This window comes from Flavobacterium sp., from assembly GCF_044360715.1.
GTDB lineage: Bacteria > Bacteroidota > Bacteroidia > Flavobacteriales > Flavobacteriaceae > Flavobacterium.
Map to the genome: position 1 here is coordinate 1 of NZ_JBIKJY010000020.1, position 42,166 is coordinate 42,166.

General features: G+C 32.0%; 37 protein-coding genes and 1 tRNA gene. 8 read left to right on the plus strand and 30 right to left on the minus strand.

Annotated features, from left to right (window positions below):
- From ACIQ16_RS07595 to ACIQ16_RS07620, 6 genes are all read right to left on the minus strand, one after another.
- A partial coding sequence (locus tag ACIQ16_RS07595; protein WP_396150213.1) for a beta strand repeat-containing protein occupies positions 1-2,615 on the minus strand: 2,615 nt, incomplete at its 3' end.
- Positions 2,616-2,670: 55 nt separating this feature from the next.
- The gene (locus ACIQ16_RS07600; protein WP_396150215.1) at positions 2,671-3,078 is read right to left on the minus strand and encodes a T9SS type A sorting domain-containing protein; all 408 of its coding nucleotides are present in this window, start codon (positions 3,076-3,078) and stop codon (positions 2,671-2,673) included.
- 251 nt (positions 3,079-3,329) lie between these two features.
- Positions 3,330-3,869: a hypothetical protein gene (locus ACIQ16_RS07605; protein WP_396150217.1), complete on the minus strand. Its 540-nt coding sequence runs from the start codon at positions 3,867-3,869 to the stop codon at positions 3,330-3,332.
- Between the two features lie 14 nt (positions 3,870-3,883).
- Complete coding sequence (locus ACIQ16_RS07610) at positions 3,884-5,596, minus strand: Omp28-related outer membrane protein (RefSeq protein ID WP_396150219.1); 1,713 nt, start codon at positions 5,594-5,596, stop codon at positions 3,884-3,886.
- Positions 5,597-5,680: 84 nt separating this feature from the next.
- Positions 5,681-6,349, minus strand: coding sequence for a PH domain-containing protein (locus tag ACIQ16_RS07615; RefSeq protein WP_396150221.1), 669 nt, complete (start codon positions 6,347-6,349; stop codon positions 5,681-5,683).
- A 48-nt stretch (positions 6,350-6,397) separates the two neighbouring features.
- A complete protein-coding gene (locus ACIQ16_RS07620) occupies positions 6,398-6,769 on the minus strand; it encodes an MmcQ/YjbR family DNA-binding protein (RefSeq protein WP_396150223.1) in 372 nt (123 codons plus the stop codon).
- 95 nt (positions 6,770-6,864) lie between these two features.
- Here ACIQ16_RS07620 and ACIQ16_RS07625 point away from each other — a divergent pair, with 95 nt between their 5' ends.
- Entirely contained in the window at positions 6,865-8,487 is a 1,623-nt protein-coding gene (locus tag ACIQ16_RS07625; protein ID WP_396150225.1) for an NADP-dependent glyceraldehyde-3-phosphate dehydrogenase, read from the plus strand.
- A gap of 31 nt (positions 8,488-8,518) precedes the next feature.
- Here the strand turns inward: ACIQ16_RS07625 and ACIQ16_RS07630 are convergent, their stop codons facing one another.
- The 4 genes from ACIQ16_RS07630 to ruvC all read right to left on the minus strand — a co-directional run bounded on the left by ACIQ16_RS07630 (position 8,519) and on the right by ruvC (position 11,531).
- A complete protein-coding gene (locus ACIQ16_RS07630; protein ID WP_396150228.1) occupies positions 8,519-9,271 on the minus strand; it encodes a cyclase family protein in 753 nt (250 codons plus the stop codon).
- A 50-nt stretch (positions 9,272-9,321) separates the two neighbouring features.
- Entirely contained in the window at positions 9,322-9,699 is a 378-nt protein-coding gene (locus ACIQ16_RS07635; RefSeq protein WP_396150231.1) for a GxxExxY protein, read from the minus strand.
- A gap of 65 nt (positions 9,700-9,764) precedes the next feature.
- Entirely contained in the window at positions 9,765-10,898 is a 1,134-nt protein-coding gene (gene hemW / locus ACIQ16_RS07640) for a radical SAM family heme chaperone HemW (protein ID WP_396150233.1), read from the minus strand.
- A gap of 78 nt (positions 10,899-10,976) precedes the next feature.
- Positions 10,977-11,531, minus strand: a complete 555-nt coding sequence (ruvC, locus tag ACIQ16_RS07645; protein ID WP_396150235.1) for a crossover junction endodeoxyribonuclease RuvC — start codon at positions 11,529-11,531, stop codon at positions 10,977-10,979.
- Positions 11,532-11,584: 53 nt separating this feature from the next.
- On the opposite strand from ruvC, the gene ACIQ16_RS07650 reads away from it, so the two are divergent.
- Positions 11,585-12,514, plus strand: a complete 930-nt coding sequence (locus ACIQ16_RS07650) for a hypothetical protein (RefSeq protein WP_396150237.1) — start codon at positions 11,585-11,587, stop codon at positions 12,512-12,514.
- On the opposite strand, the gene ACIQ16_RS07655 is transcribed toward ACIQ16_RS07650, so the two are convergent.
- The 13 genes from ACIQ16_RS07655 to mvaD all read right to left on the minus strand — a co-directional run bounded on the left by ACIQ16_RS07655 (position 12,511) and on the right by mvaD (position 27,859).
- Positions 12,511-12,987: a hypothetical protein gene (locus ACIQ16_RS07655; RefSeq protein ID WP_353077421.1), complete on the minus strand. Its 477-nt coding sequence runs from the start codon at positions 12,985-12,987 to the stop codon at positions 12,511-12,513. The genes ACIQ16_RS07650 and ACIQ16_RS07655 overlap by 4 nt on opposite strands.
- Positions 12,988-13,140: 153 nt before the next feature.
- Positions 13,141-15,861, minus strand: coding sequence for a T9SS type A sorting domain-containing protein (locus tag ACIQ16_RS07660; protein ID WP_396150239.1), 2,721 nt, complete (start codon positions 15,859-15,861; stop codon positions 13,141-13,143).
- A gap of 315 nt (positions 15,862-16,176) precedes the next feature.
- Positions 16,177-16,250: transfer RNA gene (locus ACIQ16_RS07665), tRNA-Asp, on the minus strand.
- 86 nt (positions 16,251-16,336) lie between these two features.
- Entirely contained in the window at positions 16,337-17,263 is a 927-nt protein-coding gene (locus tag ACIQ16_RS07670) for a DUF58 domain-containing protein (RefSeq protein WP_396150241.1), read from the minus strand.
- Positions 17,264-17,365: 102 nt separating this feature from the next.
- Entirely contained in the window at positions 17,366-17,683 is a 318-nt protein-coding gene (gene trxA / locus ACIQ16_RS07675; RefSeq protein WP_166125498.1) for a thioredoxin, read from the minus strand.
- Positions 17,684-17,827: 144 nt separating this feature from the next.
- Positions 17,828-22,354, minus strand: a complete 4,527-nt coding sequence (gene dnaE, locus ACIQ16_RS07680; RefSeq protein ID WP_396150243.1) for a DNA polymerase III subunit alpha — start codon at positions 22,352-22,354, stop codon at positions 17,828-17,830.
- 173 nt (positions 22,355-22,527) lie between these two features.
- Positions 22,528-23,220: a DUF6252 family protein gene (locus ACIQ16_RS07685; protein ID WP_396150245.1), complete on the minus strand. Its 693-nt coding sequence runs from the start codon at positions 23,218-23,220 to the stop codon at positions 22,528-22,530.
- Between the two features lie 99 nt (positions 23,221-23,319).
- Positions 23,320-24,195, minus strand: a complete 876-nt coding sequence (locus tag ACIQ16_RS07690; protein WP_353168320.1) for a pseudouridine synthase — start codon at positions 24,193-24,195, stop codon at positions 23,320-23,322.
- Positions 24,196-24,265: 70 nt separating this feature from the next.
- Positions 24,266-25,186, minus strand: a complete 921-nt coding sequence (locus ACIQ16_RS07695) for a geranylgeranylglycerol-phosphate geranylgeranyltransferase (RefSeq protein WP_396150247.1) — start codon at positions 25,184-25,186, stop codon at positions 24,266-24,268.
- 76 nt (positions 25,187-25,262) lie between these two features.
- Positions 25,263-26,201 (minus strand): mevalonate kinase, encoded by a 939-nt coding sequence (locus ACIQ16_RS07700; protein ID WP_396150249.1) that lies wholly within the window; start codon positions 26,199-26,201, stop codon positions 25,263-25,265.
- A gap of 5 nt (positions 26,202-26,206) precedes the next feature.
- Positions 26,207-26,497, minus strand: a complete 291-nt coding sequence (locus tag ACIQ16_RS07705; RefSeq protein ID WP_396150251.1) for a type II toxin-antitoxin system RelE/ParE family toxin — start codon at positions 26,495-26,497, stop codon at positions 26,207-26,209.
- Complete coding sequence (locus tag ACIQ16_RS07710; protein WP_291241446.1) at positions 26,494-26,718, minus strand: hypothetical protein; 225 nt, start codon at positions 26,716-26,718, stop codon at positions 26,494-26,496. The genes ACIQ16_RS07705 and ACIQ16_RS07710 overlap by 4 nt, the downstream gene beginning before the upstream one ends.
- Before the next feature lie 31 nt (positions 26,719-26,749).
- The gene (gene mvaD / locus ACIQ16_RS07715; protein ID WP_396150253.1) at positions 26,750-27,859 is read right to left on the minus strand and encodes a diphosphomevalonate decarboxylase; all 1,110 of its coding nucleotides are present in this window, start codon (positions 27,857-27,859) and stop codon (positions 26,750-26,752) included.
- A gap of 90 nt (positions 27,860-27,949) precedes the next feature.
- Here mvaD and ACIQ16_RS07720 point away from each other — a divergent pair, with 90 nt between their 5' ends.
- Entirely contained in the window at positions 27,950-28,423 is a 474-nt protein-coding gene (locus ACIQ16_RS07720) for a TspO/MBR family protein (RefSeq protein WP_396150255.1), read from the plus strand.
- Here ACIQ16_RS07720 and ACIQ16_RS07725 read toward each other — a convergent pair.
- From ACIQ16_RS07725 to ACIQ16_RS07735, 3 genes are all read right to left on the minus strand, one after another.
- Positions 28,420-29,628 (minus strand): NAD(P)/FAD-dependent oxidoreductase, encoded by a 1,209-nt coding sequence (locus tag ACIQ16_RS07725; protein WP_396150257.1) that lies wholly within the window; start codon positions 29,626-29,628, stop codon positions 28,420-28,422. The two genes, ACIQ16_RS07720 and ACIQ16_RS07725, sit on opposite strands and share 4 nt — an antisense overlap.
- A gap of 107 nt (positions 29,629-29,735) precedes the next feature.
- Positions 29,736-30,191, minus strand: coding sequence for a hypothetical protein (locus ACIQ16_RS07730; RefSeq protein WP_396150259.1), 456 nt, complete (start codon positions 30,189-30,191; stop codon positions 29,736-29,738).
- A 142-nt stretch (positions 30,192-30,333) separates the two neighbouring features.
- Positions 30,334-32,247, minus strand: coding sequence for an alpha/beta fold hydrolase (locus tag ACIQ16_RS07735; protein WP_396150261.1), 1,914 nt, complete (start codon positions 32,245-32,247; stop codon positions 30,334-30,336).
- Positions 32,248-32,331: 84 nt separating this feature from the next.
- Between ACIQ16_RS07735 and ACIQ16_RS07740 the strand changes: the two genes are divergently transcribed.
- The 5 genes from ACIQ16_RS07740 to ACIQ16_RS07760 are packed head-to-tail and all read left to right on the plus strand — an operon-like array spanning position 32,332 to position 37,083.
- Positions 32,332-33,582 (plus strand): dicarboxylate/amino acid:cation symporter, encoded by a 1,251-nt coding sequence (locus tag ACIQ16_RS07740; RefSeq protein ID WP_396150263.1) that lies wholly within the window; start codon positions 32,332-32,334, stop codon positions 33,580-33,582.
- 35 nt (positions 33,583-33,617) lie between these two features.
- The gene (locus tag ACIQ16_RS07745; RefSeq protein WP_396150265.1) at positions 33,618-34,385 is read left to right on the plus strand and encodes a DedA family protein; all 768 of its coding nucleotides are present in this window, start codon (positions 33,618-33,620) and stop codon (positions 34,383-34,385) included.
- A gap of 27 nt (positions 34,386-34,412) precedes the next feature.
- A complete protein-coding gene (locus ACIQ16_RS07750) occupies positions 34,413-35,525 on the plus strand; it encodes an NAD(P)/FAD-dependent oxidoreductase (RefSeq protein ID WP_396150267.1) in 1,113 nt (370 codons plus the stop codon).
- Between the two features lies 1 nt (position 35,526).
- Positions 35,527-36,252 carry a monofunctional biosynthetic peptidoglycan transglycosylase gene (gene mtgA, locus ACIQ16_RS07755; protein ID WP_396150269.1) on the plus strand — a complete coding sequence of 242 codons (726 nt, stop codon included), beginning with the start codon at positions 35,527-35,529 and terminating at the stop codon, positions 36,250-36,252.
- 12 nt (positions 36,253-36,264) lie between these two features.
- Positions 36,265-37,083: an SDR family NAD(P)-dependent oxidoreductase gene (locus ACIQ16_RS07760; RefSeq protein ID WP_396150271.1), complete on the plus strand. Its 819-nt coding sequence runs from the start codon at positions 36,265-36,267 to the stop codon at positions 37,081-37,083.
- A gap of 149 nt (positions 37,084-37,232) precedes the next feature.
- Here ACIQ16_RS07760 and ACIQ16_RS07765 read toward each other — a convergent pair whose 3' ends face one another.
- The 4 genes from ACIQ16_RS07765 to ACIQ16_RS07780 form a co-directional block, all read right to left on the minus strand.
- The gene (locus ACIQ16_RS07765; RefSeq protein WP_396150273.1) at positions 37,233-39,443 is read right to left on the minus strand and encodes a TonB-dependent receptor domain-containing protein; all 2,211 of its coding nucleotides are present in this window, start codon (positions 39,441-39,443) and stop codon (positions 37,233-37,235) included.
- A gap of 124 nt (positions 39,444-39,567) precedes the next feature.
- Entirely contained in the window at positions 39,568-39,900 is a 333-nt protein-coding gene (locus ACIQ16_RS07770) for a hypothetical protein (protein ID WP_396150275.1), read from the minus strand.
- Positions 39,900-40,889 (minus strand): aspartate-semialdehyde dehydrogenase, encoded by a 990-nt coding sequence (locus ACIQ16_RS07775; protein WP_396150277.1) that lies wholly within the window; start codon positions 40,887-40,889, stop codon positions 39,900-39,902. The genes ACIQ16_RS07770 and ACIQ16_RS07775 overlap by 1 nt, the downstream gene beginning before the upstream one ends.
- 115 nt (positions 40,890-41,004) lie before the next feature.
- On the minus strand, positions 41,005-42,000 hold the full coding sequence (locus ACIQ16_RS07780; RefSeq protein ID WP_396150279.1) for a TlpA family protein disulfide reductase: 996 nt from the start codon (positions 41,998-42,000) through the stop codon (positions 41,005-41,007).
- Between the last annotated feature and the right edge of the window lie 166 nt (positions 42,001-42,166).

Consider the following 42,166-nt stretch of genomic DNA (forward strand, 5'->3'; position numbering starts at 1 on the left):
GTTTTAACTGCATTTTGTGTAGGAAACAAAACATCACTTGTTCCTAAAGTAGTAACATCTGATTTATTTGCTGAATTTTCTTTAGTATTTAATGCTGCTTGAACTGCAGTTGAAATAGGTTTGTCTGTATCTGCCGTGTTATCCACATTACCTAGACCTACAGCCGATTTATCTAACGTTTGCCAAGTTTTATCGCCTCTCCAATATTGTGAAGTAGTTCCTGGAACTATCGTATTTTCTTTATTTGCCAATCCAGGAACTGTTGGGGCATCCGCCGTTCCGCCTAAATCTCCCGCTAATTGAACTTTACCTTTAACTGTAGTTGTTGCGTCAACTATAGTTACATTTGAATTTGAAACTGCTGAACTTATTTCCGAAGTTACAAAAGCAGTAGTTGCTATTTGTGTACTGCTATCTCCTGAAGTAGGAGTTGGTGCAGTTGGTGTTCCTGTTAACGCAGGAGAAGCCAATGGTGCTTTTAATGCCAATCCAGGAACAGTTGGGGCATCTGCCGTTCCGCCTAAATCTCCCGCTAATTGAACTTTACCTTTAACTGTAGTTGTTGCGTCAACTATAGTTACATTTGAAACTGCTGCACTTATTTCCGAACTTACAAAAGCGGTAGTTGCTATTTGTGTACTGCTATCTCCTGTAGTAGGAGTTGGTGCAGTTGGTGTTCCTGTTAACGCAGGAGAAGCCAATGGTGCTTTTAAAGCCAAACCAGGAACTGTTGGTAAATCTGCAGTACCGCTTAAATCTCCTGTTAATTTTATTTTACCTTTTACGGAAGTTGTCGCATCTGGTGTAGCACTATTAGCAACAAAAGTTTCAACTGCAGAAACACTTGGATACAAAGTAGTTGAACCTGAATTTGAAGCTATATTTGTAGTTAAATTCGCTATTGTTTGCGCACCTGATACATCTGCAACAGGAATTGAAGTGACTGCTGTCATCGGATTAACACCGTTGCCTACAACATATCCTGTCAAAGTTGCTGCTCCTGTTCCTCCGTTTGGCACAGAAATTACTTCACCTATTTTAGCGTTTGTAACGGCGCCATTTTCTAATTTTTGAGTTGTAACTGCAGCATCTGCAAGTTTAGCCGTAACAATTCCTAAGTCTTTTACTTTAAAAGGATCAGTTGATGTTCCTGCACCTTCAATGGTAGTCATGTCTGCAATAGCTCCAAATGATGCTCTATCTACCCACGCGACATTTCCAGTGGCGTCGGTAACTAAAACCGTATTATTTGAACCTGATGCTATTTTTGTTGGTGTAACTGCTGCATCTGCAAGTTTTGTTGTAGTAACGTTTAGATTTTTAATATCCGCTGTTTGAACTTCGCCATCTAAAATTTTATCGGTAGTTACTGCATTAGGAGCTAATTTAGCATTGGTAACCGCTAAATCTGCAATTTTATTAGTTACTATTCCTAAGTCTTTTACTTTAAAAGGGTCAGTTGATGTTCCCGCGCCTTCAATAGTAGTCATATCTGCTACTGCACCAAAAGATGCTCTATCAATCCAAGCTACATTTCCAGTGGCATCGGTAACTAAAACCGTATTATTTGCTCCTGATGCTATTTTTATTGTGGTTACTGCAGCGTCGGCTAGTTTTGGTGTGGTTACTGCTCCGTTTGCTAGTTTAGCCGTAATAATTCCTAAGTCTTTAACTTTAAATGGATTGGCTGTTGTTCCTGCGCCTTCAATGGTAGTCATGTCTGCTACCGCACCAAAAGATGCTCTATCAATCCAAGCTACATTTCCAGTGGCATCGGTAACTAAAACTGTATTGTTTGCTCCTGATGCAATTTTTGTTGTGGTAACTGCAGCATCGGCTAGTTTTGGTGTGGTTACTGCTCCGTTTGCTAGTTTAGCCGTAATAATTCCTAAGTCTTTAACTTTAAATGGATTGGCTGTTGTTCCTGCGCCTTCGATAGAAGTCATGTCGGCAACCGCACCTAAAGAGGCACTGTTTATCCAAGCTACATTTCCAGTGGCATCGGTTATTAAAACGCTATTATTTGTGCCAGGAGCTATTTTAATTGGTGTTACTGCGCCATTTAAAATTTTAGCAGAAGTAATGGCGTTATTAGAAATAATTGGGGTTGTTGCCGTTGTGCCAATACCACCCAGATCTCCAGATAGCTGAATAACTCCTGTACTTATTGTGGTGGCTTCCTTAACATTAGCATTTGCGGCATAAAAAGCAAATGGTACATAAGTAAATGGTTGATTGCTAATTTCATTATAATAAGTACAATTTGCATTAACATCTAAATCAACTTTTAAATTTTTGGTTGTATTGTTCCAAAGTATGTTTGAAAAAGAAGAAGCATATCCACCAATTTGATTACCTGTTCCGATAATTAAATTTACGATACCATAAGCATCAGTAGTTATTTTATGTGTTTCAATATATTCTAAATTAGAATTTGAATCTATAATAGAAAATTTCAAACAGATTAGTTTATTTGATAAAGGTACATTGTTATTGTTTACCCCCGGTAATTGTTCTCCAGAAGGATTAATTATTAATGCTTGATACGAAATTCCATTTTGTGAAAATGCTAGTATCGATATAAAAAACGTAATAATTAAGTATACTTTTTTCATAATAAAAAGTGTTTAATTAATGTATTATTTGGTAGATTTTGGGAAATTTTACAAATTATTTTTTTATGATTTTTGCTGAATGAACAAATTTTTCAGATGTTAGTTTTACTAAATACTCAGCTGTAGAAAGCTGCACTAAATTTAATTTAATTGAATTATTTTCATTTTTAATATCTTCAGAATAAACCAAACGACCTAACACATCAAAAACATAAGCTGAAATTTTTTCTCCTGGAGAAGTTGAAAATGAAAAATTTACTTCATTTACAAATGGATTTGGATAAACGGTTGTGATAATAGATATGGTATTCTGTTCCAAAATTTTACCCCAATTACTTTGTTGAAAACCTTGTTGTACTACGTAGCCGTTAGAAGAAGTACCTGTAACAGATTGTTGACCAACAGTATATCTTACAAATTGCCCATTAGTTGTTGTAACAGAACCTCCTTGTGCGCTGATCATTTCGTGATGAAGCTGTTGAGCAACAACAACTTTACTTATAAAAAATAAAAATATAATAAAGAAAATTCGCATTGTTTTACAGTTTAAATTAACTGCAAATATAAAAAGTATTCTTTAATAAATTAACAAATAAAAGTTGTTTTTAATGTAGAATTTGTTCTACAGGGATGTTTAATGATTTGAAATACAATATATTAAAAAAAAAGTGAGCCCAATGGACTCACTTGTAATAAACAAATATGTTATCTGTTTTATTGCTGATATCTGTAAGTAAATCGTACTTTATTTCCAACAGGAGTTCCGTTAGCATCGTACTGATATGCTTCAAAAACATAATCAATTTTAGCAGCTGGTGAAACAGGAGTTGTAGTGTTAAAAATTTTATAGCCCTCAACATCTCCTACAATTCCATTAGCAGGAATAGTTATTATTGGCTCCGAACTTAGTGGATAGGAATAACCTGTAATAATTGAAGACAAACATTGCGCGCCAATACAAATACTTAAATAACTAGTATCAGGAACTCCATCAAAAGAAATAAACTTAACTTTAGTATTTATAGGGGCTGCAGAAGTATTTTTAAAATAAAATTTTAACTCGTTAGCACCGCCTTGTGATGAAATAGAAGTAAAAGTTAAAACATCTCCATCTTTAATTTCAGTTCCAGTAGTTTTATTAAAAACTTTAAGTGCCGTATTTGCAACTGGTTCTGGAGTTGGTGTTTGCTCATCGTCTTTACTACAGCTAATAGCCGAAATAACGGCAAACAAAAGGATTACAATTTTTTTCATGGTTTTTTATTTAATTATTCAATTATTATTTTTTTTGTTTGCTCTCCTAATTCGTTACTCAATTTTAATAAGTAAAGTCCTTTTTGAAGTTGGGTTAAATTTAAAGTTGTTTGGTTGTTAATGTTTAACATTCTGAAAACTTCTTTACCTGTAACGTCAATTGCAACCACATCTGTAGGCAATTGCGCACTAATTGTGAAAATACCATTAGAAGGATTTGGATATAATGTAATTTCATTTGTATTAAAGTCTTCTACACCAAGAATATTAGCCACTTGGAATACACTAGTTTCTGAGGAACCGAAAGCGCCGCCCTCAATACCAGGGATTAAAACACCATCTGCAAGTACTTGGTAAGAACCAACACCATAACCACTATCCATACCATCTCCGTAAGCATCATTAATAACAAACTTGTAACAATCAAAAGGTAATGTTAAGTTTATATCAGCTTGAGGATATGCTCCTGCACCAGCTGCATTTGTATAGGTTGGACTTGTTGCTACAGGTGTATTACTTGAATTTAATAACTGCCATGACGTTTCTGAACCATATTGATCAAGTGTAATTTTAATTGTAATATTAGTATCTGTAGTTACAGCTGCTTTTGCAAAACTAACAGAACCCGTATTATCAGATACATTTGCGTCTGCAGGAATCGAAACATTTAAAACATTGCTACTTATTAAATTATATGTAATTGCAGGTAAAGTAACCGATTCTTTTGCAAATGAAACTAAATTACCCGTCCAATTATACACTTGTGGTGTGCCACCATTTACACTGTACGTAATAGGTAATGTAGTTAAAGCTGTTTGTCCATAATTTTGGATTTTAATTTTTGGTGCGATTGGAGATGTACATTGACTTTCAATATTTTGAACTTCTTTCAATTTAACATCATTTGCAACTAACCCCGTATAAGTAGGAACTGCGCCATTACCTGAAATAATTTTTTGCTGTGTTTCAGCCATAAAAGCAACAATTTCAAATTCGCCCATTTCTGCGATGATATTATTATAATCAGCCGGAATGGTGTAAGTATAAGTTTTAGTCACAAATGTGCCAGCTGTTGTGGTATTAATAGTCTCACCCCACTGTCCTGTTAACATATGAATTAATCTATGTTGGTGATTATAATTATCCCCTGCATTTCCTCCAGTCTGAGGACCAACGGTATTATTTTGTAAAAAAGCCACATTTAATTTATTTGTTGCAACCGGACTTGACCCTGTGTAATAAGCTTCTACTAAAACAGTTAATAACCTAGTTGTTGCATTGATAGTTGCTGTTGTTGCTACATTTACATATGAGGACTGTGCTATAGTCTGATTTGCAGCAGCAGTCCAGAAATTTCTACTCATCGCTGTACCAGTTGTACCGTTTTGAGCACTACCAGGAAATACTGTACGATTAACTGTTCCGGCTGGATAACCTGCTATTCCGGTTTGATTCACTATAGCTGTTCCAAATGGAGTTCTAAAGTCTGGTTGACCAACTCCTGGTGTAGCAAAACTTCCAACATGTATATTTATTAAAAATACATTGTTAGGATTTGATGCCTTAATAGCATTAGCTATTGTATGTCCAGCTGGACACCAAACACAATTTACACCCGTAAATTCTTCAAGAATAACCTTTTTATTCTGAGGTGTAGTTTGAACTATTGTTTGCGCATTCATTTGAAAAGCGGCAAACAATAATGCGATTAAAGTAATTTTTTTCATATTTTTAGTTTTAGTTATTTCGTTACAATAATAATAAATTTATTTTGAAAATCAACTAGATAGTTAAAAAAAAGTGAATTATTATTACAAAAAAGGCAATATTTCATTTTTTAATCTATCGTATTCTCCTTGAAGAATTAAACCGTTGTCTAACAGTTTTTTATAATTATTAAGTTTGTCAAATAATTCCTCTTTTGATAACTCGGAAAGCTTTTTTTCGTGCGACGGAATAGGTTCTTCTAATTCTGTATCTTGAACTGCAGGCATAATCTCTGCAAAATGCGTTACTTCTTCTGTTTGAACCTCTTCTATTTCAACGGATGCATTTGCAACTGAATTTAAGTTTGTCGCAACCCCATTTTTCAAAATATCCAATTGTTCTTTAGCATACGTATATAATTTACGTGCTTGATTTTTTGGTAAATATTCTACCGTATGTGTTAAATCGGTTTTCGTTGAAAAAGAAAAATCGGCACCTAAAAAACCTTCTTTTACAAATGTTCCTGCAATATCATCCCAATCGTAATCCATAAATTCCATAGATAACCCTAAATTTTTGGGTTTGCATAAAATAATGCGTTTATTAGTTACCACAATACTATCAGGGAAAACGGTAATTGCAGGTTTTTTCTGAACCGCTATATAACCTACTTCTTCATTAGACATTAATAAATTTTCCAATTTAGAGGTGATTTTTTCAATCGCTTTTGGGTCTTGGTCTTCGTTTAATATTTTTTTTAAATTGTCGATCATTTTCTGTTTAGTTTTTAGTTGATGGATTGTTGACATCAAAAGTAATGCCTAATTTTCAGATTCTTGAATTTCAGATTGAATTTTTTTAGTTAAGCTCTTAAAAACCAAATCGTACGAGTCATTAATTAAATGGTACATCATTTTATCATTCACATCCGAATGAAATTCTATCGTATTCCAATGTTTTTTACTCATATGGTATCCTGGATTTATGGCTTCATATTCCGCTCGAAGTACTTCTGCTCTATCTGGATCGCATTTTAAATTTAAACTTGGTTCGTTTCTTTCCCATTGTTTCAAGGAAGTTAAACAAAACATTTTTCCGCCTACCTTAAACACCAAAGTATCTTCATCGAACGGAAAATGTTCAGTTACTCCTTTTTTAAAAAGACAAAATTCGTATAGTTGTTGGATGTTCATGTTATCAAAAATAAATAAAATTTATGAATTGTTGAACCTTTATTAATTTTAAAAAGGTTAATTTTAATTATTATTCACTTTTTTTCACAAAAAAAATGCAAAACTATATCACTAAAAATCAGCTATTTGATGTTTTTTCAACTGCAAGTTCTAAAGAAATTCCATTTATTAATCAAAATGAATATTTGGTTAACGGAACATTCAAATCTTGGAATGGTCCTTTCAATGAAATTCACGCAGCGATTTGCAAACCAACGTCCGATGAAAATTTAGAACGTATTTTAATTGGAAAGATTCCGAAAACGGGCTTACCAGAAGCATTTGAATGTTTAGAAAGTGCCGAAAAAGCATATGATAATGGTTTTGGAGAATGGCCTATGTTTTCTGTTGAAAAAAGGATTTCTTATGTGGAACATTTTGTAGGCGAAATGCTAAAATTGAGAACTGAAGTAGTAAATTTATTGATGTGGGAAATTGGAAAATCTGAAAAAGATTCTGAAAAGGAATTTGACAGAACCATAAAATACATTTACGACACCATCGAATCTTTAAAAAAATTAGAACGAAAATCGGCAACTTTTACTATAGAAGAAGGTGTTATTGGTCAAATTCGTCGTTCGCCTTTAGGGATAACTTTGTGTATTGGGCCTTATAATTACCCTTTGAATGAAACATATACTTTACTAATTCCAGCCTTAATTATGGGTAATGTAATTTTATTTAAACCGCCAAAACACGGGTGTTTGTTGCATTATTGCTTATCAAAAGCCATAGAAAAAAGTTTTCCAAAAGGAGTTGTAAATTATCTTTACGGAAAAGGTAGTGAAATTGTTGAACCGTTAATGAATACAGGTAAAATTAATGTTTTAACCTTAATTGGATCCAGTAAAGTTGCCTCTGACATAAAAAAAGCACATCCAAAAGTAAACCGATTACGAGCAATTTTAGGATTAGACGCTAAAAATCCAGCGATAATTTTAGAAAATGCCAATATAGAAAATGCTATAGAAGAATGCCTTTTAGGAAGTTTATCTTTTAATGGACAACGCTGTACCGCCTTAAAAATATTGTTTGTTCACGAAAATATTAAAGATGAATTTATAAAAAAATTCTGCGAAAAAGTAGATGCTTTAAAATTTGGAATGCCTTGGGACGAAAAAGTGCAAATTACGCCTTTGCCAGAGGAAGAAAAATTCAAATATTTAAATGATTGCATAGCCGATGCCGAAAGTAAAGGTGCGAAAATTATGAATGAAAATGGCGCCATTCAAAATGGTACTTTGTTTTTCCCAGCTGTACTATATCCTGTTACTGAAGGGATGAAATTGTATCGCGAAGAACAATTTGGACCAATTGTTCCTATTGTTTCATTTAAAGAATTACAAGAACCGATTGATTATATGATTACATCAAATTTTGGACAACAAGTGAGTATTTTTGGAACGGACACCCACGAAATTTCGCATTTAATTGATGGGTTAGTCAATCAAGTATCACGTGTAAACCTTAATGTTCAGTGTCAACGTGGTCCTGATACGTTCCCTTTTACAGGTCGAAAAGATTCTGCGGAAGGTACACTTTCGGTTTATGATGCGCTTCGTTCGTTTTCGATACGAACTGTAGTTGCCACTAAAGAAAATAAGGACAACAAAGCCATTATTAATAAAATTGTAACTGAAGGAGAGTCAAACTTTTTATCTACGAAGTTTATTTTTTAAATTTTAGATAAATTTCTAATGTAATTGAAAATTAATGAATGGCATATAAAACTGGTTTGCTCGGACTTGCATCATTTTCAAAAGAGGCAATTTGCAAATTCAATAAATAGGTGCCGTCAGAAACGGAATCATCTACATAAATTAGTTCTGTGATTGTGCAATCTAAACGGGCATCATCATTTAAAATTGTAGTGTTTTTTACATTCCAAAACGCTTTGTGTGCCAATAATTTGCCTTCGTCTTCTTCCCTATCTACACTTGGTAAGTCAATTAGCAGATGCTTAATTCCGATTTCTCGAATATAAATTGCCGCTTCTTCTAACAAATAAGGCGGATTAGTGTGCGAATAGTTTTTAGATTTTTTACCTAAACTATTTGGAAGTGTTCGAATGATTATGGCCTCAGGCGTATTTCCATTTAAAGAATTTTCAATTTGACTTTTCGTAATGACAAAATCGTCATTTCTTACTTCTGGCGAAATAGAAACCAATTCCGCCATAAAGAAGAACTGTTTCAAACACTGATTAATCGAATAAAAATCGTTAGTTATATGCCCTAAACACTCAGTATGCGTGCCGTGTCCGTGCGGATTGAAAAATATATTATTAAAATTGGTTGAACTCCCTTCCGATACTTTTCCGGTCCAATTTTCAAAAGTTACGGGTTCAATTACCGGTTTTTCAATATACCAAGCAATCGGATTAGCATCCGTATTAGATAAAGGTAAAGAAATATCAATGGGTTTTGATAAGTCGATGTTGAAGTTGTTTATAATTGCTTTCATTTTTTTTAACCGCAAAGCTCGCAAAGTATTACGCAAGGTTCGCAAAGATTTTAAAGGTTATTTGCTATTCTTTTTATTCCATCTTTTACTAATTTCACATTGAAGTTAATTAGCATACCTAATTTGCAATTTGTTAATTTTAAATACGTTAATAATTGAGCAAAATGAACGTCATTTAAACTTTCAACTGATTTAATTTCAATAATTAATTTGTCTTCTAAAATAATATCTAATCTATAACCAATATCTAATTTTATTTCTTCATAAATTAGGGGTAACGCTTTTTGCTTCTCAACTTTTAATCCCGATTTATTTAATTCATAAAACAAACATTCTTCATAGGCACTTTCTAAAAGTCCTGGACCTAAATTTTGATGTACTTTTAATGCTGCATCAAAAACAATTCTTGATAATTCGTTTTCTGTCATATTAATCATTTTGGCTTATATAAAATGCGAGCTTTGCGCTTCTCATTGCGAACCTTGCGGTTAAACTATTCCAAATTTAGCAAAAACAAATCACTTGCGATGCCATCGCTTAAAAATTTTCCTTTTTTAGTAGTTTTTAAAATATTATTTTCAACGGTCAACAAATTATCTGAAATATATTTTTCTGCTTGTTGATGCAAATACTCTAAATAGTTACTTCCAAATTCGGCTTCAATTCTTTCTAAAGAAACACCCCAAATGGTTCGTAAACCCGTCATAATATATTCATTATACTGATCCGTTTTTGATAGAATTTCGATTTCTGATGGGAGCTTATTTTCTGCAATTGCTTTCAAATACAATGAATTATTTGAAACATTCCAACTTCTACTTTTCCCATTAAAACTATGCGCAGACGGACCAATTCCAATGTATTTTTTACCTAACCAATAAGCGGTGTTGTTTTTTGAAAAATAATCTGGTTTACCAAAATTCGATAGTTCATAATGTACAAACCCGTTTTCTTGAAGCTTATCTATTAAAATATGAAAATGTTGTTGTGCTAAATCGTCATCTAAATTCGGTATTAAACCTGTTTTTATCATTTTATACAATGCTGTTTTTGGTTCCACCGTTAACGCATAACTGGAAATATGTGGAATATTAAAACTTAGCGCCGTTTCTATATTTTGAAGCCATTTCTCATTACTCATATTTGGCATTCCGTAAATTAAATCGATAGAAATGTTGTCGAAATGTTGTGTAGCAAATGCTAAACATCTTTTAGCTTCTTCCGAGTTGTGTGCACGATTCATTAGTTGTAAATCATCATCAAAAAAGGACTGAACACCAATTGATAATCGGTTTATTGGCGAGTTGGCATATTGAATAATTATTTCAGAATTTAAATCGTCAGGATTGGCTTCTAAAGTAATTTCTGGATGTTCAACTACTTGATAATTTTGGTAAACAGCGTCAACCAAAAATCGTAAATCGTCAATAGACAATACGCTTGGTGTTCCTCCTCCAAAATAAATGGTTTCTACTACTTCTTTTTCAAATTCATCTTTACGAAGTTCCATTTCTTTCGCCAAAGCCAACACCATTTCTTCTTTCTTCTTCATTGAAGTAGAAAAATGAAAATCGCAGTAGTGACACGCTTGCTTGCAAAAAGGGATGTGAATGTAGATGCCGCTCATTTAAAAGTGTTCCGTTTAAATTAGAAAATTTGATAATGTGATACTTCTATTTATTTCTTTTCTAATTGACCCATTTTCTCATTTTCTAATTTTATCTTCATTATTCTTCACGAAAGCATCCCAACCTGAATAACTTGTGGTTCCAACAATTTTACCCGTATTGAAAAAATGACAAACCGCAGCGGCTAAACCATCTGTAGAATCAAGGTTTTTTGGTAACGTTTTAAGTCCTAAAAGTTGTTGTAGCATTTTGGCTACTTGTTCTTTACTGGCGTTTCCATTTCCTGTAATGGCCATTTTTATTTTCTTGGGTTCGTATTCAGTAATTGGTATTTCTCTTGATAAACCTGCTGCCATTGCTACGCCTTGAGCTCTTCCTAATTTTAGCATCGATTGCACATTCTTTCCGAAAAAGGGTGCTTCAATAGCAATTTCATCTGGATGATAGGTGTCAATTAATTCGATAGTTCGCTCAAAAATTCGTTTCAACTTCATATAATGATCGTCCATTTTATTAAGTTGTAATTCGTTTAACTGAATAAACTCCATTTTTTTATTTACCACACGGATGAGTCCGAAACCCATAATAGTAGTTCCTGGATCGATACCGAGAATGATGCGTTCGTTTGACAAAATTTTTGTTTCAGGTTTAAGGTTTCAAGTTCAAAGTTTTGTTTCTTTGCAAAATGATTACAAACAAAACTAAACAATATCTCACACTTATAATAAAACTTACGATTGTTTTTGGTGCTTTTTATTTTATATATGACAAATTAGCTCACGATGACAAACTGAGTTGGACTCAATTTTCAGGGATAGTACAACATAAATTTACTCTTTCTTGGTTAATTTTTATGTTAGGATTTAGTTTTCTAAATCGGTTTTTAGAAATTTTGAAATGGCAGAATTTAGTTGAAGTAGTTGAAAGAATTTCGCTTTACACGGCTACAAAACAAGTCTTAGCTGGTGTAACTGCAGGATTATTTACTCCAAACGGAATTGGCGAATACGCAGGAAAAGCGCTTTATTTTCCAAAAAACGAAACCAAACGAATTTTATTTTTAAACGTAATTTGTAATGGAATTCAATTAATTATTGCTGTTTTATTCGGGTTAATCGGTCTTTTATTTTTGGGTTATACGCTTTACTTTATTGTGCTTATAACCAGTGTTTTTTTCATTGGTGTTTTTATGTTTTTGACAAAAAACGCAAATATAAAAGGCTATTCAATAAAATTATTTTTAGAAAAAATTGGTGAAATACCTAAAAGAACACATCGGAAAAATATTTTATTGGCATTTGCAAGATATATAACATTTTCGCATCAATATTATTTTTTATTTCTGTTATTTGGCGTAAAAATTGACTATTTTACGTTAATGGCTACAATAACTGCGGTATATTTTATTGCCAGTTCGTTGCCGTCTTTTCAATTTTTAGATTTTGTAGTAAAAGGAAGTGTGGCGATTTGGTTTTTCAATAAATTACACATTGATGACTACGTAGTTTTGTTTATCAGTACTTTTATGTGGCTGGCAAATGTAGTTTTACCTGTATTAATTGGGAGTTATTTTGTGTTGATTTTTAAACCGAAAAAAGTTGAAATAAAAAATTAGTCTTCTTTATTTAAAATAACGGGAAGTTGAAATTCAGATTTTACAGGAACACCTCTTTTTATAGCTGGATTAATTTTCGGAAAATCAGTTAATCGCAATTGAAAAATACTATCTAATTGCACTTTATTATAGGCAATAGAATCCGAAATTATGGCTTCAAAATTTACATCCGAATTTGAAGAAATAATTACTTTTACTTGAATGGTATCTAATTGCGGAAACAATTTAGCAATACTATCATCTTTCAATTTAGAATGTAATTGATATGACAATGTTTCATAGAAACAACTTTGTTTACTGTACGTATCAGATAAAGAATCGCAAGCTGTAAATGAAGGAAATTCATCTACTTGTTTCCAATTTATTTTTTTGAGTTCTTGTTCTAATAATACGTTTTCATCTGGCACTTTCTTATCGAAAAATTGACACGATTGCAATAAAAAAATTAGAAAAAAAGCAATTACTTTATTCATTTTGATTTTCAACTATTTAGATTTTCAAAAATACAATATTATAGAATATCTTTTATTGATTTTCTCTGTTTTTATTTTAACACATAAAATTCCTTATAATTAGACATAAAAAAATCCCGAACGCATTCGGGATTTTTTCTTATTTTATAAAGATTATTTTTTTACAATCTTATGAATACTTTTTTGATTATCTGCTGAAATAACTTCTAATACATATAATCCTGGAGTATAATTTGTTAAATCAATTTCTGTAGTAGAAACAGTTACTTTTTTATTGGTAAGTTTTTTACCTAATAAATCGTAAACATTTACTTCAGAAATAGTTTGATTATTTTTAGATTGAATATTCAATATTGAATTCGTTGGGTTTGGATATACCATAAACTCATTGGTTTCGAAAGATTCTGATTCTAAAAGCGCCACAAATTCAGTTGTAAACGTATTTGTTACAATTGCTGGGTTGTAGTCAAAATAAATTGATGCCACATTTGGAATAATATCACCAACTGCATACCCCGCTTTTGGTTTGATTTTGAATGTTACATATCCTTTACCGATGGTAGAATTGGCAACCGAAACTGGCAATTGAATATTATTAAATTTCCAATTTAATTCTGTACCTACTCGGTCTAATTCATATGTATGACTTGAACTAATCATTGATAATGTGCTTTCATCTAATTTGTTATTTAAAACATCATTAATTCTAACATTAATGGCACTAGCATTACCTGTATTTTCAAATCGAATAGTGTAGTATAAATAATCATTAGAGGTGAAGCTTGAATGTAATATTTGAGGTCCACGAGCTTCCATTTTATCATTTGGATCATAAGCATTTATAACCATTTGGGTTAATGTATTACTATTATTTTCAATTACTACATCTCCAGTTGTTGGAACAATTGAAGCTTGACTTACTAAAAATTCTCCTGCATTCACTGTTGGAATAGTAGGTACCAACATATTAACATTTACAGTTCTTACTTCAAAAGGTAATAAATTAGTAAAATCGAGTGTAAAACCAGTTGCTGTACTAGTTGAAGCTGGAGTAGTTGAAACTAAAGTTACTGCTGAAGGTTTTGTGAACGTTACCGTTCCAGAAGTAATAGTTTGATTTCCTAAATTTGCGTATACAATTCGGTTTATATAATTAAATCCTGGTCTTGGCGCATTAAATGGTACAACTGCAACTCCTAAATCGTTATAATTTTGAAGCGATGTTACTGGAAAGTTATAAGTTGTCATTCCCGACCCTGTTGATGTTAAATTTAAAAACTGAGAAGGATTTACATTATACATAGTTGCATACGTTGGGTTTACTACAAAAGCAACGTCATAAGAATTAGTGGCAACCATATCGTAAATACTAAATGATCCTGACGGAGCAATTACATTATGAACCACGCCATTGTCATTTTTCTCATGTGTAAACTTTCCTAAAGGGAAATTCACTTCTCCAGTATCTTTCGTACCGTTATTATTTGAATCTAAAAAAGCATTAAATGTAAATCCGGTGCAATTAATCACTCCTGAACCGGGCATTGAACTATTAGTATGATTAATAGTAATAAATCCATTTTGATTGGAGAAATTAGTAATCATCATTAGGTAATATTGTCCTGCTTGTGCATTTGGAATTACAGCATTTTCTGAAGCAGAAGCTGAATAGCTACAACTTACAATATTATTTGGTCCTACTAAGTTACAACTTGAAGTACCGCTTGTAAACGGACCGTAAATAATATAATCTACATCTTGATTATTAAAACTAGGTGCATTATTTCCTTGATTGATTGATAAATTTATAGTTCCGGGTGCGCTAATTGGTATATAAAACCAGTTTGGATTTGGTGTAGTACCTAGACATCCTGAGGCCCCACTATTTGGAAAGTTAATTGTATTTGTGTATGGAATACCTAATGAATTACATAATAAATTAGCATTTGTACAAAAAGAAGCTAAATTACAATTAGACTGTGCAAAAACAGTTCTTGGATATATTTTATCACATGCATCTGCAATAATTTCTCTAATAAAAATAGTACTACTCAATGCTGAAACAGGAACTACAAAGTTAGTAGCTGGCGATATGGGATTTACTTGGTTTTGTGCGGCAATTAATGTTGGATAATATACTAACGTATTATTACTGTTAATAACTGCTTGAGATGTAGTTAAATCAAATACCACTTGTTGATCGTTATTGTCATCACATTGCACCATAGGGTTTAACGCTGACATAACTTGATAGTCAACAGCATTTATAGTAAATCCACTAACTTGCATCAAATTTCCTGAAGAAATTGCTGTAACTCTTGAAAATACAGTGTAACTACCTAAATTCACACAATGTGGGCTTACTAGAGGATTAGCACCAGAAACAGCATCTGCTTGAGAAGAATGATAAGATACCGTATATAAATTTGCAGGTTGATTTGCTAAAATATTTTGTGTGTTACTTGCTAAATTAAAGCATCCAAATCCGTTTGTTACACAAGCCGTCATATTTTGAGGTTGCCCGAATTGAGTTGGACAAGACGCGGTTGTAAAAGTAACTGAAACACTTGGTACACTTATTACATTTGGAGCGCAAACAGAAACAATTTGAAGCGTACAAGTTGTTCCGCAAGGTAATCCTGTTAAAACATAAGGACTCGTTTGTGCCGCAAAATTACCAGCAACAGTACCGTTCATCATCAATTGGATGTTGTAATCTGAAGTCGTCGTAGTAGTATTTGGTACCCATGAAACCGTAGCAGAATTGTTTGTAATATTTGACACAAAAACATTCGTTGGTGGCAAACATTGAGCGCTAACAAAGTTAACGGCTACACTCAAAAGAACTAATAATATAAGTAATTTTTTCTTCATTTTATAGATATTTAATATTAATTTTTATAATTTAAGTGGCTAAATATAAGTAAATTAAATATAAAAACAACTTTTAATGTAGAATAAATTAGACAAAATTTAAAAAACCTATTTATTACAGCTTATAATACTAAAAATAATGAAGATACTATAAAATCAAAAAAGCCATCCACAAAAGTGGAAAGCTTTTCATCGGTCTAACTACTAAACCTTTTCCCGTAAACGGGATAAACAACACAACTACGATTCTCTTGAAGACTCAAGATTTTTGGGCAAAAAAGCATTCTAATAAATTAGAATGCTTCCCAAATGTTGCGGTCTGGACGGGACTCGAACCCGCGACCCCCTGCGTGACAGGCAGGTATTCTAACCAACTGAACTACCAAACCGTTGCTGTAATGCGAGTGCAAATATACTACAGTTTTTGTAACTTGCAAATATTTTAATAAAAAAAATCCGAAATAACCTCCATTACTTATCCAAACTTCTGTTTTTCAACTAAATATGTTGTTAGTATTTTTTCGAAATTTTCATCCACTGAAACTGGAACATATTTAATTTTATAGGAAGCGCAAGTATTAGCTATGTTTTCAAAATAAGTATTTACTACTTTTTCGTAACTTTCTTTCATATTTTCGGCAAACAAGTTAACTTCCTCACCTGTTTCCATATCAATGAACTTTCTTGGGGTATTGTCAAAATCAAAATTCAACTCTGTTTTTTTATCAAAAACATGGAACAAAACCACCTTATGTTTGTTATGCTTTAAATGCTGCAAAGCACTAAATAGTTTTTCATTATCTTGATCGATAAACATATCTGTAAACAAAATAATCATCGAACGACGGTGCACTTTTTCAGCAATTTGATGTAGAAATGTAATCGTATCTGTTTTTTTAGATTCTTTTGAGTCGTTTAATATGTTTTCAAACTGATTTAAAATCATTCTGTGATGGCGTTCGCTTCCTTTTTCTGAAGCGTAATATTCATACGTATCAGAATACACAGAAACGCCAACCGCATCGCGTTGTTTCTTTAATAAATTCATCAATACAGCTGCGGCTAAAACAGAAAATCCAATTTTACTTTCAGAAAAATTTTGATTCGATTTTAATTTTGGATAATGCATCGATGAAGAATTATCGATAATTAAATGACATCGTAAATTGGTTTCTTCTTCGAACTTCTTCGTATATAATCTGTCTGTTTTAGCAAATAACTTCCAATCTATATGCTTGGTGCTTTCACCTTGATTATAAATTTTATGTTCGGCAAATTCGGCAGAAAACCCGTGAAACGGACTTTTATGCATGCCCGAAATAAATCCTTCAACTATTTGATTAGCCAAAAGTTCTAAATTCTTGAATTGGGATATTTTTTCGAGTTGCGATTCTAAATTCATATCGTAAATATATGAAAAGATTTTAAATTCTGTATGAAAGTTATTTGTTAAAAAAAAGGCTCAACTCCCGTTGAACCTTTTGTAATATGTGTTTTCTATTGATTATAGTAATGCGTCGATTGCATCAGTATAGGTTTTTTTAGGAGCTACTCCTACTTGTCTTCCTACTACTTCTCCGTTTTGAAACACTAATACTGTTGGAATATTTCTTACGCCGTATTTTGCAGCAAATTCTTGATTTGCATCAACATCTACTTTACCAACAACTGCTTTTCCTTCATATTCTGTAGCTACCTCATCAATAACTGGTCCTACCATTCTGCAAGGTCCACACCAAGCTGCCCAAAAATCTACTACTACTGGTTTGTCTGATTTTAATACTACTTCCTCAAAAGTAGCGTCTGTAATTGCTAATGCCATATTTTTATATTTATTTTTTTATACTATAAATTATTATACTGCGAAAGTAGAAAATATATTTAAGCTGTGAAAAAAAATATGATTTCTTTTACCTATTTGAGAATTAGAAAAATCAATTTATAAGTTTTTTAAGAGTTGATTTCATTAATTCAATTTAAAATTAATTTGCATTCTTTCCAATCCTTCCAACAAATCTTTTGAAATATTAATTTTTAGTTTTCTACTAGGCATTTCTAACTTGTTTTTTATAATAGTTTCTTCAATTTCTTCCATTTGATTTTCTATTATTATTTCCGCATTATTTTCTGCCTCATCCTCTATTTCTATAAGATTTTCATCTTGAATTTCGTCATCAATTTCAATCTCTCGTTTTACAAATCGTTTCACTTTTTCTAATTCTAACAATTCGAATGTTACATTAAAATCCCCTTGATGATATGAGAAAAGTTCATTTAATTTTGAAATTAATTGTTCTTTTAACTCTTCAACAGGTAACTGAATGGTTAATTTTTTTGCAAAATCTGGCAAAACATCTTGTAAACTCTGAAGATGTGTAAAATTAATTCTTGGTTCTGATTTTTTTCCGGTGTCTTTATTTGTCCAACCTTCTTTCACGAAAATTTTAACAAATACAAACTGATTTGCAACCAAATAATGACGGAATTTCAAATATTCCTCATTAAAAATTCGGAATTCAAAACTTTCTTCGTATCCTTCAATATTAAACGTAGCCCAACCTTTATTTTGTTGCGTGGTACGATGTTGCACATTGGATACAATTCCTCCAAATGATAAATTTTTACCAACTAAAGGCTCTAAATTATGTAATGCTTGCAACTTTGTATTGCAGAAATATTTCATTTCAAATTTATAATCGTCCAATGGATGACCAGAAATATAAATTCCTACAACTTCTTTTTCGCGAGATAATTTTTCTAAGGTATTCCATTCTTCACAAGGCGGCACAGTTGGCTCGGCAATTTGCACATCGGATGCATCACCAAACAAACTCACTTGAGAAGAATTTTCGTTTTCTTGAAACTTTGCACCAAAACGCATTGCTTTTTCCAAAAAGGAACTATTATCGCCATCAGTATGAAAATACTGAGCACGATGCGTATCGCCAAACTCATCAAAACCACCTGCTAAGGCTAAATTTTCGAATGCTTTTTTATTGGCTGCACGCAAATCAATTCGTTTTGCCAAATCGAAAATAGACTTAAAACGACCTTCTTTTCGCACTTCAACTATTGTTTTTACTGCGTTTTCTCCAACGCCTTTAATTGCTCCCATTCCGAATCGAATAGCATTATTATCGTTTACGGTAAACTTATAGAATGATTCATTAACATCTGGTCCTAAAACTTCTAAGCCCATTCGCTTGCATTCTTCCATAAAAAAGGAAACCGATTTGATATCATTCATATTGTTTGAAAGCACCGCCGCCATATATTCTGCTGGATAATGAGCTTTTAAATAGGCCGTTTGATAAGCAATCCAAGCATAGCAAGTAGAGTGCGATTTGTTGAATGCATAACTTGCAAACGCTTCCCAGTCTTTCCAAATTTTCTCTAATATTTTAGCGTCGTGTCCTTTTTCTTCTGCTTGCGCGATGAATTTAGGCTTCATTTTATCCAAGACCGGCTTGTCTTTTTTACCCATTGCTTTACGAAGCACATCAGCATCACCCTTTGTAAATCCAGCTAATGATTGAGATAAAAGCATTACTTGCTCTTGATATACTGTAATTCCGTAGGTTTCTGCTAAATATTCTTCACAGGCATCTAAATCATATGCAATGGGTTCTAAACCATTTTTTCTTCGAACGAAAGAAGGAATATATTCTAACGGACCTGGTCGATATAATGCATTCATCGCAATTAAATCTCCAAAAACCGTTGGCTTTAAATCTTTCAAATACTTTTGCATTCCAGGCGATTCGTACTGAAAAATACCTACCGTTTCGCCACGTTGGAATAATTCGTATGTTTTTTTATCGTCTATAGGAAATGTATCAGGATCTAAATCGATATTTCGCTTATATTTTACGAGTTTAACCGTGTCTTTAATAAGTGTTAACGTTTTTAAACCTAAAAAGTCCATTTTTAATAAACCCGCACTTTCAGCTACGGCGTTATCAAACTGGGTAACATATAAATCTGAATCTTTTGCTGTAGTTACGGGAACGAAATTGGTAATATCATCTGGCGTAATAATTACACCACAAGCGTGAATTCCTGTATTTCGGAGCGAGCCTTCTAATATTTTTGCTTGTTGAATGGTTTCTCCAGAAAGTTCGTCTTGATTGGCAATTTCGATTAATTCTTTTACTCGGTCAAATTCATCTGAACGAACGGCTTTTTTAACATCTTCTTCTTTTTCCGATAGAAATCGTGCTAAATTCCATTTTCCAGGCATCATTGCTGGAATCAATTTCGCAATTCTATCCGCTTCGAATAAAGGCAAATCTAAAACTCGAGCCGTATCTCGAATAGCTGATTTCGTGGCCATTTTTCCATACGTGATAATTTGCGCCACTTGATTGGAGCCGTATTTCTTTATTACATAATCCATTACTCGACCTCTGCCTTCATCATCAAAATCGATATCGATATCGGGCATCGATACACGGTCTGGATTTAAAAAACGCTCGAAAAGCAAATTGTATAATAACGGATCAATATTCGTAATCCACAAACAATACGCAACAACTGAACCCGCAGCAGAACCCCTACCTGGACCAACAGAAACGTCCATTTTTCTGGCTTCGGCGATAAAATCTTGTACAATTAAAAAATAGCCAGGATAACCCGAATTACTAATTGTTAGTAGTTCAAAATCAATGCGTTCTTTTAATTCATCACTTATTTCACCATAACGTTTTTTGGCTCCTTCGTAGGTTAAATGTCTTAAAAAAGCATTTTCGCCTCGAACGCCTTTATCTTTTGTATCTTCAGGATCCTGAAATTCTTCTGGAATATCAAATTTTGGAAGTAATACATCTCGCGAAAGCGAATATATTTCAATTTTATCTACAATTTCTTGAACATTATTAATAGCTTCTGGTGATTGCGGAAACAATTTTTTCATTTCATTTGCTGACTTGAAATAATATTCTTGATTGGGTAAGCCGAAACGATATCCGCGACCACGTCCTATTGGTGTGGCTTGTTTTTCACCCTCTTTTACACATAACAAAATATCGTGTGCGTTGGCATCTTCTTTATTGATGTAAAACGTATTGTTTGTTGCAATTAGCTTTACATTATGCTTTTTAGAAAACTGAATTAACGTAGTATTTACCGCTTTTTCATCCTCTTGATTGTGATTCATTAATTCGATATACAAATCGTCACCAAATTGTTCTTTCCACCATAATAAGGATTCTTCAGCTTGATTTTCTCCGAGATTCAGAATTTTATTTGGCACTTCACCATATAAACTTCCAGTTAAAACAATAATATCTTCTTTATATTGTTTGATTAATTCTTTATCGATTCGAGGCACATAGTAAAACCCATCTATATAGGCTTTTGAAGACAGTTTCGCTAAATTATGATATCCTTTTTTATTCTTAGCTAAGAAAACGACTTGATATCCGTTGTCTTTATTTGATTTGTCTTTATGATTGTTACAAACAAAAAATTCGCAACCTACTATTGGTTTAATGATGGTTTCTGTTGGTTGTTCCCCCGCTTCAACTAATTCCTTGTTTTTGGCTTCCGCCGCTTTATTGTGATTTAGAATTCCACTTACAAATTGAAAAGCACCCATCATATTTCCAATATCGGTAAGGGCAACTGCTTGCATTTTTTGCTTTACCGTATTTTCAATCAAATTAGGAATGGAAATTGTAGATTGCAAAACGGAAAACTGTGAATGATTGTGCAAATGTGCAAAGGCAACATCTGAAATATCTTCCAAATTTTCAGGTAAAATCTCAATATCTTTAGGAAGCTGTTGTTGTACTTTCTCTCTTAAAGTAGCTGAAGCTTGTTTTAAATTTACGTGTTTTAATCCGATTGGTTTTACCTCTGGATTATTAGTTCTGAAAGCTGTATAGTATTCTTCAGAAACAGGCAATTCGTTTGAATTAAAATTTCCGCGTTTTACTAATTCTAAAAAACAACGAGTTGTGGCTTCTACATCGGCAGTGGCATTATGAGCTTCTGCAAATTTTTCTTGAAATAAATATTCGTGTAATTCTGTTAATGTAGGTAGTTTAAATTTTCCACCACGTCCACCAGGTAATTTTAATAATAAAGCCGTAGTTTCTGTACAAGTATCTAAAATGGGCATTTTAGTTAAATCGGTAGCTATTCCAAATCGGTGAAATTCGCAACCCATAATATTCACATCAAAACCTACATTTTGTCCTACAATATATTTGGCTTGAGATAAAGCAATATTAAATTTTTCAAGGATTTCACTTAAACCACAACCTTCTTGATTGGCTAATTCTGTTGAAATTCCGTGAATTCTTTCTGCATCAAATGGAATGTTATATCCTTCTGGTTTAATTAAATAATCTTGATGTTCGATTAGGTTACCCATATCATCGTGTAATTGCCAAGCAATTTGCACACAACGAGGCCAATTGTTAGTGTCTGTTATTGGAGCAGACCAACTTTTAGGTAATCCTGTGGTTTCGGTATCGAAGATTAAATACATAAATTATAAATTCCAAATTAATAAATTCCAAATCTCAAAACTATACTACATTTTAAAAAAGTGAAAGATTTCAAAAATACAATTTATCTTTTTTTATGGCAATTTTAGTTATTAACAAAAACAAAAAACCACTCCTAAATGAAGTGGTAATTAGTAATATATGTTTAAAATTTTTATAAAATTGGCACTTTATAAAAAATTCCTTTATTAAAATTAATTACTGTTCCTTGTTCGTCAACTGCATTAAATTTGAATGTTCCTGAATACAAGTTTCCTTCAATTTTTTCAATTTCAACTTCTCCATTACTTTTTGAAACATTTAAAACAGTAACTTTTGCATTGCCATTACCACCATTAACAGTAATCAAATCTCCTGGTTCATATCCTACTCCTCTACTTACAATGGTAGCTCCTGTAACAGCTCCTGAACTATTGGTTTGAATTTTTAATGTTAATCCGTTTCCTGAACCTCCTGTTGTAGTTACATTGTTTCCGTTTAAAGCTGCATATCCAGTACCAGGAATAGTTATTCCTTGTAATTTAAAAACAGGCCCTTCAATTAATGCTGTTTCAAAGTATAATAATGATTGCTGATTGCTATATGAATACGTTGCGTTTACACCTTGATTTGTAGTTCCTAAATAATGTGTACCAACTGTATTTGGCACTGTTATAGTAACCATTTCATTATCTTTATATGCATTTATTGTTATCGTTCCGCCTGGATTTGCAGTGATTTTTGTATCCGAAGCACGCCATGAAACATTGTCTTTTTCACCTAAAAATGCAGGTAAATTAGTTTTAATATCATTTTCACAAGATATTATTAGTAAAACAAGGGCAAGTAGTTGGACTATTTTTTTCATAAATAGATTTGTTAAATTTGGAATACAAATATATATATTTTATTTTTAATTTGGTGGTATTTATACTAAAAAAAAACGCCTTTTAAAAGACGTAGTTTTTTAGTTGTTTTTCAAATTGACAACTTCTTGTTCCGTTAAAACTCTCCAATTTCCTCTTGGTAAATTCTTTTTGGTTAACCCCGCAAATACTACTCGATCTAATTTAATTACATTATATTTTAAGTGTTCAAAAATATTTCGAACCACTTTAACATTAGATGTTTTCATTTTTACACCAATTTCACTTTTAGCCTCACCATCAATAAATGTTACTTCTTCTACATATACTTTATGTCCTTCAATAGTAACGCCACTTTGAATTTTTTCTAAATCTTCGTATTTTAAATTTTTATCTAAAGAAACTTGATAAATTTTAGAAGAACGTTGATTTGGTGTTGTAAATTTTCTAACCATATCTGGATCATTTGTAAACAATAATAATCCTGTTGTGGTTTTATCCATTCTTCCAATAGGTTCTAATCGTACATTTGAAGGTGACTTAATTAATTGCAACACGTTGTTAGCGCCTTGGTCATTCTTCTCAGTTGAAAAATTCTTAGGTTTGTTTAAAAGGATGTATTCTTTTTTCTCAGGTGTAATGTTCACGCCATCAAAATTAACCACATCGGTTAGTTTTACTTTGTGTCCCATTTCTGTAATTACTTCGCCGTTTACTTTTACGTTTCCGCTTTGGATATAAATGTCGGCATCTCTACGACTACAAACTCCTGAATTTGCTACATATTTATTTAATCTGATTTCATCTTTATCAGATTTAATTTTAACCACTTGTTGTTTTGGCTTGTCTGTTCTATTGAACTTTGGAGCAGGTTTGTTTTCTGAAGAAAAAGATTTTCCTGATTCGTTTTTCTTAAAATCTGGTTTTTTACTTTCCGAAACTTTACCGCTTCTTTTGGCTCCTGACGATTTTCTCATGCTTTTATTTTTTTGCAAAGATAGTCAATTTAAGTGAGAAGTTCGAAATTGGTAGTTAGAAGCCGACTCCCTATCGAATTAATAGTAATTTTTGACCGTTTTCAATAATTTCTGGTTTAATTAGAACGATACAAATTACTCCAGCTAAAAGAATTATCTTTAATAAAAAATGAAGTTTAATATAATCCACTTTTCCTTCCGACTTCCATAATTTCAAAACAAAAATTAGAAGTAAAATATAACTTGAATAAAAATAAATGTCCATGTAGCCTACATCGAACACATTAATAAGAAAATAAACAGGAACGATTGTAAACAATAGCAATAATGAAATAATTTTTTTAGCAAAATTTTCACCAAAATTGACTGGGATGGTTTGATAATTATTCGATAAATCGCCTTCAATGTTTTCTAAATCTTTAATCATTTCACGAATTAATAGAATCAGAAATAAAAATGTAGCGTGCGCAAAAATTACTTGATAAAAGTTTTTAAAATACAATAAAATTCCGAAAAAGGGCAAAACAGCTAATAAAGAAGCTGAAACATTACCAATGAAAAGCATTTTTTTTAGCTTATGCGAATACAACCAAATAATAAAAATATAAACAGAATAAAACAAAGCCGCTCGCCAAGAAACCATAAAACCAAATACAGCCGAGAAGAAATTTAAAGTGAAATAAACTTGAAGTTGGGTTTTCTGACTTACTAATCTGTCTAAATACGATTTTTTAGGACGATTGATAATGTCTTTTTTGGCATCGTAAAAATTATTTATAATGTATCCCGAAGCAATGGCAAAAGTAGACGCCATTACTAAAAAGAACAATCTCCAATCTAAAATAATATCTAACGCTCTTCTTTCTGGAGCTAAAATAAAAATAGCAGATAAATATTGTGCTAAAGCGATTACAAACACATTATACCCACGAGCCACAGAAAAGAAACTGAAGATTTTAGTAAGTACTAATTTAGAGTTGCGACTTAGCATTTCTTTTGGGTGAAGGGTTTTGGGTTTTGGGTTTTGGGTTTTTCTTAAACCTTATACCCTATTCCTAATACCTATTTTAAAACTGATAAACCATTTCTAATTTATAATCTTTTAAAGATTTTTTAGCTTTTTCAAAATCTTCTGTAAAACCTAAAATATAGCCACCGCCACCAGAACCACACAATTTTAAATAATAATCGTTGGTTTCAATTCCGTTTTGCCAAATTTGGTGAAATTGTTCTGGAATCATTGGTTTGAAGTTACTCAAAACCACTTTAGACAATTCTTTTGTGTTTTTAAATAACGATTTCATATCACCTTGTAAGAAGTTTTCCACACAAGAATCGGTATATTTTATAAACTGCGATTTTAGCATTTTTCTAAAACCTTGGTCTTTTAAATTTTCCATAAAGATATTTACCATTGGAGCCGTTTCTCCAACAATTCCTGAATCTAACAAGAAAACGGCGCCTTTCCCAGTAGCCGATTGACTTGGAATTCCAGCAGCTTCAATATTATCTTTTGAATTGATAAGAATTGGTAAACTTAAGTAACTATTTAATGGATCTAAACCAGAACTTTTTCCGTGGAAAAAGGATTCCATATTAGAAAAAATTGATTTTAGTTGCAATAATTTTTCTCTGGTTAAATTTTCTAAAACGGTAATTTTATTCGCCGCGTATTTATCGTAAACAGCAGCTACTAAAGCACCACTACTTCCTACTCCGTACCCTTGTGGGATACTTGAATCAAAATACATTCCGTGTTTAACGTCGTTTTGTAATAACTCAATATTAAACGTTACTAAATCTGGCTGTTCCGTTTGTAATTGCTTTAAGTAAGCAACGAATTTCACTAAACTCTGATTTGATTTTTTGGCTTCATCTGTCGGATTTTCATCTGACTTCAGCGCACCTTTGTAAAAATTATATGGTATTGAAAGTCCTTTAGAATCTTGAATGATTCCATATTCTCCGAAAAGTAATATTTTTGAGTAAAAAAGTGGTCCTTTCATAATTTTTATTCTTTTATTTTATTTGGGTTTTGTCTGGTATCGAATACCGAAACAATATAAATAGTATCATTTTTAATAATAAAGAAAACAGATGTTTGCTTTGAAACTACACATTTTCTTAGACCTTCAAATTCAGAAACAGGAAACAATTCAGGATTTACTTGAATCAAATCTATATTTCTTTTTAATTCTTTTAAAAAATTATCGCTAATTCTTTCTGACCATTTTAAATTTAAATACGCTACTATATTTTTAATCTCTTTTAAACTTCGGTCTGAGAATTCTAATTTTCTCATTTCCAACCTAATTCTTTTTTTACTTCTTCGTAGGAATGAACTCGACCGTTTTTTATATCTTCTATACCTTCTTTGATACCTTCTTTTGCAGAATTTGGCAAATCATCCCACCAATCTTTCTGCTCTTTTTGAAATATTTTCTGAATAGACTTTATTATTGAAGGATTTTCTGTTTCCTGCAATAACTTCATTAATTCTTTTTTTTCTAATTGAATATCCATTTTTTGATAGTATAAGTGTAAAGATATAAAATTATTTCAAATCTTGTGCGCCATTTCCAATTTCATCACAAATATACTGACCATTTTGACAATAGCCAACTAATTCGTGCTGAATAAATTGCACTACTTTTTCTTTAACATTTTCAGGATACAAAACGTGCACATTGGCACCTGCATCTAACGTAAAACAAACCGGAGTTTGTGTTTCACTTCTGAACTTCCAAATTTTATTAATAATTTCTAATGTATTGGGTTTCATTAAAATAAAATAAGGCATCGAAGTCATCATCATAGCGTGTAACGTCAGTGCTTCGCTTTCTACCAAACTCATAAATTCGGTTACATTTCCTGTTTCTAATAACGTAACAATTTTAGCAATATTATGATGTGCTTGTTCGAATCGTTGTTCAGCAAATGGATGATTGTGCATTAAATTATGTCCAACAGTACTTGAAACTTGTTTTTCGCCTTTATCTACTAATAAAATCGTATCCTGAAAATTATAAAAATTCGGATGCATATTTTCAAATGCAACTCCAAATAAGTCGGAGCTATTTTTTATGGTTTCGTTTTTTCCCCAAGACACTACGTTTCCAATAATACTTCTACAAGCACTTCCAGAACCTAATCGTGCTAAAAAAGAAGCTTTTGCATAAAAATAATCATCGGAAATTTCAGGTTTTAACGCCTTTTCTAAACTCATAATATTCATTGCAAGCGCTGCCATTCCGGAAGCTGAAGATGCGATTCCTGAACTATGCGGAAAAGTATTTTGGGTGTCAATTGTAAAATGATATTCTTTTATATACGGGCAATATTTATAAATTCTTTCGAAAAACTTTTGAATTTTAGGTTTAAAATCTTCTTTTGGTTTTCCTTCAAATAACAAATCGAATGAAAAATCACGCTGTACTGAGCTGGTCGAAGTATCTTTTTCAACTTTAGAAGAAATCGTAACCGATGTAATGGTTTTGCAATTTTTCAGTGTAAAACTAATCGATGGATTAGCTGGAATTTGTTCACCGTTTTCTTTTTTTCCCCAATATTTCACCAAAGCAATATTACTTGGCGCACTCCACGAAAAAGATGCCGCTTCTATTGAATTATAATTTGAAATAATGAAGTCTAAATCAGAATACATAAAATTATTTTTTACAAAGATAGAAAAGGAAGTTAAAACTTAGTTGTCAGATGTCAGAAGTTTTAAATATATTTGAATAAAATTATGAAAATGAAAAAGTATTTAAGAATATCGTATTGCATAATTATTTGTTTGACTGTAGGCTTTTTCTCTGGAAAAATTACACAATCGTCTATAACCACTTGGTATCCTACTCTAATAAAACCTATATTTAATCCCCCAAATTGGATTTTTGCGCCCGTTTGGACGTTACTTTACATTTTTATGGGAATTGCTGCAGGATTAGTTTGGAATGAAATTGAAAATAAACCTAAAGAAGTTAAAGTAGCCTTACAATATTTTATTTTTCAATTGGGATTAAATGCATTATGGTCTTATTTATTTTTTAGCTTACACAACCTATTACTAGCTTCGATTGAAATTATTTTATTGCTATTGGTTATGTTAGAATGTTACAAATTATTTAAGCCGATAAACGCAACTGCAGCAAAATTATTCATTCCTTATATTGCTTGGGTTTCTTTTGCAACATTATTGACTTTTAGTATATTTTACTTGAATTAAATATTCTCGGCAACTATAAAACCACTTGTCCAAGCATTTTGAAAATTGAAGCCACCAGTTATGGCATCAATATTTACCACTTCGCCAGCAAAATAGACCTTTGGTAAAATTTTGCTTTGCATAGTTTTAAAATTAATTTCTTTTAAATCGATGCCGCCAGCGGTTACAAATTCTTCTTTAAACGTGCTTTTACCGTTGACCTGAAACTCGGCTTGCGTTAACTGATTGGCTAAGCTATTAATTTGCTTGTTGGTTACCTCAGCCCATTTATAATCCAAGGCAATATCTGAAGCGGTTACGATATTTTCCCACAAACGTTTTGGAAAATCAAACGGACAAAATTTGCCAATTAGTTTTTTATTATTTTCTTCTTTAATTTCTTTTAATTGTTCAATGGCTTCATCAAAAGACACCTCATCTAACCAATTGACAAGCAAGGCAAAACAATATTTTTTATCAAATAATTCTCTTGCACCCCAAGCAGAAAGTCTTAAAATTCCGGGGCCTGAAAGTCCCCAATGAGTTATCAATAATGGGCCTGAAGCCGCTAATTTAGAATTTTTTATTTTGATGCTGGCTTGCGCCGAAAGTCCCATTAAATCTTTAATTCTTTTATCGGTAATATTGAATGTAAATAAGGAAGGAACGGGTTCGACAATTTGATGGCCCATTTGATGCATCATTTCCCAAATTTTAGGATTGCTTCCTGTTGCGACTACAATTTTATCTGCAACAAAAACATCGTGTTGGGTTTCAATTTTCCATTGTTCGTCCTTATTAAAATATAAAGATTGTACACTTTGTGAGGTAAATACTTTAATGCCTAATTTCTTTACATCTTTTTCGAAACAGTCAATTATCGTTTGAGAATTATCCGTAATTGGGAACATTCTTCCGTCTTCTTCAATTTTTAATTCAATACCTCTTTTTTCGAACCAATCAATTGTATCTCCAGAACAAAATTGCGAAAAAGGCCCTTTTAATTCTCTTTCACCACGCGGATAAAATTTGACTAAATCGTTCGGCACAAAACACGCGTGTGTAACATTACAACGCCCACCACCAGAAATTTTAACCTTAGTTAAGCATTCTTTTCCTCTTTCGAGAATGGCCACACTAAGTTGCGGATTTTTCTCTGCAATGTTAATTGCTGCAAAGAAACCGGCTGCGCCACCGCCTATGATTATGATGTTGTATGATTGCATTTGAAGTTGTTCTTTATTTTCCTATTAAAGGTAAGAATTGTTACTGATTAATTTTTAATTATGTAAAGACCTGACAGGTTTTTGAAACCTGTCAGGTCTGAATTTATTTATTTAAAAACAATTTTATATTTCCACGTTTCACTTCTTCTTTTATTTGAATTGATGGCATATATTAATAATGGAATTGACGGTGGCAAAACCACTACAGAAATAATAACCCCAATTCCTGTTGGAAGAGCAATAATCCCTATGGCAAATAAATTACTTCCGACATACATTGAAACAGACCTTGAAATAATTCCGACAGTTGACCTTTTCTTAATAAAGGAAACAGAATCTAAATGTATTACACTATTTTCAATTTGAATATGAAGTGAATCAACGAATTTAATTTTACCAACGAATCTTTTTCTGTCTTTCGTTTTTACAACTACTCTTTTGTCTTCTTTAATTTTTAAAGTTCGACCCGTTTGATTTTTAATTAATTCTAAATATTTATCCTGAGCATTTAACTTTAGAGTAAATACTAAAAATAAAAAGCAAAATAATAATAATTTTTTCATCCTAAATTAATTAAATTAAACATTTTCAAATTAACAAATCTGATTGTTTTTTCAAAAAGACCTAACAGCTTTTTGAAACCTGTTAGGTCTGAAATTAATTTTTATAATTGACTAATTGACACATTTCCTAATTGGCATATTATTACAACGTCTCTTTCAACCATTTAAAAAATTCACTTTGCCAAACTAAAGCATTTTGAGGTTGTAACACCCAATGATTTTCATCTGGAAATAGTAAAAATTTACTTTTTATTCCTTTTAATTGTGCTGCTTGAAAAGCTTCTTGTCCTTGACCTATTGGCACACGGTAATCTTTTCCACCTTGAATAATTAAAATCGGTGTATTCCAATTGTTTACCAACTTAATTGGATTGAATTCGTTATATGTTTTCTGTGCGATTTTATTGTCTTTTTCCCAATATGCGCCACCCGAATCCCAGTTTGTAAAGAATACTTCTTCTGTGGTTCCGTACATACTTTCTGTATTGAAAATCCCGCAATGCGAAATAAAAGTTTTAAATCTGTTTTTATGAATTCCAGCTAATTGAAATACCGAATAACCGCCATAACTCGCACCAACAGCACCAATTCTGGTTTTATCTACATACGATTCTTTTGAAATATTGTCAATGGCTGATAAATAATCGTCCATAACTTGTCCGCCCCAATCTCCAGAAATTTGTTCGTTCCATTCTACGCCGTGACCTGGCATACCTCTTCTATTTGGCGCTACAACAATATATCCTTGTGATGCCATAAGTTGAAAATTCCAACGGAAAGAATAATATTGCGTTAAGGCACTCTGAGGACCTCCTTGACAATATAAGAGAGTTGGGTATTTTTTTGTTTTATCGAAATTTGGAGGTAAAATTACCCAAACCAACATTTTTTTGCCATCAGTTGTGGTTACCCAACGTTTTACGGAAGTACATTCTGGTATTTTCGAATAAAACTCGTCATTTACGTGCGTAATTTGTTTCCAAGATTTCTTTTTTAAATCGCACGAAAACACTTCTGTTGCCATATTATGGGTGGTTTTAGTCACTAAAACGGAAGTTCCTGAAAAACCAACGATGCTATTTATATCAAAATCGCCATCTGTAAGTTGCGTAACAACAGGAAACATTTTCGTTAACCCAACATGATTTACTTCAAAAAGTTGTTTTGTTCCTAACACTGGTGCAATAAAATAGACTTTATTTCCTTCTTTTGCCCATACAAAACTATCAACAGTTCCGTCCCAATTGGCAGTTAAATTGACATCAAAACCTTGAACTCTTACGATAATGTCATTTTTATCTGCTTCAAAACCATCGCGTTTCATTTGCAACCAACTTAGTTCGCCTCGAGGTGAAAAGGTTGGATGTGTATCGTAACCTAAATTTTTCTCCGTAAGATTTTTTGTGATTTTTGTTGCTACATCGTACTCATATAAATCTGTATTTGTACTTGTTGCGTAGGCTGTTCCTGCTTTTTTCTTACATACATAAATGATTTTATTTCCATCTGGTGACCAAACATAATCTTCATCACCACCAAAAGGTTTTTGAGGTGCATCATAAGGTTCATTTGGCATAATATCAATAGGCCCAAGTACTTTTTCATTTGGTTTACCAAGTAATCCTACAAATAAATGATTGTGCGTGCCATCATTCCAAGTATCCCAATGACGATAATCTAAACCTTCATATACTTGTGCTGACGTTTTTGTTAAACTTGGATATAAGTCGGATCCTAAAATTTTTTCAACTTTTACTTGTTGCACACTTATGTATTCTTGTCCGTTTGGCGAAATACTTTTGTCTGCAACTAAACCTTCAATTTTATCTAAAGCAACCGGATTTCCTCCTTCAACAGGAACAGAATAATATTTAGAAACTATTTTATTTTCTTGAATATTTGGCGTGCCCACTTTGTAAATTAGCGACTTTCCGTCTTTTGAAATCCCTATTGGTGTGACTCTACCTAATTGCCATAACTTTTCTGGCGTCATCATTTGTTGCGCATTTGAACTCATACTTAGTACACTGAAAATGAGAAAAATATATTTTTTCATACTGTTAAAATTTAAAACGAGGTTAAAAGTAGCACTTTTTTGAAAAAATATAACTATTTTCACGGTCTAAAATAAAAATGAAAAATGAAAAACAATAAACTCTTTATATTAATTATCATTTCGTTGATTATTGGTGTTGCATTAGGTGGAATTGTACATTATCAGTTTCCTGAAGCCATTGACTCCTTCTCAAAAAATATAAAACTTCTTGGAACCATTTTCATACGATTGGTTCAAATGATAATTGCGCCCTTAGTGTTTTCTACTTTAGTAGTTGGAATTGCCAAAATGGGTGATATGAAAATGGTAGGACGCGTGGGTGGAAAAGCCATGGCTTGGTTTATTTCTGCTTCCTTAATTTCCTTGTTATTAGGAATGGTTTTAGTGAATTTTTTCGAACCTGGAAAAGGAACCACAATTAAATTAGATGATGCTTCCAGTGCTTCTGAATTGTTAGAAAACTCAAAAGGATTTTCATTAGAAGAATTTGTAAAACATGTTATTCCAAAAAGTTTATTTGAAGCACTAGCCACTAACGAAATTTTACAAATAGTAATTTTTTCTATCTTATTTGGTGTGGCTTTAGCGGCATTTAGTAAGAAAGAAGCCAAACCCATTCTTAAATTATTAGATTCGGTTTCACATGTCATCTTAAAAATGGTTACTTTTATTATGTGGACGGCACCATTAGGGGTTTTAGGTGCTGTAGCAAGCGCTATAGCAAAACACGGCTTTGAAGTATTTACGCTTTACGCCAAATATTTAGGTGCGTTTTTAGTGGGAATACTATTACTTTGGTTAATCCTTTTGACTGTTGGTTATATCATCTTAGGAAAACGTTTGTTTGTATTGTTACAACGTATTAAAAGTCCTTTATTAATTGCCTTTTCTACCACAAGTTCTGAAGCTGTTTTTCCAAAAATGGTAGAAGAATTAGAACGATTTGGGTGTCAACCAAAAATTGTGTCTTTCACATTGCCGCTGGGTTATTCTTTTAACCTTGACGGAAGTATGATGTACATGACATTTGCCAGTATTTTTATTGCGCAAGTATATGGCATAGAAATGAGTTTACCTGAACAGCTTACGATGCTTTTGGTGTTGATGCTTACGAGTAAAGGGGTTGCAGGTGTGCCAAGAGCCTCGTTAATTGTAGTAGTGGCTACTTGTGCTATGTTTGGCATTCCACCTGAAGGAATTGCTTTGATTTTGCCAATTGACCATTTTTGCGATATGGCCAGAAGTATGACGAACGTATTAGGAAACGCGCTTTCAACAGCTGCAATTGATAAATGGGAATCTAAACACGAAACCACACAAGAAATCGGGAGTTAATATTAATTCTTGCTATAAAAATAAAATTGAAACCCATGAAAATCATCATAGACCTACTTGAAAAATTAAAATTAAACGTAGTATTACAAGCCCAAGAAATTGATAAAGAATTTACATGGACCCAGCTTTTTAATCCCGAATTTTACATAAACCTTGAATTAGGTGGTGTTCCTATCGGAATTTATATGGTTTTGTTTATTGTATTTGCCGAAACCGGTTTGTTTATAGGCTTTTTTCTTCCGGGTGATAGTTTGCTGTTTTTATCAGGGATTTATTGTGAAGCATTAGCGCAACCTTTAACTTTTTTACCTCAAGGGTATTCGCCTGTTTTTGTGATTGCCACATTAATTGCCCTTTCAGGGATAATTGGTAATATTTTCGGCTATTGGTTTGGTTCGGTGTATGGGAAAAACTTATATCAAAAAGAAGATGGTTTTTTCTTTAAGAAAAAATATTTGTACCACTCTGAAAGCTTCTTTCAAAAGCATGGCGGAATTGCTATCGTTTTTGCACGTTTTTTACCCATTGTAAGAACTTTTGTTCCTATTATTGCTGGGATTGTGCATATGAAAAAAAGCAAATTCATGTTGTATAATATATTAAGTTCTATTTTATGGTCGTTTATTTTGGTGTATGCAGGACATTATTTATACGGTTTATTTTTAGAAAAATTTGATATTGATTTAAAACACCACATCGAAAAAATCATACTAATTTTAGTGGCTGTAACTACATTCCCTTTAGTAATGAAAGCAATTAAAGCGAGAAAATTAGGGAAAATAGATGGATCTGGTGATGCGTAAATTAAGCTAATTTATAGAAACTAAAATATGCAACTAAGCTATTGGGAAATAAAAAATTGGTTCTCCAACGTGGATTTTACCATAGTAGGTAGCGGAATTGTTGGTTTACATGCTGCTATTCGGTTAAGAGAACGGTTTCCAAAAGCTAAAATTATACTTTTAGAAAAAGGGACTTTGCCTCAAGGCGCCAGTACCAAAAATGCTGGTTTTGCTTGTTTTGGAAGCGTTTCCGAAATTATTGACGATTTAAAAACACATACCGAAGAAGAAGTTATTCAATTGATTCAAAAAAGATATGCTGGTTTGCAACTGCTTCGAAAAAACTTAGGTGATGCTGCGATTGATTATCAACCTTTAGGTGGCTTCGAGTTGTTTCTGAAAGAAGACGAAGCATTTTATAATGATTGCCTATCAAAAATTCCTTTTATAAACGACATCGTTCGAACGTTATTTAAATCGGATGTGTATACCAAAGCAAACAATACTTTTCAGTTTAAAAACACGTTTGAACATTTGATTTTTAATGCTTTTGAAGGTCAAATTGACACCGGAAATATGATGCAAGCTCTATTAAAAAAAGCAGCACTACACGATATTTTAATTCTAAACAATCAAACTGTTTCTCAATATCAGGAATTGAATGATGAAATTGAAGTCGTAACAAATGAAGTCAGTTTTAAAACCAAAAAACTAATTTTTACTACAAATGGTTTTGCTTCCGATTTAACTAAAAATCAAGTAAAACCCGCAAGAGCCCAAGTTTTAATTACCAAACCAATTGCTGATTTACATATCAAAGGTACTTTTCATTTAGACAAAGGGTATTCGTATTTTAGAAATATCAATAACCGAATTCTGTTGGGTGGCGGAAGAAACTTAGATTTTGATGGCGAAACTACTACTTCATTAGAAACCAGTGAAAAAATTCAAAATCACTTGGAAAATTTGTTAAAAAATGTAATTTTGCCTGATACCCCTTTCGAAGTTGAACATAGATGGAGCGGCATTATGGGAATAGGAAATTCGAAAAAACCAATTGTTCAACAAGTAAGCAATAATGTATATTGTGGTGTTAGAATGGGCGGAATGGGCGTAGCTATAGGAAGTTTAATTGGAAAAGAAGTAGCAGATTTAGTATAAAATGGCAATAAACAAAACAACAATAAAACCTAAAAGCACTGGAAAAAAAGGATTTTTCAGTCATATAATGCGTTTCTTTTGGAAACTATTTATATGGTTCAATATCGTTAGTTTGTTTTTTGTGGTACTTTATAAATTTGTTCCCGTGCCCTACACACCACTTATGGTAATCAGGTATTTTGAAAATAAATCTGCAGGGAAAAACATTGAAACCAAACACCATTGGGTACCCATAGAAGACATTTCTAAAAACCTACAAAAAGCGGTTATTGCCAGTGAAGATGGCAGATTTTTTGAACATTATGGATTGGATTTTTCTGCGATGCAAAAAGCGGCTGTGGGAAATTTTAAAGGTAAAAAACTAAAAGGCGGAAGTACTATTACACAACAAACTGCTAAAAATGTATTTCTTTGGCAAGGAAGAAGTTATTTCAGAAAAGCATTAGAAGCTTATTATACCGTATTAATTGAATTAGTTTGGGGCAAGCAACGCATACTTGAAGTCTACCTAAACAGTATTGAAATGGGCGATGGTATTTATGGCGCTGAAGCCGCTACACAACATTGGTACAAAAGAGATTGCAAAAGTTTAACACGAATGCAAGCCGCCGGAATTGCAGCAATTTTACCAAACCCAAGAAGATTTAGTCCAAATGGTTCTGCCTACATTAGTCGAAAACAAAGCAAAATTGCCCGCTATATTTTAATGACAAAATTAAAATATTAATATGAAACTAATATGAAAACAGTCTTAATAACTGGTGCTGGTGGAGGAATTGGCAAACAAACTGCATTATATTTCGCTAAAAATAACTGGACCGTTATTGCTACGTTACTTCATCCTTCTGAAGGCGAAGATTTTAAAGATTTTCCTTCGATTTTTTGTTACGAAATGGATGTTACTTCTTCGGAAAGCATAGCATCGGCTACAAAAATTATTTTGGATAATCATCCTAAAATTGATACGATTATTAATAATGCAGGAATGGGCTACAGAAGTTTTGTAGAACTTTCTGAAGACACCAAAATTGATACGATTGTAAATGTAAATTGGCTTGGAGTTGTAAAAGTGTGCCGTGCTTTTATTCCGTCATTTAGACAACAAAAATATGGACAATTTATAAATATTACTTCTGTTGCAGGCTTAGTAAATTTGCCACTTGGTAATTTTTATCATTCGACCAAACAAGCAGTAGAAAGTTTCTCCGAATGTATGGCTTATGAATTGGTAGATTTTAATATCAGTGTAGCAACGGTACAATTTGGCAATGCACCAACTTCATTTCAAAAGAACGTGACCAAATGCGCGCCCACAGAAATTTTTTCTTACAATAAATTAATGGATAAAATTTCGAAATTGCTTTTGGATAAATCAGGTAAAAACGAAGATTTACCGCAACAAATTGTTGAAAAATTATTTAAAATTGCCGAAAAACCAAATAAAAATTTTAGAAGATACACAATAGGTTTTGATGCCAATATAATGCGAATTTTAAGACGTGTATTGGGTTACAAAATATTTAACTATATCATTAGAAAATTCACTTTGAATAAATAAAAAGAGGGTGTTTAAAAACTTGATTTTGTCATTCCGAATTTATTTCGGAATCTATAAATATTTGTAAATTAAATTTTTAAAGAAACTGAAACGAGTTCAGTTTGACAAAATCAAGTTTTTAAAACACCTTCTTTTTTGATAGATTTTAATTACAAATTAAAATTTACACCTAAAACTATATTTCTTCCCATATTATTAATTCCATCTGTTTTTAAACGAGACAAATGAGCTACATATTGTTTATTTAATAAATTGGTAGCTGTTAGAAACAGATTAAATGTTGCTTTTTTCAACTGGATATCTGTTCCAATTCCTGATGAAAGTAATAGATAATCGTTGGTTTTGGTTTCAAAATTTCCAATTCTATTTTGATTAAATGTATAATTTGCTTGAAAGAAAACAAAACTATTTTTAATGTTTTTTGAAACATCAAAATTCGCTCTAAAATTATTTTTCCATTGATTGGCTGGTAATAATGGTAAATTAGAATTAGTATTTAATTGTCCAATAACCATTTCGTAGCTACTTGACATATGTAACCAGTCGATTTCGTGTAAATGCAAGTGAATTCCAGTTTCTCCACCATATAAAACAGCATCATTTTGTAAATAATCATACACGAAATTATCATCAATCATTGTTCCATTAGGTGCTATAAAAATATAATTGTTGATATGATTATAAAATCCGTTCGCAAAAAAATCAAAGTGTTCGGCATTATAATCAACATTCAAATCAATTTGGAAATTTTGTTCGTTTTTTAAATTTGAATTACCAATTTCGTATCTGTTACTTCCTTCGTGTACGCCATTTGATGAAAGTTCGGATAAGTTTGGTGCTCTAAAACCTGTTGCAAAATTTATTCTTGACGTAATTTTATCCGTAACATTTCTTTTAAAACCTAAAGACGCATTGATGCTTTCATAATTTTTATCTAATTTTTGAAAAGCTCCTTCCGCCCCAATTTCTCCAAATTCTTCAATGTTTACTTTTCTGAAATCATATCGAACACCAAATTGCAACAGATTTTTTTGAAATGCGTATTGCGAGGTTCCAAAGAAACCAATATCTGCAATTTTTGCATTTGGAATCAATCGTTCTTCTCCGAAATTTCTATTTTCTTGATTCATTCCTTGAAATCCAACAATAGTTTTAAGGTTTCCAAAATCAGGCAAATAGTACTTTACATTATAATTAAAAGTCTTTAATTTCATATAAAGCGCCGTTAAGTTTTCGCTTTCCAATTCTTTTCTATCATTAAAAACATAACCCGCAACAGCTTCTAATTTTGAATTTTTAAAATATAATTTCTGGTTAAAACTTAATAAATGATTTTCGATTTTCTGACTTGGAAATAAAGGCGTTCTAAATGTACTATTTTCGAGGTCTTCTTCAGGTAGACCCAAATTCAAATCGTTATAATTATATCTTAAATCGGCTACATAACGAGAGGTTACATAGGAAGTTCCTAATTTAAAATCTTTTTCAATGAAACGCGTATTCACAACTGATTCACCATTTGGTAGTTTGTAATCGGCGTGTGATGAATAATTATTTTGAACTAAAAACTTAAATTTATCTACAGAATTTTTAAAGGTTACCGAACTATTTACACCTTGTGTGTTACTATTTACAACTTGATTTACAGCAAATTCTGTTTTGTTATTGGTAGCATATTTTTCTGGATTAAAATACAAAACACCGCCCATAGCATCTGAACCATATAATAAAGAAGCGGGTCCTTTTATAATTTCTACACTTTCTTGTCCGTTTGCATTTAAACCTAAACCGTGTTCTTCTCCAAATTGTTGATTCTCTAATCGAATGCCTTGTGCGTATGTCAAAACTCGGTTTCCGCTCAACCCTCTAATTACAGGTTTTCCTATTGAAATTCCAGTTGAGACAACATTTACTCCTGGGTTTGTAGCCAATGCGTCCGATAAATTTATGGCACCCATATTTTGTATTTGTTTTAAATTAATATGGTCAATTTTTACCACATTTTCGTTTTGTGTGGTATTAAAAACAGAAGAAATTAAAATTTCATCGATATGATGATCTTCTTTTTCTAAGACAATATCTAATTTTATTTGGTCTTGATTTCCAATACTAATTTGTTGCGATTTGATTTCGAATTTCGCTTTTTTGAAAATCAACGTCAGTTTTCCAATGGGTAAATTAGTGATTTGAAATTCTCCTTTTTCATTGGATGTAGATTGAATAACGCCATCTAAAATTGAAATTTCAACATTAGTAATAGGTTCATTATTTTGGTTTTTTATTGTTCCTGAAATAGCATTTTGAGCAAAGCCCAAAGAGGTAAAGCCCATCAATATGATGAGAAAAATATATTTTTTCATTTGTATAAGTTTAAATTTTATTGATTTAAATTGCAATATTATTTGCCACAGATTAAAAGATTAAAACGATTTTAAATCTGTAATAATCAATGAAATCAGTGGCTTAAATTTACTTTAAAAAAACTTAAACTACAGGCGGACCTCGATAGGAAAAATATAAAAATCCATTTTCTTTTACGAAGGATTCGTAAACAGAAGAATAATGAAATGTATGATTGGGATTTATAAAATCATAAGTAAAAACAGCTTCCGCTAAAAACGCAGCAAATTCAAAATCACAAACCGGACAATCGTTATGATTATCAGCTGATAAATAAATTTTAGAAGTGTTTTCTTGAGTAACCTCATCATTCAAATGATGGGCTTCATCTGTAAAAATATGTAACGACTGATAGCATATGGCGAAAAGTAGCGCCAGTGCCATCAGTACGTTAAATTTTACATATTTTTTTTGCATTATACCAATTTATTTGCCACTAAATATTCTGCAATTTGTACGGTATTTGTTGCGGCACCTTTACGCAAATTATCAGCAACAATCCACATATTCAATGTATTTGGTTGGCTTTCATCTCTTCGAATACGTCCTACAAAAACATCATCTTTTCCTTCAGCATAAAACGGCATCGGATACGTAAATGTATCTAAATTATCTTGAACGGTTATTCCAGGTGTATTGTGTAAAAGGGTACGAACTTCATTTACATCAAAATCTGAATAAAACTCCACGTTAACCGCTTCACTATGACCGCCAACTACCGGAATTCGTACCGCAGTAGCCGTAACGCCAATGGTTTTGTCATTTAAGATTTTTTGGGTTTCACGAACCAATTTCATTTCTTCTTTCGTGTAATCGTTTTCTTCAAACACATCACATTGTGGAATGGCATTTCTATGAATTTGGTATTTATAAGCCATTTCGCCCTTAACACCAGCATATTCGTTTTCTAATTGTTGTACCCCTTTTACTCCTGTTCCGGTAATAGATTGATAGGTAGAAACGATAATACGTTTGATTTTATATTTTTTGTGCAATGGTGCTAAAGCCATTACTAATTGAATCGTAGAACAATTTGCGTTTGGAATAATTTTGTCGGCTGCAGTTAAAATATCGGCATTAATTTCTGGAACGACTAATTTCTTAGTTTCATCCATTCTCCAAGCCGAAGAATTATCAATAACTGTTGTACCTGCAGCAGCAAATTTTGGCGCCCAAGCTAAAGAAGTTTCTCCTCCAGCAGAAAACAAAGCAATATCAGCTTTCATATCTACTGCAGTTTGTAAACCTACAACTTTATATGTTTTACCGTTAAACTCAATTTCTTTACCAACAGATTTTTCTGAAGCAACAGGAATTAATTCTGTAACTGGAAAATTTCTCTCTTTTAAAATTTGAAGCATTACTTCTCCCACCATTCCAGTGGCTCCAACAACGGCTACTTTCATAATCTTTACATTTATTTTTTTAGCACTGCAAAAGTATAAAACTTATTGCTAATAATTTTCATATAAAAAGGTATTAATCATAAAAAAACTGCCCGTAAGCAGTTTTTAAAAAATTTTATTTTACCAAAGAATCTAACAAAGTTACCAATTCAGGTGACGAAGGTCTTGGTGCATCTGCATTTACAATTTTTCCTTCAGGACTAATTAAAATGAATCTTGGAATTCCCTCGATTTTATATCCTTGTACAAAATCTGATTTCCAATCTTTATCCGCTAATAATTGAATACCTCCTAAGTTTTTCTCGGTAACAAATTTGCTCCATTTGTCGTGATTTTTTTGCTCATCTATTGAAATACTTACAAATTCGATATTTTTACCATGATAAGCCGCTTCAGTTTTTTGTAAAAAAGGAATTTCTTGACGACAAGGTCCACACCAAGTTGCCCATACATCTACATATACAAATTTTCCTTTTAAATCTTCTAAAGACGTAACACCACCTTTATGATTTTCATATTTAAAAGTTGGTGAAGCCGTTCCGTTTAATTTTTTTAATTCAAAACCTGCAGAAAGATAATCAATCATACCTTTCATACCTTTTTCAACATCTCCTTTATATTTAGCTACAAAACCAGCGTCTAAATCTTTAGGTAATGCTGCAAAAACAGTTTCTTTATATTTGGCCACTTCCGCAGTTAAAGTTTCTAAATTTTCTGCTTTCATCATAGGTTCAAAAGCAGTTTGATCTGCTTGTTTTAGCATTTCAGCTGCTAAAAACGTGTTTTCTTTTGCGCCTTTTCCTTTAAAAGAAATGGTATTGTCAAAATCTTTATAATCCAAAGAAACTTGTAAATCTGAAGTATTTGTTAAATATAAATCTGCATATTGCTCATCAACTTCAAGTTTAAACATCCCATCTGTTACTTTGAAAGTTGCGTTAAAATCGCCTTTTTTATCTGCCACAATCATTTGGCTAAAACCTCTTGATTTTACATATATGGTATCTGTTGGTTTATTTACAATTTTAGCTGAAAATTTAACTTGAGCACTAGCTGTTAAAGAAAAAACACCTGCTACAACGCTTAATAAAAATGTATTGTGGTTTGTCATTTTGAAAAATTTAATTTATAAAGTGTAAATATAACAGAATAAAAAAATAAAATACAAAAATTTGTTAAGATTATTAATTGTTAAACTAAAATAAAATTTAAAATTATTATACTTTTGCAAAAAACAAATAACAATGTATAGAAGTCATAATTGTGGTGAACTTAAT

What these genes read in the sequence shown, in the direction of transcription:
- ACIQ16_RS07600 (WP_396150215.1), bottom strand. Translation starts at nt 3,078, where the DNA reads ATGATCAGCGCACAAGGAGGTTCTGTTACAACAACTAATGGGCAATTT.
- ACIQ16_RS07605 (WP_396150217.1), bottom strand. Translation starts at nt 3,869, where the DNA reads ATGAAAAAAATTGTAATCCTTTTGTTTGCCGTTATTTCGGCTATTAGC.
- ACIQ16_RS07610 (WP_396150219.1), bottom strand. Translation starts at nt 5,596, where the DNA reads ATGAAAAAAATTACTTTAATCGCATTATTGTTTGCCGCTTTTCAAATG.
- ACIQ16_RS07615 (WP_396150221.1), bottom strand. Translation starts at nt 6,349, where the DNA reads ATGATCGACAATTTAAAAAAAATATTAAACGAAGACCAAGACCCAAAA.
- ACIQ16_RS07620 (WP_396150223.1), bottom strand. Translation starts at nt 6,769, where the DNA reads ATGAACATCCAACAACTATACGAATTTTGTCTTTTTAAAAAAGGAGTA.
- ACIQ16_RS07625 (WP_396150225.1), top strand. Translation starts at nt 6,865, where the DNA reads ATGCAAAACTATATCACTAAAAATCAGCTATTTGATGTTTTTTCAACT.
- ACIQ16_RS07630 (WP_396150228.1), bottom strand. Translation starts at nt 9,271, where the DNA reads ATGAAAGCAATTATAAACAACTTCAACATCGACTTATCAAAACCCATT.
- ACIQ16_RS07635 (WP_396150231.1), bottom strand. Translation starts at nt 9,699, where the DNA reads ATGACAGAAAACGAATTATCAAGAATTGTTTTTGATGCAGCATTAAAA.
- hemW (WP_396150233.1), bottom strand. Translation starts at nt 10,898, where the DNA reads ATGAGCGGCATCTACATTCACATCCCTTTTTGCAAGCAAGCGTGTCAC.
- ACIQ16_RS07650 (WP_396150237.1), top strand. Translation starts at nt 11,585, where the DNA reads ATGATTACAAACAAAACTAAACAATATCTCACACTTATAATAAAACTT.
- ACIQ16_RS07655 (WP_353077421.1), bottom strand. Translation starts at nt 12,987, where the DNA reads ATGAATAAAGTAATTGCTTTTTTTCTAATTTTTTTATTGCAATCGTGT.
- ACIQ16_RS07660 (WP_396150239.1), bottom strand. Translation starts at nt 15,861, where the DNA reads ATGAAGAAAAAATTACTTATATTATTAGTTCTTTTGAGTGTAGCCGTT.
- ACIQ16_RS07670 (WP_396150241.1), bottom strand. Translation starts at nt 17,263, where the DNA reads ATGAATTTAGAATCGCAACTCGAAAAAATATCCCAATTCAAGAATTTA.
- trxA (WP_166125498.1), bottom strand. Translation starts at nt 17,683, where the DNA reads ATGGCATTAGCAATTACAGACGCTACTTTTGAGGAAGTAGTATTAAAA.
- dnaE (WP_396150243.1), bottom strand. Translation starts at nt 22,354, where the DNA reads ATGTATTTAATCTTCGATACCGAAACCACAGGATTACCTAAAAGTTGG.
- ACIQ16_RS07685 (WP_396150245.1), bottom strand. Translation starts at nt 23,220, where the DNA reads ATGAAAAAAATAGTCCAACTACTTGCCCTTGTTTTACTAATAATATCT.
- ACIQ16_RS07690 (WP_353168320.1), bottom strand. Translation starts at nt 24,195, where the DNA reads ATGAGAAAATCGTCAGGAGCCAAAAGAAGCGGTAAAGTTTCGGAAAGT.
- ACIQ16_RS07695 (WP_396150247.1), bottom strand. Translation starts at nt 25,186, where the DNA reads ATGCTAAGTCGCAACTCTAAATTAGTACTTACTAAAATCTTCAGTTTC.
- ACIQ16_RS07700 (WP_396150249.1), bottom strand. Translation starts at nt 26,201, where the DNA reads ATGAAAGGACCACTTTTTTACTCAAAAATATTACTTTTCGGAGAATAT.
- ACIQ16_RS07705 (WP_396150251.1), bottom strand. Translation starts at nt 26,497, where the DNA reads ATGAGAAAATTAGAATTCTCAGACCGAAGTTTAAAAGAGATTAAAAAT.
- ACIQ16_RS07710 (WP_291241446.1), bottom strand. Translation starts at nt 26,718, where the DNA reads ATGGATATTCAATTAGAAAAAAAAGAATTAATGAAGTTATTGCAGGAA.
- mvaD (WP_396150253.1), bottom strand. Translation starts at nt 27,859, where the DNA reads ATGTATTCTGATTTAGACTTCATTATTTCAAATTATAATTCAATAGAA.
- ACIQ16_RS07720 (WP_396150255.1), top strand. Translation starts at nt 27,950, where the DNA reads ATGAAAAAGTATTTAAGAATATCGTATTGCATAATTATTTGTTTGACT.
- ACIQ16_RS07725 (WP_396150257.1), bottom strand. Translation starts at nt 29,628, where the DNA reads ATGCAATCATACAACATCATAATCATAGGCGGTGGCGCAGCCGGTTTC.
- ACIQ16_RS07730 (WP_396150259.1), bottom strand. Translation starts at nt 30,191, where the DNA reads ATGAAAAAATTATTATTATTTTGCTTTTTATTTTTAGTATTTACTCTA.
- ACIQ16_RS07735 (WP_396150261.1), bottom strand. Translation starts at nt 32,247, where the DNA reads ATGAAAAAATATATTTTTCTCATTTTCAGTGTACTAAGTATGAGTTCA.
- ACIQ16_RS07740 (WP_396150263.1), top strand. Translation starts at nt 32,332, where the DNA reads ATGAAAAACAATAAACTCTTTATATTAATTATCATTTCGTTGATTATT.
- ACIQ16_RS07745 (WP_396150265.1), top strand. Translation starts at nt 33,618, where the DNA reads ATGAAAATCATCATAGACCTACTTGAAAAATTAAAATTAAACGTAGTA.
- ACIQ16_RS07750 (WP_396150267.1), top strand. Translation starts at nt 34,413, where the DNA reads ATGCAACTAAGCTATTGGGAAATAAAAAATTGGTTCTCCAACGTGGAT.
- mtgA (WP_396150269.1), top strand. Translation starts at nt 35,527, where the DNA reads ATGGCAATAAACAAAACAACAATAAAACCTAAAAGCACTGGAAAAAAA.
- ACIQ16_RS07760 (WP_396150271.1), top strand. Translation starts at nt 36,265, where the DNA reads ATGAAAACAGTCTTAATAACTGGTGCTGGTGGAGGAATTGGCAAACAA.
- ACIQ16_RS07765 (WP_396150273.1), bottom strand. Translation starts at nt 39,443, where the DNA reads ATGAAAAAATATATTTTTCTCATCATATTGATGGGCTTTACCTCTTTG.
- ACIQ16_RS07770 (WP_396150275.1), bottom strand. Translation starts at nt 39,900, where the DNA reads ATGCAAAAAAAATATGTAAAATTTAACGTACTGATGGCACTGGCGCTA.
- ACIQ16_RS07775 (WP_396150277.1), bottom strand. Translation starts at nt 40,889, where the DNA reads ATGAAAGTAGCCGTTGTTGGAGCCACTGGAATGGTGGGAGAAGTAATG.
- ACIQ16_RS07780 (WP_396150279.1), bottom strand. Translation starts at nt 42,000, where the DNA reads ATGACAAACCACAATACATTTTTATTAAGCGTTGTAGCAGGTGTTTTT.